This is a genomic window from Campylobacter jejuni, assembly GCF_049221745.1.
In the GTDB taxonomy this organism is placed as follows: domain Bacteria; phylum Campylobacterota; class Campylobacteria; order Campylobacterales; family Campylobacteraceae; genus Campylobacter_D; species Campylobacter_D jejuni_E.
Genome location: NZ_JBMJAO010000011.1, coordinates 1 through 43940, shown reverse-complemented (window position 1 = coordinate 43940; position 43940 = coordinate 1). Strand labels below are relative to the sequence as shown.

At 30.2% G+C, this 43940-nt stretch carries 37 protein-coding genes and 4 pseudogenes; 15 read left to right on the top strand and 26 right to left on the bottom strand.

What is annotated here, in order from left to right; genetic code table 11:
* Positions 1–127 precede the first annotated feature (127 nt).
* Positions 128–1147, bottom strand: a complete 1020-nt coding sequence (gene flgS, locus ACOTU8_RS07835; protein WP_422342422.1) for a fla regulon two-component system sensor histidine kinase FlgS — start codon at positions 1145–1147, stop codon at positions 128–130.
* A gap of 3 nt (positions 1148–1150) precedes the next feature.
* Positions 1151–2029, bottom strand: coding sequence for a DUF234 domain-containing protein (locus tag ACOTU8_RS07830; RefSeq protein ID WP_260628649.1), 879 nt, complete (start codon positions 2027–2029; stop codon positions 1151–1153).
* Between the two features lie 35 nt (positions 2030–2064).
* On the opposite strand from ACOTU8_RS07830, the gene ACOTU8_RS07825 reads away from it, so the two are divergent.
* Positions 2065–3339, top strand: a complete 1275-nt coding sequence (locus ACOTU8_RS07825) for an aminotransferase class V-fold PLP-dependent enzyme (protein WP_260628648.1) — start codon at positions 2065–2067, stop codon at positions 3337–3339.
* Here ACOTU8_RS07825 and purU read toward each other — a convergent pair.
* The 14 genes from purU to ACOTU8_RS07755 all read right to left on the bottom strand — a co-directional run bounded on the left by purU (position 3336) and on the right by ACOTU8_RS07755 (position 16018).
* Positions 3336–4160: a formyltetrahydrofolate deformylase gene (gene purU / locus ACOTU8_RS07820; RefSeq protein WP_422342421.1), complete on the bottom strand. Its 825-nt coding sequence runs from the start codon at positions 4158–4160 to the stop codon at positions 3336–3338. The genes ACOTU8_RS07825 and purU overlap by 4 nt on opposite strands.
* Complete coding sequence (gene cca, locus ACOTU8_RS07815; RefSeq protein WP_422342420.1) at positions 4157–5275, bottom strand: CCA tRNA nucleotidyltransferase; 1119 nt, start codon at positions 5273–5275, stop codon at positions 4157–4159. The genes purU and cca overlap by 4 nt, the downstream gene beginning before the upstream one ends.
* Complete coding sequence (gene ciaD, locus ACOTU8_RS07810) at positions 5244–5735, bottom strand: effector protein CiaD (protein WP_260628645.1); 492 nt, start codon at positions 5733–5735, stop codon at positions 5244–5246. The genes cca and ciaD overlap by 32 nt, the downstream gene beginning before the upstream one ends.
* A complete protein-coding gene (locus ACOTU8_RS07805; RefSeq protein ID WP_002852648.1) occupies positions 5732–5977 on the bottom strand; it encodes a tetratricopeptide repeat protein in 246 nt (81 codons plus the stop codon). Before ACOTU8_RS07805 ends, ciaD begins: the two co-directional genes overlap by 4 nt.
* Positions 5978–6058: 81 nt before the next feature.
* Positions 6059–6232: a Sec-independent protein translocase subunit TatA2 gene (tatA2, locus tag ACOTU8_RS07800; RefSeq protein WP_260628643.1), complete on the bottom strand. Its 174-nt coding sequence runs from the start codon at positions 6230–6232 to the stop codon at positions 6059–6061.
* Between the two features lie 12 nt (positions 6233–6244).
* Positions 6245–6583 (bottom strand): chaperone NapD, encoded by a 339-nt coding sequence (gene napD / locus ACOTU8_RS07795; protein ID WP_002867967.1) that lies wholly within the window; start codon positions 6581–6583, stop codon positions 6245–6247.
* A complete protein-coding gene (gene napL, locus ACOTU8_RS07790; RefSeq protein ID WP_422342419.1) occupies positions 6576–7490 on the bottom strand; it encodes a WD40 repeat domain-containing protein in 915 nt (304 codons plus the stop codon). Before napL ends, napD begins: the two co-directional genes overlap by 8 nt.
* A gap of 4 nt (positions 7491–7494) precedes the next feature.
* Positions 7495–8019 (bottom strand): nitrate reductase cytochrome c-type subunit, encoded by a 525-nt coding sequence (napB, locus tag ACOTU8_RS07785; protein ID WP_260628641.1) that lies wholly within the window; start codon positions 8017–8019, stop codon positions 7495–7497.
* The gene (gene napH, locus ACOTU8_RS07780) at positions 8016–8798 is read right to left on the bottom strand and encodes a quinol dehydrogenase ferredoxin subunit NapH (RefSeq protein WP_260628639.1); all 783 of its coding nucleotides are present in this window, start codon (positions 8796–8798) and stop codon (positions 8016–8018) included. Before napH ends, napB begins: the two co-directional genes overlap by 4 nt.
* Positions 8795–9535, bottom strand: a complete 741-nt coding sequence (gene napG, locus ACOTU8_RS07775; RefSeq protein ID WP_260628638.1) for a ferredoxin-type protein NapG — start codon at positions 9533–9535, stop codon at positions 8795–8797. Before napG ends, napH begins: the two co-directional genes overlap by 4 nt.
* Before the next feature lie 17 nt (positions 9536–9552).
* On the bottom strand, positions 9553–12327 hold the full coding sequence (napA, locus tag ACOTU8_RS07770) for a periplasmic nitrate reductase subunit alpha (protein WP_260628637.1): 2775 nt from the start codon (positions 12325–12327) through the stop codon (positions 9553–9555).
* 247 nt (positions 12328–12574) lie between these two features.
* Positions 12575–13102, bottom strand: a complete 528-nt coding sequence (gene tpx / locus ACOTU8_RS07765) for a thiol peroxidase (protein ID WP_422342418.1) — start codon at positions 13100–13102, stop codon at positions 12575–12577.
* Between the two features lie 97 nt (positions 13103–13199).
* Positions 13200–13940: an AcfC family adhesin PEB2 gene (gene peb2, locus ACOTU8_RS07760; protein WP_422342417.1), complete on the bottom strand. Its 741-nt coding sequence runs from the start codon at positions 13938–13940 to the stop codon at positions 13200–13202.
* 47 nt (positions 13941–13987) lie between these two features.
* On the bottom strand, positions 13988–16018 hold the full coding sequence (locus ACOTU8_RS07755; RefSeq protein WP_422342416.1) for an ATP-dependent helicase: 2031 nt from the start codon (positions 16016–16018) through the stop codon (positions 13988–13990).
* Between the two features lie 127 nt (positions 16019–16145).
* Here ACOTU8_RS07755 and ACOTU8_RS07750 point away from each other — a divergent pair, with 127 nt between their 5' ends.
* From ACOTU8_RS07750 to aspB, 14 genes and pseudogenes are all read left to right on the top strand, one after another.
* Complete coding sequence (locus ACOTU8_RS07750; protein WP_422342415.1) at positions 16146–17165, top strand: hypothetical protein; 1020 nt, start codon at positions 16146–16148, stop codon at positions 17163–17165.
* Positions 17166–17188: 23 nt separating this feature from the next.
* Positions 17189–19801 carry a valine--tRNA ligase gene (valS, locus tag ACOTU8_RS07745; RefSeq protein ID WP_422342414.1) on the top strand — a complete coding sequence of 871 codons (2613 nt, stop codon included), beginning with the start codon at positions 17189–17191 and terminating at the stop codon, positions 19799–19801.
* Between the two features lie 4 nt (positions 19802–19805).
* Positions 19806–20816 (top strand): methionine ABC transporter ATP-binding protein, encoded by a 1011-nt coding sequence (locus tag ACOTU8_RS07740; RefSeq protein WP_422342413.1) that lies wholly within the window; start codon positions 19806–19808, stop codon positions 20814–20816.
* Entirely contained in the window at positions 20813–21724 is a 912-nt protein-coding gene (locus ACOTU8_RS07735; RefSeq protein ID WP_422342412.1) for a methionine ABC transporter permease, read from the top strand. Before ACOTU8_RS07740 ends, ACOTU8_RS07735 begins: the two co-directional genes overlap by 4 nt.
* Before the next feature lie 192 nt (positions 21725–21916).
* Positions 21917–22690, top strand: coding sequence for a MetQ/NlpA family ABC transporter substrate-binding protein (locus ACOTU8_RS07730; RefSeq protein WP_422342411.1), 774 nt, complete (start codon positions 21917–21919; stop codon positions 22688–22690).
* A gap of 48 nt (positions 22691–22738) precedes the next feature.
* Positions 22739–23517: pseudogene (locus ACOTU8_RS07725) on the top strand (MetQ/NlpA family ABC transporter substrate-binding protein).
* Between the two features lie 83 nt (positions 23518–23600).
* The gene (gene flgA, locus ACOTU8_RS07720) at positions 23601–24263 is read left to right on the top strand and encodes a flagellar basal body P-ring formation chaperone FlgA (RefSeq protein WP_422342410.1); all 663 of its coding nucleotides are present in this window, start codon (positions 23601–23603) and stop codon (positions 24261–24263) included.
* Positions 24260–24823 (top strand): UbiX family flavin prenyltransferase, encoded by a 564-nt coding sequence (locus tag ACOTU8_RS07715; RefSeq protein ID WP_052834597.1) that lies wholly within the window; start codon positions 24260–24262, stop codon positions 24821–24823. Before flgA ends, ACOTU8_RS07715 begins: the two co-directional genes overlap by 4 nt.
* Before the next feature lie 39 nt (positions 24824–24862).
* Positions 24863–25339 (top strand): pantetheine-phosphate adenylyltransferase, encoded by a 477-nt coding sequence (gene coaD / locus ACOTU8_RS07710; RefSeq protein ID WP_422342409.1) that lies wholly within the window; start codon positions 24863–24865, stop codon positions 25337–25339.
* Positions 25330–25908: a dTMP kinase gene (gene tmk, locus ACOTU8_RS07705; RefSeq protein WP_038401228.1), complete on the top strand. Its 579-nt coding sequence runs from the start codon at positions 25330–25332 to the stop codon at positions 25906–25908. The genes coaD and tmk overlap by 10 nt, the downstream gene beginning before the upstream one ends.
* Positions 25905–27131, top strand: a complete 1227-nt coding sequence (hisS, locus tag ACOTU8_RS07700) for a histidine--tRNA ligase (protein WP_422342408.1) — start codon at positions 25905–25907, stop codon at positions 27129–27131. Before tmk ends, hisS begins: the two co-directional genes overlap by 4 nt.
* Entirely contained in the window at positions 27128–28963 is a 1836-nt protein-coding gene (gene speA, locus ACOTU8_RS07695) for a biosynthetic arginine decarboxylase (RefSeq protein ID WP_422342407.1), read from the top strand. The genes hisS and speA overlap by 4 nt, the downstream gene beginning before the upstream one ends.
* Positions 28964–29590: a serine O-acetyltransferase gene (gene cysE, locus ACOTU8_RS07690; protein ID WP_422342406.1), complete on the top strand. Its 627-nt coding sequence runs from the start codon at positions 28964–28966 to the stop codon at positions 29588–29590.
* A 185-nt stretch (positions 29591–29775) separates the two neighbouring features.
* Entirely contained in the window at positions 29776–30945 is a 1170-nt protein-coding gene (aspB, locus tag ACOTU8_RS07685; protein WP_422342405.1) for a pyridoxal phosphate-dependent aminotransferase, read from the top strand.
* A 59-nt stretch (positions 30946–31004) separates the two neighbouring features.
* On the opposite strand, the gene ACOTU8_RS07680 is transcribed toward aspB, so the two are convergent.
* The 10 genes and pseudogenes from ACOTU8_RS07680 to hrcA all read right to left on the bottom strand — a co-directional run bounded on the left by ACOTU8_RS07680 (position 31005) and on the right by hrcA (position 43443).
* Positions 31005–31346, bottom strand: coding sequence for a cupin domain-containing protein (locus tag ACOTU8_RS07680; RefSeq protein WP_002871440.1), 342 nt, complete (start codon positions 31344–31346; stop codon positions 31005–31007).
* Positions 31347–31416: 70 nt separating this feature from the next.
* Positions 31417–32448 (bottom strand): MBL fold metallo-hydrolase, encoded by a 1032-nt coding sequence (locus tag ACOTU8_RS07675; RefSeq protein WP_422342404.1) that lies wholly within the window; start codon positions 32446–32448, stop codon positions 31417–31419.
* Between the two features lie 26 nt (positions 32449–32474).
* Positions 32475–35397 (bottom strand): annotated as a pseudogene (locus ACOTU8_RS07670) (type I restriction endonuclease subunit R).
* Positions 35390–36370 carry an AAA family ATPase gene (locus tag ACOTU8_RS07665; RefSeq protein ID WP_422342403.1) on the bottom strand — a complete coding sequence of 327 codons (981 nt, stop codon included), beginning with the start codon at positions 36368–36370 and terminating at the stop codon, positions 35390–35392. The pseudogene ACOTU8_RS07670 and the gene ACOTU8_RS07665 overlap by 8 nt, the downstream one beginning before the upstream one ends.
* Positions 36339–37570: pseudogene (locus tag ACOTU8_RS07660) on the bottom strand (AAA family ATPase). Before ACOTU8_RS07660 ends, ACOTU8_RS07665 begins: the two are co-directional and overlap by 32 nt.
* 29 nt (positions 37571–37599) lie before the next feature.
* A complete protein-coding gene (locus ACOTU8_RS07655) occupies positions 37600–38193 on the bottom strand; it encodes a restriction endonuclease subunit S (protein WP_422342402.1) in 594 nt (197 codons plus the stop codon).
* Positions 38190–40101 (bottom strand): annotated as a pseudogene (locus ACOTU8_RS07650) (type I restriction-modification system subunit M). Before ACOTU8_RS07650 ends, ACOTU8_RS07655 begins: the two are co-directional and overlap by 4 nt.
* A 130-nt stretch (positions 40102–40231) precedes the next feature.
* Complete coding sequence (gene dnaK, locus ACOTU8_RS07645) at positions 40232–42103, bottom strand: molecular chaperone DnaK (protein WP_052797744.1); 1872 nt, start codon at positions 42101–42103, stop codon at positions 40232–40234.
* Positions 42104–42124: 21 nt separating this feature from the next.
* Complete coding sequence (gene grpE, locus ACOTU8_RS07640) at positions 42125–42655, bottom strand: nucleotide exchange factor GrpE (RefSeq protein WP_422342401.1); 531 nt, start codon at positions 42653–42655, stop codon at positions 42125–42127.
* On the bottom strand, positions 42652–43443 hold the full coding sequence (hrcA, locus tag ACOTU8_RS07635; RefSeq protein ID WP_422342400.1) for an HrcA family transcriptional regulator: 792 nt from the start codon (positions 43441–43443) through the stop codon (positions 42652–42654). The genes grpE and hrcA overlap by 4 nt, the downstream gene beginning before the upstream one ends.
* Positions 43444–43940: the final 497 nt, after the last annotated feature.

The window sequence follows — 43940 nt, the reverse complement described above, 5'->3', positions numbered from 1 at the left end:
GAGTTATCATTGATGCTAAAGATACTCATATTAATTCCTTGATTTAGATTTTTTTGCCTTCAACCTAAATATATTAAATAATATAAGCAAGATCTGTTCCTGTTTTGGAGTGAAGAGAAAATATTTATCACACCAAAGGTAAGGTAAAATAAAAATTCTTAGGATCGCTTTGAAAACTTAACTCTCCCTTATGAGCGTTTATGATTTCTTTAGAAAGAGACAAGCCAAGCCCATTGCCTTTAAGTTTTGTTGTTTTAAAAGCTTCAAAAACCAATTTCTCATCTTTTATTTCACAACCATTATCATACACTCTGATGCATATCTTTTCATTATCACAACTTGCTAAAATTTTAATCATAGGCTTTTCACATTCACTTTCTTCTATCGCATCAATAGCATTATAAATCAAATTTTGCAAAACCAAACCAAGAAGAGCTTTATCAGCACAAATCTGCTTATCCAAAAAAGATATTTCAAAGTCTATTTGAGAAGTAAAATTATAAGAGTTAATGGCACTTTCACACTCTTCTTTTAACTCTAAAAGATTAAAATTTAAAGCATTGATGTGTACACCCTTAGTAAAAAGCAAAGTTGAATTTACGATACGCTCCACTCTAGCAATAGCCCTTTGGATTTCAAGAACTATATGCTTATTTTTAAGCTCGCTACGAGCAAAAAGGGTTGAAGCGAGTAAAGATATAGATCCAATAGGATTTCTTATCTCATGCGCCAAATGAGCCGCTACGCTACCCATGCTTGCAAGCCTTTCATTGCGTTTTTCATCGCTAATATCTGTAGCTGAAACTATAGTTTTTTCATTATGTGCTATGATTTTTACCGCATAAAACCTACCTTCAAATTCAAGCTCATCACGAATTTTATCAAGACTAATAATGCTAAGTAATTTTGGATTTTTCAAGGCTTCTTGATTTTGTAAAATAATATTTTTTTCTTTATCTAAAATCCAAAGCGCACTAGGCAACACCTCTATAATCTCATCAACCATTGCGCGTAAGGAGTTATAGTTTTCATTTAAAGTTTTATATTCATTTTCTATTACATAAGTTTGTTCTATAAGACTTTCTAATCCTTTTTGTAGGGTTTCCTTTTCATTTGAGTCTAAACTTTTTAAAATATTTTCATTCATTTATTATTCCTCTAATAAAATCTTAAAATCATTCAAATCAAGTAAAAGCAAATTCTGTTCGCATATTTTATCAAATTCCTTACTAAAACCATTTTTTGAGATTATAATATAATAATTTGGAGCCAAATTTAAAGACTTTGCTTTTGATTTTAAAAGATTCAAAATATTTTTACAAATTTTTTTATTTTTAAATTTAACTTCTCCAACAAAACACAAATTTTCATCTTGATAATAAAGATCAAGTTCTAAATTCTTATCCCAGTAACTTTGTACTCCATTGATATTGAATTTTTTCTCAAGCAATTCTCTAGAAAGCTGTTCAAAACAAAAACTTTGATAAAGTTCAAATTTTTCCTTAATGCATTCTAAAACTTCTTTATAACGATTTTGCAAAATAAGCTTTTCGTTAGGCTTTAAAAAATAAAAAAAGAAACGAGTAAATTGGTTGCTAAATATAATCTTATCTTGGACAACATAAGATCTTAGTTCTTTTTTGATTTTTTGTCTTTTATCTTTTATTTTTTTAGTTTCCTTGCTATACTCAAGTTTTATTATACCTGTTTCTAAAAGATATTTAAGTGTAGATAAAGCTTTAAAATGCTGAATTTTTCTATTGATAGAAAAACGTTTACGATTGTTTTTAGCCAGTAAAGTAAGAGCGTAAGAACTTGTTTCATCCAAGGCGAAATAACTTTTAATTTTTAGATAATCATCAAGCAAAATTTGCTCTATATTTGTAAATACATCGTCTTCAAAATTTAAAATGTTTAATTTTTTAAAACCTTCAAACACACTATAAAAATCAAAAAGCTTATTTAAAGACAAATTCTTATACAAACCTACAAAGTTCTTAAATTTTATATTTTTCCTTTTATAAAGCATTTTTATAGTATAATTTTAGCAAATTTTTATAAGGATTGTATTTGCAAATTTCAGATTTAAAAAAAGAATTGATCTTAAAAAAAGGTATTTTGCATTTTGACTTCACAGCAAGTGCTTTAGCCCTAAAATGTGTAGAAAAAGAAATTTCAAAAATTCTTCCAACCTATGCAAACACGCATTCTGATAGCTCTTTGAATTCTTTTAAAACTCAACAAATTTACGAACAAGCAAGAAAAGATATAAAAAAAAGTTTATCACTAGATGAAAATTTTGCCCTTATAGCTTGCGGAACAGGATCAAGCAGTGCTATTAAAAAATTTCAAGAATTGATCGGCATCTACATTCCTCCTCTTGTAAAAGAAAGATATTTTACGCAAATTGATAAAAATACTTTACCTTTAGTTATCGTAGGGCCTTATGAACATCATTCTAATGAACTTTCATTTCGAGAAGGCTTGTGTGAATGTATTAGAATTCCCTTAGATAAAAATGGAGAAATTGATTTTGATTTTCTAGAAAAAACTTTACAAAAAAACAAAAAAAGAAAAATAATCGCTAGCTTTTCTTTAGCTTCAAATGTTACTGGGATATTAAGTGATTACAAACGCATTTCTGAAATGGTTCGCAAATTTAAAGGGATGATTGCTTTTGATGCATCTAGTTTCATTCCTTATAAAAACATATCTTGTCAATACTATGATGCATTGTTTATAAGTTCTCATAAATTAATCGGTGGTATTGGCGGTTCTGGACTTTTAGCCATCAAAAAAGATCTTTGCGGAAACAAGCCTAGCTTTGCAGCAGGTGGAACTGTGGGTTATGTTTCTCGTACTTCTCAATGTTATCTTTGCAATGAAGAAGCCTTAGAAGAAGGAGGAACACCTGGAATTTTACAACTCATCCGTGCTAGCTTAGCTTTTAAAATCAAAGATTCTATAGGGGTTAAAAATATAGAAAAAAAAGAAGAAATTTTAAAAGATTATTTTTTTGAAAAACTAAAAACTATACCTAATTTAATTTTATACGCAAAGAATTTAAAAACCCGATTACCTATTTTTGCTTTCAATATCAAAGGAATTTCTCCTTTTGATATCGCTTACGAACTTAGCAAAAAATACCACATAGAAACACGCGCTGGATGTGCTTGTGCTGGGCCTTATGGTCATGATTTGCTAGGCTTAAAAGATAATCAAAAACTTAAAACAAAACCAGGTTGGTTAAGAATAAGTTTGCATTATACGCATGAAAAAGAGGATATTGATTATTTTTTTAATGCCTTAAATAAAACCATAGTAAAATTATCGCATTAAAATATTATAGTTTTATTATTATATATAAAAATTCTATCCTCAAAAACTAAATCAAGTGCTTTTGAAAGAACATCTTTTTCTATATTTCTACCTGCTTGCTGCATATCTTGCCAAGTAAATTCATGGTTTACAGGTAAAACAGCTTGAGTGATAATAGGACCTTCATCAAGATTATTATTTACAAAATGCGCCGTAGCTCCAATTATTTTAACCCCTCTTTCAAAGGCTTGTTTATAAGGATTTGCTCCTATAAATGCAGGCAAGAAAGAATGGTGAATATTTATAATCTTGCCTTCAAAATGCCTAACAAAATCAGGAGATAAAATTCTCATATATTTTGCCAAAACCAAATAATCAAATTTATATCGTTCAAGACATTTTAAAATCTGATTTTCTTGCTCTTTACGATCTAAATTTTCAGCACTGATAAAATGATAAGGAATTTCAAATTTCTCAACTAAATCCTTTAAAGAGTTGTGATTTGAAATCACAGCTTTGATATTTGCTTCAAGTTCGTTACTATAATGCTTTATTAGCAAATCTCCCAAACAATGACTTTCTTTAGTAGCAAAAACAACAATATCTTTTTTTCTCTTCTCGTAAAGCTCTATCAAGGCTTCTTGTCCAAGCATAGCCTCAAGCGTTCCTATAAAAGCTTCTTTATCAAATTCACCTTCTAAAAGAGCACGGAAAAAAAACATTTCTTCGCCTACAAATTCATCGTTTTTTACTATATTGATATGATATTTAAAAATAACATCAGAAATTCTATAAATTAAACCTTTTTGATCTTTGGTGCAAATTTTTAATACAGAAATCATTTAGCTAAACCTTTTATATATTCTTTTAATTCATTCTCTCTTGCTTCTTGAAGCTTTAAACCAAGAATTTTACCACAAAATCCAGCATTTATGAAATCTTTTGCTAAAATTTTACTTTCAAACTTATTCTCATAAAGCCTTAATTTTTTAGCTTGCTCAATACGCTTTTTACTCCAAAGTCCAAGCCACTCCTTCAAAGGCATTTCAAAAGCAATTTTTGCCAGTTCAAAATCACTTATATCATCAAGATAAAAAGCTTGATTTGCGTATTTTAAGTATTCTTTTTTAAGTTTAGTTCTTTTAAAAAATATATCTTTTTCTAAATTAAAAAAATTCAAATACAAATACAAGAATAAAGCATCACTTTTTACAAATTCTCTACTTTGTCTGAGTAAATTTTGAAATTCCAAACTCTTAAAAACACTCTCAAAGCCAAAAATCTGTTTTTCTAAGCCAAGTTCTTGCAAATATCTATAGCCGACATCAAGTCTAGAACTTTTAAAGAATTTATAAAGCTCCGCATTGATCCTATCTTTGCTAAGATCGGTTATACTCATACTTTGCATCAATTTCAAGCTTTCGCCAGTTATCTTAAAATTAAATCTTGAAGCAAATACTACCGCTCTTAATACTCTTAAACTATCCTCTTGAAAGCTTTGTTTATCAATATATCTTAAAAAGCCTACCCCTAGATCTTTTAATCCTCCATAAAAGTCTAAAAACTCATCGTTAAAAAGATTAATCATCATAGAATTTATGGTAAAATCGCGTCTTTTGGCACCAAGTTTTTCATCATTGCAAATTTGAATTTCAAAACCTTTATGTCCATAGCTTATTTTGTTTTCGGTTCTAGCAAGAGCTAAATCATAATTTTTAAACTTATACACAAAAAAACTTTTTCCAAAGCCTTGTGCACCCAATTTTTGCATAATCTTTTCAAAATCTTTAGGTTTTATATCATAAAGCTCTATATCATAGTCACAAATTTTTAAGCCTAAGAACAAATCTCTAACGCTACCTCCAACCAAATACGCTCGTTTGGTATGAGGCTTTAAAAACTCAGCAATAAACTGTAAATCGGGGTTATTTTTTAAGCTTATCTTCGATATTTGCAAGTAAAAACTCTAAAAAATTTATAGTCAAGTTTAACCTATTTTCAAGATCATCTTTTTTTATACTATTTAAACCTTCAAAAAGAACTAAAATTCTCTCTCTAAGATGTTTTAAAAAAATATCCTCATTAAGCGTTTGAACCTCTGTCATAACACTAGGATTTAAAATTTCACTTTGTAAAAAAGGCTCTTCTTTTTTAAACTCTTTATTTTCCTGAGTAGAAATTTCAATATTATTTTGTACTTTTTGCCCTTCTCCAAGTTTTGCCATAGAAATTTTATCTTCTAAATCTTGCGGAGTATTAAGCTCTTCGCATACAAACTCCATAGGTGGTAATTCATCTTTTATTTCAGTTTTTCTGCTTAATTCTTGTTCTTTTAAAATTTCATTTTGTCTTCTTTGCTCTTCCATGATAGAACTAACTTCACTAATGGTTCTCTTAGCTAAATCTTCTAAATTCATATTTTTATCAACCACCTTTTAAATTCATTGATTTCTTCATCGCTTTTCATGTTAATAAAAAAATCCAGCATTTGAGTGTTTAAATCTTTATGCTTGGATCTAAAACCACTAAGACGACGAACTGCATCAATAGCGTTTTGATTATTAGGATCTTCTTTTAAGATATTTTTATAAATTTCTAAAGCTTCGTCTTTTAACCCTTGAGCCTCATAGATAGAAGCTTCAGTGACTGTATTTTTCATCGCTATTTCCTAAAATTTTTCTTTAATTCTAGCAAAAAGCTTTTTAATTTATCTTTAAGAAAATAATATGATTCTTAATATCTATTTCGTTTTAAACAATTTTTCTATATATTCTCTTCTTTCTTTTTCTAAGCTAGAGTTTAATTCTTTTTGTTCTTTTTTAACTTGCACTTTTAAATCTTGATTTTTAAAATACACATAATCGACTCCAAAAATAACACCAATTATAATAAGCAATGGGATTAAAAATACCATATACTTTGCACTTTAAGAAAATTGATTAAATACACTACCATAGTAGCGAATATTCTCAGCATTTTCATTTTTTTCTATCGTTTCTATTGCACCACTATTGATTGCTTTTTGGATATCATCATTTAAATCTTGATAAGAAAAAACCATATTAATACTGATAATATTTGGCAATTTCTCAAGCATTTTATAAGAGTTTAATTCATCTTCTAAATTTTCACTTTCAATCACAACTATAATCTTTTCATTTTCACAAAGTTCTACAGAACAAAAAGGAATTTCAGATATAGCCTTTTTTAAATCATTTATATATTCTTCTTTTGCTAAAATCAAAACACTAGAAAGATTATTCATCAATACTCCTAAACATTATACTATCACCAAAGCCTGAAATGATAAAATCTTTATTGTTTAAAAAAATAATAAACTCACTCATCAAATTTTCATTATTAAAAGTTTTAACAGGCTTAAAATCACTTATACTAAAAACTTCACTAATTCCAGCTTCATTATCGCTATAAACAGCCAATTCCCCATTAGGACTTAAGGCACAGGTATATATCAAAAAATCTTTTTGTAAAAAATTTTGCTCTTCATTTTTTACAACTCCTATACGCCTATCCGTTCCGCAGCTTAAAATAACATTATTTTTAAAATCTACTTGATAGATATTATCTTTATGCATTTTATTATAGTTTTTTAACATCTTCCAATTTTTCAAATCAAAAAGTTCCACTTCACCACTCTCAAAACCTGCAACTAGTCTACTCTTATCTTCATTTAAAACTACATCATTAAGACTAGAATGGGAAAATTTAAATTTTTTTATATTTTTTAAACTTTTGTCAATCAATTCTATTTCAGAACCAATAGAAATCAAAAGATAAGTATTTTCATTGATAAAAAATGCTTTTATTATACTATTTTCTTCGAGCTTTTTGATTTGTAAATTTTCCTTATAAAAACTTAAATTTTTAGCACCAAAATCACCCTCGCTAAGTATTAAAAGTGTATGTTTAAAAACATCAACGTTGTAAATTTTAGCAAAATCATTACCATAATAATTTTTAATCTTTGGTAAAGATAAAAGTTCTTTTAAACTTTTATCTTTAATGTTATATTGTAAAATTTCACCTTTATCAGTGCCTATATATAAGTTTTGCTTATCAAGCTTTAAAGCTGTTATATTGGCATTTAATTTCAGCTCATAAGCATAAGACAAAACACAAAAAAGACTCAAAATAAAAAGAAATTTTTTCATTTATTTACTTTACACCCTCATTAATCACATCAATTAAATTTGAACGACTTTTTAATTGTTCATTTTTAAATTCAGGTTTAAAGCTATTTCCCACTAAAGGTTTTGCATCACTTTGTGGAACATGACACTGAGTGCAATTAAAACGACTATCGCTAATCATATCTCCTGTGGTTTTATTGTGTCTAAAATCATAATAATGACTAGCAGGAAGTGGAGTTGCACCAGCATCTGCTGCTATAGCCTTATCATGGCAGCTTAAACACATATTGTTATCTTTGGTTATAGGCAATAAATCTTCAATAGCATGCGGAATTAATGGTGGCGCATTTTCATAAGAACGCTCAAAACGAGTAGATTCCCCAGGCTGCAAAGTTGTGAAATTTGCTTCCACTAAATTTACTTTATTTTCATTTTCTAAACTTACTTTTCTAAGTCCAATTTGTTCCGAACTTATTCCACTATTCATTGCACAAGCGGCAAAAAATACCACTGCAGCACTTCCTAATAAAACCAATTTCTTCTTCATCATTTATTCCTTAAATCAAAAATATTAAAATTCAAAGCATCATCATTACAAACTTCTATACATCTTGCACACCTTATACACTCTCCTGATTTCACACTAGTGCTTTCTTTTCCAACCATCCACAAAACCTGTTTTTCAGGACAAATACGGATACATTCATAACATTTGGTGCATTTATCACTATCATGCTTTATTTTAAGCAAAGCAAAACGAGAAATAAAAGCATAAAAAGCTCCTAGTGGACAAAAATGTGAACAAATTGCCCTAGGACTTAAAAAAGTATCGATACAAAAAAGTATAAAGGCTACAAAAATCCAAGAACTTGTAGCAAAAATAATCCCTCTATGTATCATTCCTATATAAGAAAAACTTTCAAACACAGGCAATGAAAATACAAAAGAAAGGATTAAAACCAAGACCAATACAAAATAGCGTAAATTTTTAGGCAAAATTAAAAATTTATTATTAAGGGTTAGTTTATTTCGCACAAAAGCAGCAAAATCCGTGATTAAATTAACAGGACAAACCCAAGAGCAAAAAACCCTTCCTAAAAGCAAACCATAGATAAAAAATATAATCAAAGCTCCTATTAAAGCCATTAAATCTATACTCCAGCTTGCTAAAATGATTTGCAAAACCGCAAAAGGATCGCTTAAAGGTATGGTATTAAAAAGTTTAGAAGAACTTAAATTTCCCTGCAAGATAAAATCTGCGGCTTTAAAGCTAAAAAGCGCTAAAATTCCAAGCTGAACGATGCGTCTAGCAATTAAATACTTCATCACAGTTCTCCATCATTTAAATAATTGGTTGCTTTTTTAGCATCAAAATGTTTTGAAGTATCTGCATTTTTTATACGACCTTCATCTTTTTCATCCCAGCCTTTTACATAATGCGAACCTGCTTTTCCCAATACATACTCCCTTGGCAAAACACGAATGGCCGGTTTTTCAGTAATACAAGCAAGTTCACAAAGCCCACAACCTACACACACTTCATGATCCACGCTAGGTAGTAAAAAAGCGTGCTTGGCGGTGCGTTCATTGCGTTTAAGCTCAAGTTTTAAAGCCCTATCTATCAAAGGACAAGCTCTATAACAAGCATCGCATTGAATTCCCCAGTGTGCCACACAAGAAGCACTATCAACAATAGCAATACCTATTTTCAAAGATTCTATACCCTGCTCTAAATGCTTTTTATCTAAAGCATCAGTTGGACATTCTCTAATGCAAGGAATATCCTTACAAAGATAACAAGGAATTTCTCTTGCCTTAAAAAAAGGCGTACCATTTTTTGGACTATCTAACAAACTAGCAAGCTTTAAAGTATCATAAGGACAGGCCTTTACACAAAGCCCACAACGAATACATTTGCTTAAAAACCTAGCTTCATCTTCAGCCCCAGGAGGACGCAAGGCATAATTATCATCGGCCTTTAAAGCCAAATTAGCCAAAAATCCGCCTCCTGTACATAAACATGCAGCCTTAAAGGCACTAACGAAAAATTCTCTTCTACCTTTCATTTAATCAAAACCCTAAATTAAGCCTTATAAATTTTTACAGCACATTTTTTAAAGTCAGTTTGTTTTGAAAGCGGACAAGTCGCATCCAAAGTAACTTTATTGATATATACATTTTCATCAAACCACGGCACATACACAAGCCCTACAGGTGGTTTGTTTCTTCCACGCATATCTACTCTTGCTTTTACTTTACCGCGACGAGATTCTACCCAAACCAAATCTCCTTGATTTAAACCTAATTTTTCTCCATCTTTTTCACTCATATAACAAAGTGCTTCAGGTACAGCGCGATAAAGCTCAGGTACACGCATAGTCATAGTTCCACTATGCCAATGCTCTAAAACTCTTCCTGTTGCAAGCCAGAATGGATACTCTTTACTTGGTCTTTCAGGTGCTTTCATAAATGGCCTAAAGAAAATTTTAGCCTTATTTTTAATACTGTGCTCTTTTTCATCTTTAGGAGCTATTAAATCCCCATTTGTAAGCATTTTGTTAAAATCACCATAGAAAGCAAAATCTGAATTTGGAGCCGCTTTTTTAGCATAGTAATCAAATTTGGTATTAAATCTCCATTGAGTTTCTTTACCGTTAACTACAGGCCATCTTAAACCCCTTACTTTATGATAAGTATCAAAGTCAGCTAGATCATGGCCATGTCCTAAGCCAAACTTACGATATTCTTCCCAAAGATACTTTTGAATAAAAAAGCCATAACCTGTAAATTCTTTTCCATCGCTACCTTGAATTTTTCTTTCATCACCTTTAGCATCGGTATTATCAAAACCTTTTGCAATAGCGTCATTTGGATTAAAGCTTTTTGCTTCTTTATTGGCGAATAGTACATCAAAAAGTGTATCATCTTCGCTATAACCCATAGCTTTTGCCTCTTCTAAAACGCTTGGCAAGGTAAGTTTATCATCTACTTTTTGTTCTTTCCAAACTTCTTTAAGCTTAAAGCGTTTCGCAAATTCTAAAATTTGCCAAGTATCACTCATGGCAGCACCTACAGGTAAAACTTGTTGTTTCCAATGTTGAGTTCTTCTTTCAGCATTACCATAAGCACCCCATTTTTCATAAATCATAGCACTTGGTAAAATAAGATCAGCTACTTTTGCTGAAATTCCAGGATAACAATCACTTACAACAATAAAATTATCCATTTCTCTTGCTGCTGCGATCCAGTGATTTGCATTTGCAGTGTTTTGCCATGGATTATTCACTTGCACCCATACAAATTTAATTTTTCCATCTTCTAAATCTCTCATGATATTAAGATAAGGAGAGCCTGGTTTTGGGTTGATGGTTTTTGCAGGAACTTTCCAAATTTTTTCCGAAATTTCCCTATGCTTTGGATTTGCTACAACCATATCTGCAGGCAAACGATGTGAAAAAGTTCCTACTTCCCTAGCTGTTCCACAAGCACTTGGTTGTCCTGTTAAAGAAAAAGCTCCACTACCTGGTTTAGCTTGCTTTCCTAGTAAAAAATGTACCATATAAGCTTGTTCATTTACCCATGAACCTCTTGTATGTTGATTAAAGCCCATAGTCCAAAAACTCACCACTTTACGATTTTTCTCTATATAAAGATTAGCTAATTCTTGAAGTTTTTTCTTAAAATCTTCTAAAGATTCATTATCGTCACCTTTGGCTACTTTTGCAGTGTATTCCAAAGTATAAGGCGCTAAACCTTTTTTAAATTCTTCAAAAGAAATTTCCCAGTTTTTATCAGCTACGGCCTGATGTTTCATTTCAAATTTATCACCCGCTTTAACGCCAAGATAAGATAAAGAAGCAGCCTCTTCATCATCTAAGGTGATCACATTTTCTTTTTCAACTGTATCTTTTTCACTTTCTTTAAATTTTGGATGATTTGGATTATTTCTCATACCATAACCAATATCAGCATAACCAGTTGCAAATACGCAGTGATCTTTGATAAATTTCATATCCATAGCCTCTGGATGATTATAAACAATCTCTCTTGCTATGTAGTTCCAAATAGCCAAATCTGTATTTGGTTTGAAAATGATTTCAATATCAGCAATATTTGAAGTACGATTTGAATAAGTACTCAAATTAACAACTTTAACTTTATCAAGATTGCTTAATTTTCTATCACTTACTCTTGACCAAAGGATTGGGTGCATTTCAGCCATATTAGCTCCCCAAGTAATAATAGTATCTGTAAGCTCTATATCATCATAACAGCCTGATGGCTCATCTACACCAAAAGTTTGCATAAAACCAACTACTGCAGAGGCCATACAATGTCTTGCATTTGGATCGATATTATTTGTTCTAAAACCCGCTTTTGCAAGTTTTAAAGCAGCATAACCTTCTTGGATAGTGTATTGCCCACTACCAAAAATCCCTATACCTGTAACACCGAGTTTATTGTAGGCTTTTTTAAATTGTTTTTCCATTTCATCAAAGGCTCTTTGCCAAGAAACTTGTTGAAATTTGCCTTTTTTATCAAATTCGCCCTTTTCATTCATGCGAAGCAAAGGCATAACAAGACGATCTTCACCATACATGATCTTAGCATTAAAATAACCTTTGATACAATTAAGTCCACGATTTACAGGTGCTGCAGGATCACCTTTTGTTGCTACGATTTTTCCATCTTTTCTAGCTATCATAATCCCACAGCCAGTTCCACAAAACCTACAAACAGCCTTATCCCATTTCCAATCTTCTTCTTGTGCTCCAAGCATAGAACTTGGAACACTAAGCCCTGCAACACTAGCAGCGCTTACAATAGCGGTATTTTTAATAAAATCCCTTCTATTCATCCTTATTCCTCCAAAATAAAAAAATCATCTTATTATAAAAAATGGAGTATAAAAATCTCTTGAAATTTTAATAAAAATAATAATTTTAAAGCTCTATTTTATAGGAGTTTTATTGTCCTTTTTTATTATTCTTACACAAAATAAATATTAAATATAATCAACTTAACAATTAAAATATAATCAACTTAAAATAATAAAAAAATGAAGATGTAAAAATTAAGCCCTAAGAATGGGCTTAATCAAAAAATTAATGGCAACCACAACCACCGCAGCAGCTAGAACCACCAAAAAATGCATCAAGTTTTGCAATATCTGGCATTTCTGTGATTTCATTTACAAGTTCTTTATATGCCACTTTACCCTCTTTAATCACAAATACAGCACGAGCTAAAAGTCCCTCTAAGGCACCTTCATTTATCAAAACACCATATTTTTCACCAAAATCTTTTGCTACAAAATCACTTGCAACACTTAAATTTTCAATACCTTCTGTACTGCAAAATCTTCCCATAGCAAAAGGCAAGTCCATGCTTACTACAATCACTTCAGCACCATTGTAACTTGCTACTTTTTTATTAAATTCTCTAGCTTCCGTAGCACAAACTGGTGTATCTAAGCTTGGAACACTTAAGATGATTTGAGTTTTGTCTGCTGCACCGATTTCAATCACGCTTAAATCTTTAGTTTTAAGATTTACCTTAGGAGCATCTACTCCAACTTCTACTGAATTTCCTTTAAGTTTTACAGGATTTCCTTTAAAATTTACTGTACTCATTTAATTTCCTTTTTTGATATTTTAAACATTATTACAATTAATGTTTTAGGAGTGATTATATCCTATAAATATTAATTATTTTTAATTTCATTGAAAATTATTTTACTTCTTTCCAAGTATATTTTTTCCACACTTTTTGAGCTTCCTTGCTTTTAATAAAATCTACAAATTCTAAAGCTTTTTTGTTTTCTAAACCTTTTTTTGTAGGAGCTATTTCAGCTGCACGATAAATCACTGCTTTTTTATCTTTGATAAATAAAGCTTTATCATCACCTAAAGCCTTTGCCCAATGAGACCAAATGATTAAAGCATCAATATTTGGATTGTTATTCCACTCATCTACGGCAGCTTTAGAATTTTTAGCATAAATTTTTATATTTTTACGTAATTTTACCAAATTTTCTCTTTTTGCACTTTTTAAAGCCATATCTTCATAAAGTCCAACTTGTCCTGCACCATCAACCACCATAACATTTACGCCATCTTTTAAAATATCTTCAAAATTTTTAATATTTTTTGGATTATTTGGACGCACGATAATACCTGATGGACGCACATTTAAAACGCTTAAATTTTCCAAACTTAAACCTGGAATTTTTTTAGCAAAATCATCCATCATTGAAGTATTGCCTGAAAAAATCAAATCTGCATTTTCTTTTGCTTTATCTATCCAAGCTGGAGTTGGACCTGCGGTTACAATCACCTTTTCTTTTGTTTTTTCTTCAAATTTTAAAGCAAGCTCTTTTAGTACAGGAGCAGGACCACCTGGACCATAAACTAAAATTTCAGCATTTAAAAAACTTGCTGCTGCTAAACTTAAAATTAATATTTTTTTCATAAAATAAACCTTTCTTTATAATATAACTTACTTGAAAGGAAATTTTATCAATCCATAGTTAACTCTCCCTTACAAAGCCCTGCTTCTATAAGAAAACGAGAAGGAGCGAAAGAAGTTTTTTTGTTTTTATCATATTTAGCATAGCTTAAATAAAGCATATTTTTTGCCCTAGTTACTGCAACATAAAAAAGTCTTCTTTCTTCTTCTAAGCTTCCACCCATTCCCATAAGCTTTTGATTGGGAAAGCGACCTTGTGCAAGATCAATCACAAAAACAAGATCAAATTCCAAGCCCTTACTTGCATGTACGCTAAGTAAATTAACTCCTTTACCACTACTCATTTCGCTTGCACCTAAAGTTAGAAAATTATAATACTTATAAATATCGCTATAATTTTTTGCGAGCTCTTTTAAGACATTGAATTTTGTTTCTATTTTTTCTAAATTTTCACTCTTTCTTAATAAATCCACCTGCCCTGTTTTATTCGTCGCTCTTTTGGTTGCAAGTTCTTCGCAAATTTCTCTATAAAAAGAATTTTCGCAAATTAAATTTACTAAAGTCAAAGAATGTTTTATTTCCATAGCTTTTTTTAAAAAAAGATAGATTTTTTCCAAATTTCTAGCACACAAATCATTGATTTTTGAAAGTCTTAAAATAGGATGTGCATCAAATTCGCTCTCAAATTTAAAACGAGTTTCGCTGGCTAATTCTTCTAAGTCCGCAAAAAGTCCAAGTTGATAATTTCTTTTTTGATGATTTTGCAAATTTACATTTTTATCAGGATCTAAAAAACCTTTTATTAAATTTCCATGCCCTAATTTCAAAAGTGCGTCAAAAATTTCTTTTGCTAAAACTCCACCCACACCTTTGGTGTATTGAACCAAATGGATAAAAGCCATGATATCTTTAGGATTTACCACAAGCGCAAGCATAGCGCTAAAAGCTTTAACCTCCAAACTTTCAAAAAAACTTCCACTTCCCTTTCTCACACTTGCAATGCCCTGCTCCCTTAAAGCTACTTCGACCCCATCAGCACTTGAGTTGTTGCGAAAAATCACGGCAATTTCTTCCAAACTTACTCCGCTTGTAAGTATCATTTTAGCTATATTTTGATACTGATCAAATAATTCTTCAAAAGTAAGCAAAGATGGGGCTTTAAACTCATCATTTCTTGTAACAATAAGTTCTTTTGGGTATAATCTTTCATTATTTAAAATCACTTTATTAGCCAAAGCTAAAATACTTCTTGATGAACGGTAGTTTTTATTTAAAGAAAAAATTTTTGCATCTTTAAAACGATCTTTAAATCCACCTATGATATTAATATCAGCTCCATTAAAAGCATAAATACTCTGATCATAATCCCCCACGCAAAACAAACTTTTACTATGAAAAGCCTCTATTAAAGAACTTTGCAAAGTATTTGTGTCCTGATATTCATCTACTAAAATTTCATCAAATTCATATTTTTCTTCTTTTAAAAGCTCTTTTAGATTGATAAGTAAGTCATTAAAATCCACATAATTAAAACGCTTTTTTTCATTATCATATTCTTTTAAAATATCTTCATAAATTTCAGCATAAATACTTTGATCTTCATAGTTTTGACAAAACCAAGTATAAAAATCTTGATTGTATGCTTTATTTTGAAACAAAGAATAAAGATCGTATAAATAACTTGATTGATAAGGTTTTATATCGCTTAAATGCCTAAAAGTCCTTTTTTCATAGACACTTTTAAGTAAAGTTTTTAACTCACTTGCTTGTTTTAAGGCTATATTTTTATCCGCATTTCTAAGTAAGGTATAAGCTGTACTATGAAAAGTTCCTGCAAGTATTTTACTGGTAATATTTTTATCAAAAAATTTCCCCAAACGCCCTATCATTTCTTTACTGGCTTTGTTTGTGAAAGTTAAAAGCATGATTTTTTGTGGTGCCACTCCTTTACTCAAAAGATAAGAAATTCTTGCAACAATAGTAGAAGTTTTTCCCGTCCCTGCACTTGCAATGACAAGATTGTGTCCAAAATCAGCAGTAGCGGCAAGATATTGTTCATTATTTAATTTTGAAAGCGGCATTATTTTCCTTATAAAAGTTAAAATTATAAAAAAAATTACTTAAAAATATAAAAATTTAAAATTACTTTATATTAGATTATAGTACAATGCTAAAATTATTTAACTTTCTGTTTTTAAGGGATAGCAAATGAATTTGAAAATTTTTTCTATTATTGTTGGCATATTAATTGCTGTTATTGTAATATTAGGTGGAACATATTATTATCTTTTTGAATATTCAAAACCAAAGAATTACACCTTAAACGCCAACACTTACACCGAACAAAAATCGCATACCAATAACTACGGTAATTCCTATTCACCCTCGATCCAAACCAATAATAGCTCATCAGATGTAAATATTAATAACAATACCATCCAAAAGCAAGAAACAAACCTATTAGATGAAAATCAAAGCTTAAATAACAATACATTTAATACATCAATAAGCGAAAACAATCAAAGCTTAAATAATAACACCAATACAAGTAATAATATTAATACAAATGAAAATAAGCAAATTTTAGATACGAATAAAGAAAAATTAAAACAAGAAAATAAACAAGCCAAAATAGAAGCTCTTAAAAAAGAAATCAGCAAACAACAAAAGATCTTAGAAAGAGAAAGGGCTGTAAAAAAAGAACTTCAATCAAACAAATCAAACAAAAATAAATATCTAAATACCGCTAGAGAGTATCTAAGCATAGGAAAAAACAGTCGTTTAGAACCTGAGCTTAGCACAGAAAATATGAAAGTTTATATTTTAGATGGAAAATTTTTAAGCCAATACAGAATCAATCTGTTAAAAGATATGCTAAGCGTTATACAAGATAATGCAAAAGATTATTATCTAAGTATTTTTGTTAAAATGCTACCAAAAGGGGAAATGAAATTAACTATCTATAACAAAGAAATTATTTTTTCGGATATGAAAAAAGCTTATAAATATATTAGTTTAGATAGATTAAGCCCATATTTAAACAATCCAAAAGAATTAAATGAACATGTAGCACGTGAAGAAATTTTAGAAAGACTTAAACTTCAAATTAAAAAAGATGGCAAAGGAAGTGATTTTTCTAAACATATCAAAAGTTTGAAAACTGGACTCAATACAGCACAATATTTCTTCCCGTTTTGTGAAATTATAGAAATTAGCTCTATTAAATAAGCTAAAACAATAAAGGCAAATTAATGTATGATAAAAATTTAGAAAAAGAGTATTATCAAATTTGCGAAGAACGCGGATATTTTGAGATCGATGGCAATAAAACCATACAAGAAAAAGATAAAAATTTCTGCATTATGATGCCTCCTCCTAATGTCACGGGAGTTTTACACATAGGACATGCTTTAACTTTTACTCTACAAGACATTATAACGCGTTATAAAAGAATGGATGGCTACAAGGTTCTTTATCAACCAGGACTTGATCACGCAGGCATTGCTACTCAAAATGTTGTAGAAAAACAACTCCTTGCTCAAGGCATTAAAAAAGAAGAACTAGGTAGAGAAAAATTTATAGAAAAAGTCTGGGAATGGAAAGAGCAAAGTGGTGGAAAAATTTTAGACCAAATGAGAACACTAGGCATCACTCCTGCATGGAGTCGCTTGCGTTTTACTATGGATGAAGGTTTGGTTAATGCCGTAAAAAAAGCCTTTGTGGAACTTTATGATAAAAAACTTATTGTGCGTGGAAACTACATGATCAATTGGTGTACTCACGATGGCGCTTTAAGCGATATAGAAGTTGAATACAAAGAAAACAAAGGAAAACTTTATCATATTAAATACTTTTTAAAAGATAGTGATGAATTTTTAGTAGTAGCCACAACACGCCCTGAAACTTTTTTTGGCGATACTGCAGTTATGGTGCATCCTGATGATGAACGCTATACTAAATTTGTGGGCAAAGAAGTAATTTTACCTATAAGCAAAAAAGCTATTAAAATTATAGCTGATGAGCATGTAGAAAAAGAATTTGGAACAGGAGTTGTAAAAGTTACTCCTGCGCACGATATGAATGATTATGAAGTAGGACTTAGACATAATTTAGAATTTATAAGTATTTTTGATGAAAAAGGAATTTTAAATGAGCATTGTTTAGAATTTCAAGGTTTAGAACGTTTAGAAGCAAGAGAAAAAATCATAGCCAAACTTGAAAGCCTTGGTTTTATAGAAAAAATAGAAGAGCATAATAATCAAGTAGGATATTGTTATCGTTGCAATAATATAGTTGAACCCTATATCTCCAAGCAATGGTTTGTAAAAAAAGAAATTGCCCAGGAAAGTATAGAAAAAGTTGCACTTGGTCAAAGCAAATTTTATCCAAATCACTGGATTAATAGCTTTAATGCTTGGATGAAAGATTTAAAAGATTGGTGTATTTCAAGACAACTTTGGTGGGGACATCAAATTCCTGTGTATTATTGTGAGTGTTCACATGAATGGGCAAGCCAACATACGCCTAAAACTTGTCCAAAATGCCAAAGTCAAAATTTCAAACAAGATGAAGATGTGCTTGACACTTGGTTTTCTTCAGGACTTTGGGCTATGAGTACTTTAGGTTGGGGAAATGAAAACTGGGGCAAAGATATAATTTGGTCTGAAAATGATTTAAAAGATTTTTATCCCAATTCTTTACTTATCACAGGTTTTGATATTTTATTTTTCTGGGTAGCTAGAATGATGTTTCAAAGCACTAATGCTTTACATCAACTTCCTTTTAAAGATATTTATTTACACGCTCTTGTAAAAGATGAGCAAGGTAGAAAAATGAGTAAAAGCCTTGGAAATGTTATCGACCCAAATGAAAGCATTAAAGAATATAGTGCTGATATTTTACGCTTTACTTTGGCACTTCTTGCTATACAAGGACGTGATATTAAACTTAGCAATGATAAACTTTTACAAGTTAGAAATTTTACAAATAAAATTTCTAACGCTACAAATTATCTGCTTTTAAATGAAAGTAAATTTGAAGATTTAGAAAATATCACACTTCATTCAGAATTAGCAAAATATATCTATGCTAAATTTCAAACTTGTGTTAAAGATGTAAGAGAAAATTTAGACAATTATCGCTTTAATGATGCGGCTAATACCCTATATAAATTCTTTTGGGATGATTTTTGCGATTGGGGTATAGAGCTTAGCAAAGCAGAAAAATCAAGTGTTAAAGAACTTGGTAGTATTTTCAAAGAAGCTTTAAAACTTTTAAATCCTTTTATGCCTTTTATCAGCGAGTATTTATACCACAAACTAAGCGATACAGAGCTTAAAACAAGCCCTTCTATTATGATAAGCAAATATCCAAAATTTAAAGAACAAGATAAAAATATAGAAAAAATCTTTTCTTTACTCATAGAAAGCATAGTTGGTATCCGCCGTGCTAAAAGTTTAATCGATCTTGGAAATTCTAAAATAGAAAAAGCTTATATTAAATTTAATGATAAAAAAGTTAAAGATCAAATCAAAACTTATATGCATTTTATCATGATGCTCGCAAAATGCGAGCAAATAGAATTTATTGAAGAAAAATTATCAAAAGCCGTATGTGATGTTAGCGAGAATTTAGAAATTTTCATTACGCTTGAAAATGTTGATTTAAGTGGTATTTTAACAAGACTTGAAAATCAAAAAAATAAACTCGAGAAAGAAAGCTCCAAACTTAACTCCATGCTTTCAAATGAAAAATTCATTGCTAACGCACCTAAAGAGGTGATTGAGCAAAATAAAGAAGCTCTAGAAAATTTAAAAATTCAACTTGAAAAAATATCAGTTGAACTTCAAAATCTAAGAGGTTAAAAATTTGATAAAAATAAAAAATTTAAAAAAATATTATGGCAAGGAACTCGTGATAAACGATATTTCTTTGGAGATTAAAAAGGGTGAAATTTACGCCATAGTAGGTCATAGTGGAGCTGGAAAATCCACTCTTTTAAGATGTATTAATGGACTTGAGAATTATCAAGAAGGAAGCTTAAAAGTCTTTGAACAAGAAATTAAAGATTTAAGTCAAAAAAAATCAAAAGATTTAAGAGTGCTTAGAAAAGATATAGGGATGATTTTTCAAAATTTTGCCCTAATGGAGCGCAAAAATGTATTTGAAAATGTTGCTATGCCTTTAAGAACACACTATACTCAGTGTAAATTTCATGCCAAGCTTTTTAATAAAGAATACATGAGCGAAAAAGAAATTGCCCAAAAAGTCAATTCTTTACTTGAAATCGTAGGACTTGATCATAAAAATAAATCCTATCCAAGAGAACTGAGCGGGGGGCAAAAACAACGCGTTGCTATTGCTAGAGCCTTAGCTTTAAACCCAAAAATTTTACTTAGCGATGAAGCTACTTCGGCTCTTGATCCAAACACTACAAAAAATATTTTAGAGCTTATATCTAAAATCAATGCTGAATTTGGGATTACTGTTGTTTTAGTAACTCACGAAATGGATGTGGTGAAAGACATAGCTCAAAAAGCTTTATTACTTGAACATGGACAAATCATAGGAAGCGGAGCAATTGATGAGCTTTTTTTAAGGCCTAATGCTAAAATGAAAGAATTTTTAGGAGAAAGCGATTTCTTGCCTAAACACGGACTTAATATCAAACTTTACTTTCCAAAAGAAGTTGCCCAAAATAGCGTCATCACTCATATGGCAAGAACTCTAAATATAGACTTTAACATAGTTTGGGGTAAAATAGAAAAACTGAATGGAAAAGCCTTGGGAAATTTAGTTATAAATATAAATGAAAAGGATAAAGACAAGGTTCTTAATTACATAGAAAAAAGTGGAGTATTATGGGAGGTGGCATCATGAACGAAGAAAACATCTCTATCATCAGTGCTTTTTTTGGTAGAATTTCTCAATTTTTTAATGAATTTTCTTGGCAGGATATTAAAGAAGTGAGTTTAAGTTCTATCACAAGTTTCAGTGAAAATTATGAAAACATTTTAAAACCTGCGCTTAATGAAACAATTTATATGAGTTTAATGGCTGTACTATTTGGATTTTTATTGGCTATCATTCCTGGAATTTTACTTGCTATTTGGGATAAAAACGGAATTAAAGAAAATAAAATCGCTTATGGTATTTTAGATTTTTTTACAAATATACTGCGCGCCTTTCCATTTTTAATTCTTATAGTTGTTCTTTTACCACTTTCTAAAATCATAGTAGGCACAAGCATAGGCACAAATGCTACCATAGTTCCTTTAGCTATCGGAATAGCTCCTTATTTAGCGAAGATGCTTGAAAGTGCTTTTAAAGAAATAGACAAAGGAATCATAGAAGCAGCAAAAAGTTATGGTGCTAGCAATATTCAAATTATCTTCAAGGTTATCTTTAGCGAAGCCCTTCCTGCTATAATTAGCGGAATTACCCTAACTTTGATCTTTACCATTGGTTTTTCTGCTCTTGCTGGAACTGTCGGTGGTGGTGGATTAGGAGATGTAGCTATTCGCTATGGTTATGAAAGATTTAACAAAGAAGTTATGATTCAAACTGTAGTTATTTTACTTATATTAGTTCAGTTAGTTCAAATTCTAGGTAATTTATTTTATACTTGGGCTAAAAATAGTAAAACTACATATATCATTGCCACTCTATTGATTTTACTTGGAGTTAGCATAGTTATCAATATAAACAATGATGAAAATTTCTTTTGGCAAGTAATTGTTTTTATCTTATTTTTAGGAAGTTTGCTTTATAAAGGTTTCAAAAAATAAGGATATTATATCTCCTTTTAAGATAAATATAAGTTTTTTTAAGTAAAATTTAAACAAAAAATTAAAGGAAATAGGAATGGTGTATCAGATGCGCTAATCTGACTATCAATAAGTTTTTATATGCTTCTTCCTGATAGTCAGAGTGAATTTATTAAGATTAAAGCAAGCACAAAATGACTAAAAAGGAAAAAAATGAAAATCAAATCTTTATTTATAGCAAGTATTTTAACATTAAGTCTTAATGCAAATGCATTAGAAACCATCACAGTTGCAGCAACTCCTGTCCCCCATGCTGAAATCCTAGAACAAGTAAAACCTGATTTAGAAAAACAAGGCTACAAACTTGAAATCAAAGAATTTACGGATTATGTTTTGCCTAATCTAGCTGTTGATAATCAAGAAGCCGATGCAAATTTTTTCCAACATACTCCTTATTTGGAAGAATTTAATAAAAACAAAGGCACCAAACTTATCAAAGTAGCTGCCATACACATAGAACCTATGGCTGTTTACTCCAAAAAATACAAAAGTCTAGATGATATTAAAGAAGGGATTAAAATCGCCATTCCAAATGATCCAACCAATGAAAGTAGAGCTTTAGATATTATTGCAAAAAAAGGTTTGGTAAAATTTAAAGATAAGACTTTAAAAACACCTCTTGATATTATAGACAATCCTAAAAAAATTAAATTTGTAGAATTAAAGCCCGCACAACTTCCAAGAGCTTTAGATGATGTTGATTTTGCTGTAATTAATTCCAATTACGCTCTCTCTGCAAATCTAAATCCTGCAAAAGATAGCGTATTTATCGAAGATAAAGAAAGCCCGTATGCAAACATTCTTGTTGTAAGAGTGGGACATGAAAACGATCCAAAAATCAAAGCCTTAATCCAAGCTCTACAAAGTGATAAAATCAAACAATTTATCATAGAAAAATACAACGGATCTGTTTTACCTGCTTTTTAATTTTGTCCCTTATCTAGGGGCTTTTTTCTTAAATACAAAGGAGTTTTTATGAATTTATTTAAAATTATTATACTCACTTGCATTCTAAAATTTATCTAGTCTATTTGCACAAAACATTACTATAGGAGCCACTCCAAATCCTTTTGGTAGCTTGTGCTAGAACTAATGAAAGATGATTTTAAAAACAAAAGGGTATGAACTTAAAATAGTAGAATTTTCAGACTATATTTTGCCCAATCGTGCATTAGAGGAAAAAGAACTTGATGCAAATTTATATCAACACAAACCTTTTTTTAGAAGAATACAACCTAAAAAAAGGTTCAAATTTAATTGCAACAACGCCTGTACTTATAGCTCCAGTAGGAGTTTATAGTAAAAAAATCAAAAATTTAGAAAATCTTAAAGAAGGTGCTAGAGTTGCTATACCTAATGATGCCACCAATGAAAGCAGAGCCCTTGATTTACTAGCTAAAGCAAATTTAATAGAATTTAAAAGTCAAAGCACCCTTAAAACCCCTATTGATATAAGTAAAAATCCAAAAAATCTTAAATTTATAGAGCTTAAAGCCGCACAACTTCCAAGAGCCCTAAATGATACTGATTTGGCTGTTATTACTACAAACTATGCTCTTGGAGCCGGCTTAAATCCTTCAAAAGATGGTATTTTTATGGAAGATAAAGATAGTTTATATGCTATTGTTTTAGCTACAAGAAAAGGTAAAGAAACAAGTCAAAAAAGTCTTGTCATTAAAGAAATTTTAACAAGTGATAAAATTAAAAATTTCATCATAGAAAAATACAAAGGCTCTGTTATTCCTACTTTTTAACTCTATACAAAGCCTTCTAAAGGCTTTGTTAAACTTATAAAAGCTAAAATACTATTTATTGCTTTATAATTCTTAGGATAAAAATGAAAATTATTTTTTTAACTTTTTTTATTGTAATAAATTATATCCAAGCAGCTAGTTTAGAAGAAATCAAAACAGCGCTAGCTAAAGAATTTAGAAATAATTTTCCTAAAATTATCATTTCTCAAATTGATTTAAAAATAACATCACTACCTAAAGATTTTGAACAATATGAATTTCTAAGAATCGCTAATGGACGTTTTAATCAAGCACAAGGATTTTTAAGGGCTGAATTTAAGACTCCGCAAAATATACAAAAAAATGTATTTTTTAGATATTTCATTCAAGCAAATTTAGAAGTTTTAAAAAGCGAACGTGTTATAAAAAGAGGAGATAAACTTGGAGCTTTTGACTATAAAAGTGTATTGATTGATTTTGATAAAGTTCCTTTAAATGCCTTAACCTTAGATGATGTGGATAATCTTATAGCTAAAAGCAATATTAACAAAAACACCATTTTAAGAGCAAATATGTTTAAAACTACAGCCTTAATACGCCGAAATGATCCTATAATCGGGGTTTTAAGCGAAGCAAATGTTGATGTTTTAATCGAACTTGTAGCCTTGCAAAGTGCAAATATGGGCGAAAGGATTCGTGCAAAAAACAAAGAAGGTAAAGTTATGCAAGGCATCGTAGTGGGTAAAAATAGGATGATTATACAATGAAGGTTTTATTAGGAATTTCTGGTTCAAGCAGTGTCAATTTAGGCTTAAAATTATTAAAAAATTTAGAAAATCAATGCGAACTTTATTGTATTTTAACCCAAGGTGCAAAACTTAGTTTCAAAGCCGAAAATCAAGCAAATTTAGAAGAAATTTGTCAAGAAAATTTTAAATACACTCATTTTTTAGATGATAAAAATTTGAGTCTAAGTGTAGCAAGCGGATCTTTTGGAATAGAAAAAACCATCATTGCTCCTTGTTCGATTTCAAGTTTAGCAAAAATTCACGCTGGTTTTGCAGACACTCTTTTAATGCGTGCTGCAGCAGTGGCCTTAAAAGAAAGAAAAAAACTCATCTTAGGTGTACGCGAAATGCCTTTTTCTACTTTAAATTTAGAACATATGCTAAAACTTAGCCAAATGGGAGTTATCATCGCACCTCCTATTATCGCAAGTTATTCCAAAGCAAACAATCTAGAGCAAATGGAAAATTTTATCGTAGGTAAATGGCTAGATCTTTTAGAAATAAAACACAATTTATATGAAAAATGGCAAAATTTTTAGTTTAAATTTGTTATATTTTTAAAAAAAATTGGAGCAAAAATGACTTGTTTATATCCTGGGACTTTTGATCCTATTACCAACGGACATTTAGATGTTATAAAACGAGCTTTAAAAATTTTTGATGAAGTCATCGTTGCTATAGCAAAAAGTGAACATAAAAAACCTTGCTATGATTTAGAAAAACGTAAAGAACTAGCCCTGCTTGCAATACAAAATTTAAAAAATGTTAAAATTATTACTTTTGATAATTTACTTGTAGATTTAGCCAAAGAATTAAAAGTTAATACTATAATCCGTGGACTTAGAGCAGTGAGTGATTTTGAATACGAATTGCAAATTGGCTATGCAAATCACGCACTTTGGGAAGATATAGAAACCATTTATCTTATGCCAAGTCTAAAACATGCTTTTATTTCAAGCTCTATTGTTCGTTCTATAGTAGCACATGGGGGTGATGTAAGTTCTCTTGTTCCAAAAGAAATTCTACCTTTTTTAAAGGATGATTCTTGTATGTAGTTTTTGAAGGTATTGACTGCGTAGGAAAAAGTACGCAAATTTCACTTTTAAAAGAAATTTACAAAGACGCCATTTTCACACTCGAACCTGGTGGAACAGAACTTGGAAAGCACTTAAGAGAAATTTTACTTAATAAAACTCATCCTATTAGTAAAAGAGCTGAACTCTTGCTTTTTTTAGCTGATCGTGCTCAACATTTTGAAGAAATCTTAAAAACCAATCAAAACAAACTCATTATTAGCGATAGAAGTTTTATTTCAGGCATGGCTTATGCCAAAGATTTTGAAAACGATTTGCTTTTTGCTTTAAATAGTTTTGCTTTAGAAAATTTTTTTCCACAAAAAATTATCTTTTTAAAAGGAGATGCAAGCCTTATCCAAGAACGCCTCAGTCAAAAAGAACTAGATAGCATAGAAAAACGTGGCATTGAGTATTTTTTAAGCGTGCAAGATAAACTCGAAAAAGTGCTTCATTTTTTAAAAGAAAAAATTTCTATAGAAATTTTAACACTTGACGCAAAAGAAAGTAAAGAAAAATTACACCAACAAATAAAGGAATTTTTACAATGATTAACGCTTTAAAAGGAATGAAAGATTTATTAGATAAAGATGCATATTATTATGAAAAAGTGATTAAAACCTGTGAAGAAGTAGCTAAAAACTATGGCTTTACTTTTATCAACACACCGCATTTAGAACTTTGCACCCTTTTTAAAAGAAGTGTAGGAGAAAGTTCTGATATAGTAGGTAAAGAAATGTATGAATTTATCGATAAAGGCGAAAATCATGTTTGCATGCGTCCTGAAGGAACTGCTGGGGTGGTGCGTGCCTATATAGAAAAAAAACTCGATAAAAACACTAGTGTGAAAAGATGGTTTTATCATGGCTCTATGTTCCGCTATGAAAGACCCCAAAAGGGACGCTTAAGAGAATTTCATCAATTTGGCGTTGAAAGTTTTGGAAACGCAAGTGTTTATGAAGATGCCAGTATTATTTTAATGTTAGTAGAAATTTTTTCACGCTTAGATATTAAATTTAAACTACTGATTAACTCTTTAGGTTGTTTAGAATGTATGCCAAAATATCGTGAAAATTTAATACATTTTTTAGATAGCAAAGAAGGTTTTTGCGAGGATTGTTTGCGTAGAAAAAACTTAAATCCCATTCGTGTTTTAGACTGTAAAAATGAACATTGTCAAAGCTTGCTTAACGATGCTCCGCTTTTAAATCAAAATTTATGCTCATCTTGCCAAAAAGACTTTAAAATTTTACAAAGCGTTTTAAAAGAAAATGGAGTGGATTTTGAAGTGGATTCTAAGCTTGTTAGAGGGCTTGATTACTATTCTAAAACAGCTTTTGAATTCATTAGCGATGAAATTGGCGCAAAAGCTGCTATTGCTGGGGGCGGAAGATATGATAGACTCATTGAATACCTTGATGGAAAAAGTGGTTTTGGTGTAGGTTTTGCCATGGGCATAGAAAGAATTATAGCTATTTTAGAACAAAAAGAAGAAAAAATCCAAAGAGAAGGAATTTATCTTTGCGCTATGGATGAAATTTATATCCAAAAACTTTTGCATATCGCTACAAATTTAAGAAAAGAATATAAAGTACTTTTAAGCTATGAAGCAAGAAAGCTAGCTAAACATCTTGAAAACGCGGATAAAAATAATGCTGAAATTTTTCTTTGTATGGGAGAAAATGAAGCACAAAATGAAAGTTTGTTTTATAAAAATTTAGCAAAAAAAGAAGAAAAAATAATTAAAATTTCAGACTTAAAAAAGGTTTTATGATGGATTATGGTATTGATATTTGGGGAAATGAAAATTTCATTATCAAAAATGGTAAAGTTTGTATCAATCACGAGAAAAAACCTGCTATTATTGATATAGTTAAAGAATTAAGAGATGATGGATATAAGGGGCCTTTACTTTTAAGATTTCCTCATCTTATCCAAAAACAAATTGAAAATATTTACGGAAATTTTAATAAAGCAAGAAAAGAATTTGGCTATAAAGGAGGATTTAACGCAGTTTATCCTTTAAAGGTCAATCAATACCCTGGTTTTGTAAAGAATCTTGTAAAGCTTGGAAAAGACTATAACTACGGACTTGAAGCAGGTTCTAAAGCAGAGCTTTTACTCACTATGGCTTATAATAACGAAGGTGCACCTATTACCGTAAATGGCTTTAAAGATAGAGAACTTATCAATATAGGCTTTATCGCAGCTGAAATGGGACATAATATCACTTTAACCATAGAAGGACTTAATGAACTTGAAGCTATCATAGACATAGCCAAAGAGCGTTTCAAACCTAAACCAAATATAGGCTTACGTGTGCGTTTGCATTCTGCTGGAGTTGGAATTTGGGCAAAAAGCGGTGGGATTAATTCTAAATTTGGGCTTACATCCACTGAACTCATAGAAGCAGTAAATTTACTTAAAGAAAACAAACTTTTAGAACAATTTACCATGATTCACTTTCATCTAGGCTCTCAAATTACTGAAATTCATCCTTTAAAAAAAGCCCTAAATGAAGCAGGAAATATCTATACAGAACTTAGAAAAATGGGAGCTAAAAATCTAAAAGCTATCAATCTTGGTGGTGGTTTGGCTGTGGAATACTCGCAATTTAAAAATGAAAAAAGTAGAAATTATACCCTAAGAGAATACGCTAACGATGTAGTTTTTATCCTAAAAAACATAGCCGAACAAAAAAAAGATTTAGAGCCTGATATTTTTATAGAAAGTGGGCGTTTTGTAGCAGCCAATCACGCCGTTTTAATCGCTCCTGTATTAGAACTTTTTTCCCAAGAATATGCAGAAAACAAACTCGTACTTAAAAAACAAAATCCAAAACTTATCGATGAACTTTACGATCTTTATAAAAGTATAAAACCTTCCAATGCTTTAGAATACTTACACGATAGCATAGATCATTTAGAGAGTATTTTAACTCTTTTTGATTTGGGCTATGTCGATTTGCAAGATCGCTCCAATGCTGAAATTTTAACTCATTTGATTACAAAAAAAGCCATCTTGCTTTTAGGCGATAAGCAAAATCCTGCGGATTTACTTGCCATACAAGATGAAGTGCAAGAAAGGTATTTGGTAAATTTTTCACTCTTTCAAAGCATGCCTGATTTTTGGGGCTTAGAACAAAATTTCCCTATCATGCCACTTGATCGCTTAGATGAAGAACCGACTCGAAGTGCAAGTATTTGGGATATAACCTGCGATAGCGATGGAGAAATTTCATACTCTAAAGATAAACCTTTATTTTTACACGATGTAGATGTAGAAAAAGAAAATTATTTTCTAGGTTTTTTTCTTGTAGGCGCTTATCAAGAAGTACTTGGAATGAAACACAATCTTTTCACTCATCCTACTGAAGCTATTATAAGTATCAATGAAAAAGGTTATGAAGTTGAGGGGATTATAGAAGCACAATCCATACTTGATGCCTTAGAAGATTTAGACTATGATATACACGCTATCATGGATATACTTAATGAACGCATAAGCAATTCCAAGCTTGTAAATGACAAACAAAAAAAACATATTTTAGGGGAACTTTATCTCTTCTTAAATGATAATGGTTATTTAAAAAGTATAGGAGTTTAGATGAATTTTTGGGGTATTATAAAAGAAGATTTTTCTCAACCAAAGGCACAAGATCCAGCTTTTAATTCTTGTATAGAACTTTTTTTTAATTACCCTGGAGTATGGGCTGTAGTAAATTACCGTTTTGCACATTTTTTTTACATAAGAAATTTTAAACGCATTGCCAGAATGATTAGTGGAATTTCACAATTTCTAACTGGAGTAGATTTGCACCCTGGAGCAGAACTTGGAAGACGTATTTTTATAGATCATGCTAATGGAGTGGTTATAGGCCAAACAGCGATCATAGAAGATGATGTTTTGATTTATCAAGGCGTTACTTTAGGTGGAACAAGTCTTGAAAAAGGCACTAAACGTCATCCAACCATAAAAAAAAGAGTGATCATAGGCTCGGGCGCAAAAGTACTTGGCAATATCACCATAGGAGAAAATGCCAAAATAGGCTCAAATGCTGTAGTGGTTAAAGATGTAGGTGCAAATTTAACTGCCGTTGGAATTCCTGCTTATATTATCGAAGAGCGTAAAAATAAAAATATTAGAGCTATAGATGCAAATTGCGATGACAAACTAGAAAAGTTAGAAAAGAAAATTTTAGAACTTGAAAATCTTATATTAAAAACAACTTAAATTACAAAAATAATAATTTTTTATAATACATAAAATTATACGTATTATTATGCGTACTAATTTTTTCTAAAAAATTAATACAAATTTTCACATTTGCTGAAATTTATAACTCATTTTTAAATTAAATTTATTGTAAAAATGCAATTTTCTGCTAAAATTAAACAAAAATTATTAAGGATTGAAAAATGCTTACAAAAAGATCTCAAGTTTTAGAAGAATCTATCACCTTAGCCATCACTGCACTTGCTAATGAACTTAAAGCTAAAGGCGAAGATATCATTAGTTTTTCAGCAGGCGAACCTGATTTTGACACATCGCAAATCATCAAAAATGCCGCTATAAATGCTATTGAAAAAGGATGTGGAAAATACACTGCCGTTGCGGGAATTCCTGAAGTATTAAAAGCTATTCAAACCAAGCTAAAAAAGGATAATAATCTTGATTATGAAACAAATGAAATCATCACCAATGTAGGCGCAAAACACTCCCTTTTTGAATGTATAGAATGCTTAGTAGAAAAAGATGATGAAGTGATTATCCCTAGTCCTTACTGGGTAAGCTATCCTGAAATGGTAAAATTTGCGGGTGGAAAACCTGTATTTATAGAAGGCTTAGAAGAAAATGGCTTTAAAATTACCACTGAACAATTAAAAAAAGTTATCACGCCTAAAACCAAGGTTTTGATACTAAATTCTCCTTCAAATCCTGTGGGATCGATTTATTCTAAAGAAGAATTAACTCAAATTGCTAAAGTTTTAGAAGGAACGCAAATCACTATTTTAAGCGATGAAATGTATGAAAAACTTCGCTATGATGGTTTTGATTTTGTAGCTTTTGCAAGCGTAAGCGAAGATGCTTTAAAACGCACTGTAACTATTAACGGACTTAGCAAATGTGGAGCTATGCCAGGATGGCGTTTTGGCTATATGGCAAGCAAAGATAAAGCCCTAATTTCAGCCGTTAAAAGACTTCAAGGACAAAGCACTTCAAATATTTGCTCCATCACTCAACATGCAGCCATTCCTGCTTTAAATGGAAAATGTGATGAAGATATAGAAAAAATGCGTCAAGCCTTTGAAAAACGCCGTAACTTAGCCTTAGATATGCTTAAACAAATCCCAAATATCAGTGTTTATAAACCAGAAGGTGCTTTTTATCTTTTTGTAAATATACAAAAAATAGAAAAAGATTCTATGAAATTTTGCCAAAAATTGCTTGAACAAGAAAAAGTTGCCGTTGTTCCAGGCATAGGTTTTGGAATGGATGGATACTTCAGACTTTCTTACGCTACGAGCGATGAACTTATCAAAAAAGGCTTAGAAAGAATAACAAATTTCATTAAAAACTATAAATAATTCTAGGTTAAAGCCTAGAATTATTTAGGCAAATTAAAACCTTATAAATCAAAATAAAATTAGGGCTTTTTAAGCACAGCATTTACCCTTTGAACACTATCTGATTTATTTAAACTCAATCTTATTATAGAATTTTCTAATCCACCTAAAGAATGCGCTACATTTGCCTCTAGGCTTATCATATCTAAAGCATTTAATTCAAATTTTTCCTTTTCCACTTCAAACCAAATTTTGCCGCTTAAAACTTGAACGTGTATAGCAAAAGGAGCCTTATGCTCTTTCATCACACTATCTTTAGCTAATAAAATTTGAATTTCTTTGCCTTTTTCATTATCAATTAAAACATTGATTTTCACTTCTTTTGGGCTAAATTCCGCCCTATTCCATTGAATGATTTTCATAAAATCTCCTTTTCTTAGTTTTATAAAACTATAGCAAAAACCAAAATATAGATTATAAACTTGTGTTAATTTATCCTTCTTTCCACCAAAAATCCTGTTTAAATTTAGCCCCTATTTCACAAGCTTCACCCATTTTTGGTGTGATAAGGGGTAAATCTAAATTTTCATAAAGAAATTTTACCACTTCATTCCACGCGTGAGTTCCTGCTAAAAATCTCCCCCAATGTATAGGCATGACGGCTTTTGCATTAAGATCTTTTGCTTCTTTTAAAATTTGCTCAGGAAAAGAGTGCGAATATGGCCAAGCGATATTAAACTGTCCACTTTCAAGACAAGCTAGGTTAAAACCTCCAAAATATTCACCTATTTTTTTAAAATGTGTAAAATATCCTCCATCTGCGCTAAAAAATACTCTCTTATCTACACTTAAAAATTCCATTACAAAAGAAGCCCAAAGGGTTTTGTTTTTACCATCTCCCCTACTTGAACTGTGTTGTGCAGATGTTGCAATGATTTTTAAATCATCAAATTCTATTCCACTCCACCAATCAAGCTCTATGATTTTTTTCTCACTCACCCCATAGCTTTTTAGATAATTTCCCACTTTTAAAGGAGTAATAAAAAATTTAGCCTTATCTTTTAAAGCTTTTACACTCTTAGCATCTAAATGATCAAAATGCGAATACGTGATAATCACAGCAAAAATTTCATTAAAATCATTTGCATTATAAACAGGAGTATTTTTAAAAGCCTTGTTGATAAAAGAAATAGGCGAAGCATGAGTGTTAAAAATAGGATCAATCAAAATTTTATATTCTTTAAAACTTACAAAAAGCGAAGAATGCCCAAGCCAAGTAATATGTGGGGTGCTAAAATCACTCAAATCAGGCTTAAAAAAAGGTAATTTAAAAGAAGGAATGGCATTTTTTGGGTAAAGATAATAATACCTCAAAATTTCTCTAAAAGATACTTTAGGAGTTATAAGACTTTGCTCGTTTTCATTAAGAAAAATTTCATATTTTTTGCCCTGCACTTTTTTAGCTTTTGATCGTTGTGTATTGGAAATATCAAAGGTTTTAAAAAAATCTACACTCACAAACATTTATCCTTTTTTGACAACTTTATACTTTAAAAATCATCACAAACCATATTAAACATTGTATTTGCTATTTTGTCTTTGAAGTCATTATTTTGAGTAAATTGTTTAAAAAGTTCCAAATTTAAATTTAAAAGATCTTGAATTTTGTCTTCTAAAATTTCATCAAATCTAATGCGCGAATTTTGCATACCTGATTTGTTAAAAGTTTCGCGTATTTCTTCATTTTTCGCTATATCATCTTTTATGTCATATAAGATTTTAGCTATTTTGTCGTTTTCGTTAAAGTCTATATTTGCGTATTTATTGTTAAAATCTTTGATGATGTTTGAAAGCTTTCTAATTCAGCTTCGACACTTTTACTTGAACCATCTGCAAAAGAAGGCTTTAGCTCTCCATTTCCTTGTAAAATGATATCTTGTGTTTTATCAAGTTGTAAGCGATAACTATCAAAATCCACATTATCTAAAATTCCTTTAGCTAAGTCCTCTGATTTAGGCAAGATGATCTTGCTAGTAAGTTTTTTAAGCAGTATATAAAGCTTTTCAAGTTCTATATCTTCATAGGGTAATATTTGAGCTAAAAAAGAATACTCTTTAAGATAAGTCCTTGCTTTATTATAAAAATCTAATTTTTCATCATCGCTTTTTTGATCAAATTTGGTTAATATTGTGTCTAATTTTGAATGAATGATATTTTCTTTTTCACTTTTTAAAATGGCATTTGTAAAATCATCTATTTCTTCTTGGGTATAAATTTCATATTCATTTAGATTTGCTTTTAAATCAAAAATTCTATTATCATCTGTGGCTTCGCTTAAGTAAGTTTGTTCATAAAATATACTAAAAGATTTTGCTATATCTTCATGGGTGTTTGCAAAGTCTAGCACGAAAGTATTTTCTTTGTTTTTGCAAGTTCGGTTTAGTCTTGATAGAGTTTGCACTGCACTTACTCCGCTTAATGTTTTATCCACATACATAGTATGTAATAATAGTATGTAATAATGGTTCATTAAATCCGGTTTGGTATTTTTCTACAACGATTAAAAAACGATACTCATCTTTTTTAAACTCATCTTTTAAAGCATTTTCTGAAAAACCATTCAAACCACTTTCACTATAAATTTCATTACTTCACTTGAAAAAAAGCCACTATAGCTTTAAAATATGGATAATTTTTTCTTAAATACTCTCTAAAAACAAGATAATACTTCACAGCATTTTCTCTTGAGCTTGCTACAACCATAGCTTTTGCTTTGCCATTTATCTTTTTAAAGCTATTTTGGAAAAAATGCTCACACATGATTTGTGATTTTTGTTCGATTGTTTTGATATTGTTTTGGACATAGGCTTTTAGTTTTGCGTTTGCTCTTTTTTTGTCGTATTTTGGATTGTCATTTGTACAAGATATGATTTTATAGTAACTTTTATACGTTGTATAGCCTTTTAATACATCGAGTATAAAACCTTCTTCTATAGCTTGTTTCATCGAGTAAAGATGAAAAGGGATAAACATTTGTTCTCCATTAACATCACAAGGCATACCAAACATTTCTAAGGTTTTTGGCTTAGGCGTAGCGGTAAATGCAAAATAAGAAGCATTGCTTTGGAGTTTTTTATTTTTTATGATTTCTAAAATTTCATCATCTAAATTTTGATTTTCATCACTGCTTTTATCCCTTATGGCTTCTGCCATTTTTTGAGCGTTGCTTCCGCTTTGACTAGAGTGTGCTTCATCGATGATGATAGCAAAAGTTTTGCTTTTTAAAGTTTTGATTTCATCTAAAATAAAAGGAAATTTTTGTATGGTTGTGATGATGATTTTCTTACCTTCTTCTAAAGCATTTTTAAGCTGTTTGCTTCCATGAGTGATAGCTTCGACTAGATCTTTTGTCTTCTGTGAAAAAGATTTTACATTTTCTCTTATTTGCCTATCAAGCACTTTTCTATCGGTTACTACGATGATAGAATCAAAGATATTTTTTTCAAGTCTATGCAAACTTACGAGATTATGTGCAAGCCAAGATATAGAATTGCTCTTGCCGCTTCCTGCACTATGCTGGATCAAGTAGCGTTGCCCTGTGTCGTTTTCTTTTGCATGGGCGAGTAGCTTTTCTACTACATCAAATTGATGATATCTAGGAAATATGATGATTTCTTCATTTTTCTTTTTTACAACTTGCACAAAATTAAAAAATAAATTTAACAAAGTATCTTTTTTAAAGATTTTCTCCCACAAATAAGCTGTTTTTATACCATCACTTGGCGGGTTGCCTGCTCCATTTGCTAAGGCTATTTTGCCACTACCATTATTTAAACCAAGGTTAAAAGGTAAAAATGTAGTCACATCTTGATCTAATTTTGTACTCATATAACAAAGATCATTATCTAGTGCAAAATGCACTATCGTATAGTTAAATATAGCTTCTTTTGGGTTTCTATCTTTTTTATACTGCTTTATAGCGTGAAAGACATTTTGCCCGGTGAAATGGTTTTTAAGCTCTATGGTGATAAGGGGCAAGCCATTTAAAAAGATCACCATATCAAGGGAGTTTTTATTTTGTGTGCTATAGTGAAGTTGGCGTATAATAGAAAGGGTGTTTTGCTCGTATTTTTTCACGCTTTCTTCGTTTGCACTAGTATTTGGTTTTGAAAAGGCTAGGTAAATTTTAATGCCTTTGATCTCCACATAGCTTTGCAAGACTTTGACTATGCCTTTGGTTTTGATCTGTGAGAAAATACGATTAAAAAGCTCTTTTTTATAGTTTTGTCTGCAACGCTTTTTAAGCTCTTCTAATGCTACACTTTGCGTAGCTTGTAAGAAATTCTCAAAAAGCTCTACATCTATGCATAAATTTTTATCGTAATTTTCATTTGTTCTTTTGATATAGGCATGGTTTTCTAACAAATATGATTCTATGAAATCTTCTAAATCTTTCTCTTGATAGTTAGTCATTGTTTTTTCCCATCATCTTTTCATAATGTTCTTCATGTTTTAATTTATTAAAAAAATTCTCAAATGCTTCAAAAAACATATTTATATCAATGTCTTTTACATCTGATATATTTTCTCTATCAGAATGAGATTCTCTACTTATATATCTATAGAAAGCTTTATATTGTATATCATTTGCAAAATACTCATTAACAATATCAATCAATTTTTTTGCATACACAAAGGCTATAAAATTTTCTAAAATATTTCTCATTGTATTAGGTATTATCGCTTTATGTGTTTTTTCCTGCTTATACTCTTTTAATATTTGCCAATAAGCTTGATAATCATTTAAAATTTCATCTCTTTTTAAGCTACTAATACAAGAAAAATTATTTTGATTTTTAAATATTCTAAACGAAGTAATATTATTCTTTTTATCTTCTTTATTGATAATTTTAAAAAATTCATGATAAAAATACAAATTATGTGTAAAAATAAAAATTTGTTTATATAAAGCATTTTCAAAAAAAGTGTGTTTTATAAGTTGGGCTATCTCATAAATATAATTAAAAGAAAGACTAGAAATAGGATCATCAATCACGATAATTTTATCTAAAATTACTTCATCTTTTTCTTTTTTACCTTGACAGAGCTGTAAAAAATACAAAAATGAAATTAAAGTTTTTTCACCTTCGCTTAAGGTTTTAAAACTAGGTTTATTTTCTCCTTCTCTTACGATAATGTAATCTTGTTTTTCATCATCTTGAGTTTTGATGCAAAAACTTAAAATTCCTAAATCTTTCAAATGGTTATTTATCTTATCAACCGCTTCTTGGATATTAATTACCTCTTTTTGTTTTTCTTTTATAGTATTTTCTATATTTTTTATTTCCTTTATGATAATTTCATATTTTTCATCTAAGTCTTTTTTTAAATCTTCCTTTTCTTTTTTATCTTTTTTATATTTTTCTATAATCTCCTTTTTTTTCAAAAATCACAAATTCCCAAAATTGTTTTTCTAATTTCTCTTTCTCATTTTTACAATTATCCAACTTGCTATTAAATTCTATGATTTTTTGTTGTATTTCTTTGATATAATCATTAAAATTTTGAAATACTTCATCAATTTTTTCTAATTCTATTTTTTTGCTAGGTTCTTTAATCTTTTCTTGAATTTTTCTAATATTTTCTTCAAGTTTTAATTTTACTTGAGAATATAATTTTTCAAATTCCAAATCTTTACTATCTAAAATATCTTTTCTATAAAAAGTTTCTATACTTGGTATATTTGAAAATAAATTTTGATATTCATCATTTAATTTTTCAATTTCTTTTATTTTTTCTTCATATGTTTTATCAAAATAATCCTCTAAATAGTTTTTAAATTCTTGAGTGATTGTATCATTTTGACAAAAAGGGCAAGTTTGAGAATCTTGCAAAACATACTTATCAAAACCATCTTTTACCCAATCTTCATTTCCTAGCTTTTTGATTAAATCTGCAATGATGCTATCTTGATTACCTACTATTATTTCATTAAATATTAAGTTATTTTCTATATTTTTAAATTCTATATTTGAAATTCCATTGATATTTTCTAATTTAACTTGTGTCGCATCAGTAAGAATATTATATTGTTTCTTTAATTCTTCTAAATTTGTATTTTGATTTATTGTATCAAGAGATAAAACTTCTTCTATTTTTGGATTTATAAAATTAAGAAAACTATCTTTGCTTCCCATTTTTCTTTCAAAAAAATCTTTAAAATTATCACTGTGATTTTGCTTGATTTTCCAAATATTATCTTTAAAATCATTTTCTATTTTTATTATATCTTCTTGCTTTTCTTTTAATTTTTTTCATTTTCATCTTGACTAGATTTTAATCTTATTAATTCTTTTTGCAAATTTTCAATTTCTTGTTTTATGCTTGTATTTTCTTCGGATAGTGTAAAAATTCCTTGCTGTTTGTCTGTATCATAAAAGTTTTTTTCAATAAAATCTTGATTATAAACTAAATTTTCTTCATTGCTTAAACCTTCTATTTTACAATCTTTAAAGTTTTCATCTTCTTGATTTGCTAAAAATTTAGAAATTTGCGTTTTTCCTGCTCCATTTAAACCATAAATCAAATTAATACGCTTATTTGTCTCTAGTGTTGTTTCATCTTTATAGCTTGCTACATTTTTCATAGAAATTTTGGTAATCATCTTCTATCCTTTTATAAATCAATCCTACCGCATACGGCTTGGTTTATGAGTGTGGTTTTGTATTCTTTTATGAGTTCTATTTGTTTTTCGGTTTTTTCTATCAATAAATCTATTTTTTCGCATTTTTCATCTAAAAATTTTGCGATTTGCTCTTGTTCTTTTAATGGTGGATAAACTATTTGCATATTGGCCATTTCATTATTCATAATTTTTGCTCCATTAGTGTCAGGACGCTTATAATAAGGGACAACATTTTGAAGAGCATAAGTCAAAAAAGACATATTTTCATTATTTCGTGGTTTTAATATTCCACATACATTTGTGCAATTATATTTTCCATTTCTAAGAAAAATTGTGCCTGCATTAACACCATCAGTTGTCCAAGTTATTTGTTCGCAATCAAAATCATAAGTTTTTATATATCCTAATATTCCATTGTTAGTTGTTTGAGAAGAATAAACTGGAAAATTTCCATTTTCATCCAATTCTTCTTGAGAAATTACACGACCTCTTCCAATACTAAAAATATGCTTTATTTTCACCACCTCCCAATGCTCTGGAATTTCGCCAAGCCATTCTATACTGCTATCTTTGAAATTTTTCATTGTATGATCTCTCTTAAAAGATCTTGCACTTCTTTTTCTAGCTTTTCTAATTCGCTGTTTATCTCTTCTAGTTTTCTTGGTGGAGTATAGGTATAAAAGTATTTGTTAAAAAGTATTTCATAACCCACACTTGCACTATCCCAAGCTATCCAAGAATTTTTCACATAGGGTTTTACTTCTGTGTCGTAGTAGCTTTGTATGTCTGTTTTGAGTGGGATTTTTTCAGTATTGTTGGTTTTATCGCTATCGATGATGAGGTTTTCTTCGCTTTTTTTGAGTTTTACACCTAAAAAGCTTATGAATTCGTTTCTATCTTCAAAATCTTGTGGGTTTTGCTCTAACTCTTGTAATTTTTCTAAGATTTTGTCTTTGTCTTTGAATTTTACAAATTTTTCATCATCTTTTAAAACTTCTATACTTTTTGGTTTTTCTATAGTGATTTTAGTATAGCCAAAGTCTTCATTGTCAAAAATTTTGCAGTCTTTGTTAGAAATATTTTCTAAAAATAACTTAGTGATTTTTTCTATATGTTCTTTAGTCATTTGATTTTGTTTAGAGCCTAAAGATTTTTTCATCTTAGAAAAATACTCTTCGCTTGTAGCGTTTATGAGTTGGACTTTGCCTTTTTTATGTTCTGGCTTTTTGTTGGTGATGATCCATATGAAAGTAGGAATTCCTGTATTGTAAAACATATTTGTAGGTAGAGCGACTATAGCTTCAAGATAGTCTTTTTCTATGATATGTTTTCTTATGGCTACCATGCCACTATCTGAGTTAAAAAGTGATGAGCCATTATGCACGCTTGCGATGCGAGAGCCTAAAGGGGTATCTGTTTTCATCTTGCTAAGCATATTGAGCAAAAACATCATTTGCCCATCGCTTTTGCTCGTAATACCTACGCTAAATCTTGGGTCATTGCAAGTTGAATTTGAACCTTTCTTTTCTACGCCTAAAATTTTTTGATCATTTTCCCAAGACTTGCCATAAGGTGGATTGCTAAGCATGAAATCAAATTGCAAATTTTGCTGATCATTGCTTAAAGTAGAGCCAAATTTTATATGATCTGGATCTTCGCCTTTTATCAGCATATCTGCTTTGCATATGGCGTAGGTTTCGGGGTTGATTTCTTGTCCGTAAAGATAAATATTTGCTTTTGATTGTATAAGACCATCAGGATCTGTGATGAATTCTTTTGACTCTGTGAGCATTCCACCGCTTCCGCAAGCATTATCATAAATAAGCCATGTTCCTTTTTTGATCTGTTCTTTTACAGGTAAAAATACAAGATGAGTCATAAGCTCTATAATCTCTCTTGGAGTAAAGTGTTCTCCGGCTTCTTCGTTATTTTCTTCGTTAAATTTACGGATAAGCTCTTCAAAAACATACCCCATGCCAAGATTACTCAAGCCTTTATGGATAACATTGCCTTTTTCATCTAAAATATCTTTTATACCGAAATTTACCTTAGGCGAGCAAAATCTTTCTATAACACCAAAAAGTATGTTTGACTCTTCTAGGGTATCGAGTTGATTTTTGAATTTAAATTTTAAAATGATATCTTTGATATTTTCACTAAAACAATCAAGATAATTTTCAAAATTTATTCTTATGTTTTTTGGATCATTTAAAAGGGTTTGTAGATTAAATCGAGAATAATTAAAAAAGCCTAGATTATTCCCTTGTTTTCCACCTAGCAAGAAATCTAAATTTTCAAATTCATCTTTATAGGTATTATTAGGTTCTAAGAACTTTATCTTTTGTAGGTTCTAAAACCGCATCAATTCTTCTTATGATTGTCATAGGTAAGATAACGTCACGGTATTTGCCCTTTACATAAACATCACGAAGCAAATCATCTGCCACACTCCATATAAAGTTGACAATGGGCTGGAATTGGCTTTGTCTCATGATGTATTCCTTGTGTTTTTATTAATAATATATTATATAAAATCACTACTAAAAAATTTTTAAAAATTAAATAAGATAAAATAGAATTGAGTTCAAGCCTTTTAACAAGGCTTGAATGAAGATTTTAAGATTACTCAACTTCAGCGTCGATTACATCGTCATCTTTTTTCTTTTTATCATTTGCTGCGTTTGGCTCATCTTTTTTATACATATTTTCAGCTAGTTTGTGAGAAACTTCGCTTAAAGCTTTCATTTTGCTTTCAATCTCTTCCTTGCTTGCATTTTGATTTTTCAAAGTCTCACGCAAATCATCAAGAGCTTTTTGGATATTTTCTTTATCAGCAGCGGCAACTTTTTCACCCAACTCACTTAAAGATTTTTCTACTTGATGAGCCAAGCTATCAGCTGCATTTCTAGCATCTACAGCTTCTTTGCGTTTTTTATCTTCTTCTTTGTGAAGTTCAGCATCTTTTACCATATTGTTAATTTCTTCTTCACTAAGTCCGCTTGAACCTGTGATTTTGATCTCTTGAGCCTTACCTGTTGCTTTATCTTTTGCACTAACAGTTAAAATACCATTTGCATCAATATCAAAAGTAACTTCGATTTGTGGCATACCGCGTGGAGCTGGTGGAATTCCCTCAAGATTGAAATTTCCTAAAGATTTATTATCACGGCTAAATTCTCTTTCCCCTTGTAAAACATTGATAGTTACAGCACTTTGATTATCTTCGGCTGTTGAGAAAACTTGCTCTTTTTTAGTTGGAATAGTTGTACCTTTTTCGATAATCTTAGTCATCACACCGCCTAGAGTTTCAATGCCTAAAGAAAGTGGAGTAACATCAAGTAAAAGTACATCTTTAACATCACCTTTTATAACTGCGCCTTGAATTGCAGCACCAATTGCCACAACTTCATCAGGATTTACAGACTTGTTAAGATCTTTATTAAAGGCTTTTTTCACTTCTTCTTGCACTAAAGGAACACGAGTAGAGCCCCCTACCATAACAATTTCTTTAATCTCATCTTTTTTAAGCCCTGCGTCACTTACTACTTCATTGATTTTAGTGATAGTTTCAGCTACTAAAGAATCAATCATGCCTTCAAATTTAGCTCTAGTGAGTTTTTTAACCAAATGTTTTGGCCCACTTGCATCTGCCGTGATAAATGGTAAATTAATTTCAGTTTCATTAGCTGAACTTAATTCCTTTTTAGCATTTTCTGCTGCTTCTTTCAAGCGTTGCAAAGCCATAACATCATTTTTAAGATCTATGCCTGTTTCATCTTTAAATTCATTAGCTAGAAAATCTATAAGTTTATTATCAAAATCATCGCCCCCTAAGAAAGCATTACCGCCTGTTGCTAAAACTTCTACCACATTATCTCCAGTTTCAAGCACAGTAACGTCAAAAGTTCCCCCACCTAAGTCATAAACTACAATTTTTTCACTATCTTTTTTATCAAGACCATAAGCTAGAGCTGCTGAAGTAGGTTCATTGATAATTCTTAATACATTAAGCCCTGCTATCGTTCCTGCTTCTTTTGTCGCTTTTCTTTGTGCATCGTTAAAATACGCAGGCACAGTGATAACCGCATCTACAACACTCTCGCCTAAGAAAGCTTCAGCATCTTCTTTTAACTTCATCAAAACTTTTGCTGAAATTTCTTGTGGAGTATAAATTTTACCTGCGATCTCAATCGCACAAGCGCCATTTCTTTCAGTAATATGATAAGGAAGTCTATTTTTAGCTTCTTTAGCCGCGTCTTCATTTATCATTAAACCCATAATTCTTTTAATAGAATAGATAGTTTTTTCAGGATTGGTTACTGCTTGGCGTTTTGCACTATCTCCTACTAAAACCTCACCTTTATCTGTAAAAGCTACCACAGAAGGAGTTGTGTTTTTACCTTCTTTATTTGGGATTACTTTACTCTCACCACGTTCATACACAGCAACACAAGAATTGGTTGTTCCTAAATCTATACCTATAACTTTACTCATTTTTTATCCTTTTATTAAAATTTATTTTGCTACACTAACTTTGGTTGGGCGGATTACGCGATCGGCTATTTTATAGCCTTTTTGAAGTACGGTAACCACTTCACCACTTTGATGATTTTCACTATCTACATGAAACATTGCCTCATGTAAATTTGGATCGAACTCTTTTTCTTCTTTAATAAGAGCCACTCCATGCTTTTCAAGTTTTTTAAGAAACAAATCTAAAGTGTTTTGCACTCCTTCTTTGATTTTTAAGCTAATTTCATCATGGCATTCGACATTGATAGCTGCTTCTAAAGCATCTAAAACATCAAGTAAATCCTTTGCAAAGCTTTCATTTGCATAAGCCATAGCACTTAGCTTTTCTTTTTCCATTCTTTTTTTAATATTTTCAAATTCAGCGTTTGCACGCATATATTTGTCTTTTAATTCATCATAGTCTTTTTGCAATTTGTTTTGCTCAACATCTTCGATATTTTGCAAATTCTCATCTTGCAAATATTCAGAATCTTCTGTGTTTTCGTTTTCAAATTCTTGCTTTTGCTCGCTCACGCCGCCTCCTTTATGTATTGTAATATTTTTTTATAATCCGTATAAACACTACCTGCTAAGATAATATTTACATCTTCACCCAAAAACTGCGCATCCACCTTAAGCCCCATGAAACCTTCTTTAAATAAAGGTTCAAATTCAAGACTTTCTTTAAAATAACGATGAACTCCACAATCTAAGAGCTTAACAAATTCATCATTTTGATAAATTTGATAAGCTCTTTCTTCATTACTTCTATAGCAAATCAAATTTTGTCTTAAACTAGCTATTTTTTCTATAAGTTCCATAAAATGAACTCTCAAAGCTATTTTTTCTATACTAAAAAGATCCAATCCTATAAGACTTTGTAAAAAATTCCATGCTTCTTTTTCATACTTTAAAACGAGCTCTTCTTCTTTAAAATCAAGCACTATAAACTTAGCATTTAGATCAAGTACTTCTTTAAGCACTAAACTTCTACCGCCATAAACAAGACAGTAAATTTCAAATTCTTTGCTTAACTCTTTTAAAAAATTCTCACTTTTGATATTGATATCTTGGTCTTGTTCTTTTTTCCAAAAACTTTGCCAATAATTTTGCATTGTCAAAATAGTAGGAATTCTACCACTACTTATATGAAGCTGAGTGATCAAACCCTCGTCGCTAAGTCTTTTAAGATAAACGCGTATAGTCGAAGCAGGGATGCAAAGATTTAAATTTAATTCATTTGAACCAATAGGAACATTATCTAAAAGATAAGTTTGGATGATGGAATCTAAAATCAAATCCTTTTTATCTCGGCTTTTCATAGCTCTTTCCTTAAATTTTTAGCACTCTATTTTTTAATTGCTAGAAGTATTATACAACATTGAGTGTTATTTTGTCAAGTATAAATATAAAAAAATATACTTAATTTTATTTAGTCTATATAACTAAACTTTTATTAGTTACTTTTTTATAAGAATACAATATATTTTAAAATAAAAAATAAAATTAAAAAATAGACTTTGAGATAGTTTTAAAAATTTAATTATTCAATTTGTACCAAAATAAGTCTATTTTATTAACAATTTTATCAAGATTGTCATAACTAAGTTTATTTATATCTACAAATTTTAAATCTAGCATTTTTACACTTTAAAAGTCTCAAAAAATTTTAAAATTATTTAGATTATAAATAAGTTTTCTTATCTCTTGTGGAACGTGGAAAAGTCTTTAAAGAATGTGTGAATAAAATTTAATTTATTTTACTTTCCATACAAAGATATTAAACTTTCCAACCCCTAAAAACACCCTTATTCTCTCT

Bases quoted from the DNA above. Each gene is read 5' to 3' on its own strand.
- flgS (WP_422342422.1), bottom strand. From the start codon at position 1,147: ATGAATGAAAATATTTTAAAAAGTTTAGACTCAAATGAAAAGGAAACC.
- ACOTU8_RS07830 (WP_260628649.1), bottom strand. From the start codon at position 2,029: ATGCTTTATAAAAGGAAAAATATAAAATTTAAGAACTTTGTAGGTTTG.
- purU (WP_422342421.1), bottom strand. From the start codon at position 4,160: ATGATTTCTGTATTAAAAATTTGCACCAAAGATCAAAAAGGTTTAATT.
- ciaD (WP_260628645.1), bottom strand. From the start codon at position 5,735: ATGAATTTAGAAGATTTAGCTAAGAGAACCATTAGTGAAGTTAGTTCT.
- ACOTU8_RS07805 (WP_002852648.1), bottom strand. From the start codon at position 5,977: ATGAAAAATACAGTCACTGAAGCTTCTATCTATGAGGCTCAAGGGTTA.
- tatA2 (WP_260628643.1), bottom strand. From the start codon at position 6,232: ATGGTATTTTTAATCCCATTGCTTATTATAATTGGTGTTATTTTTGGA.
- napD (WP_002867967.1), bottom strand. From the start codon at position 6,583: ATGAATAATCTTTCTAGTGTTTTGATTTTAGCAAAAGAAGAATATATA.
- napL (WP_422342419.1), bottom strand. From the start codon at position 7,490: ATGAAAAAATTTCTTTTTATTTTGAGTCTTTTTTGTGTTTTGTCTTAT.
- napB (WP_260628641.1), bottom strand. From the start codon at position 8,019: ATGATGAAGAAGAAATTGGTTTTATTAGGAAGTGCTGCAGTGGTATTT.
- napG (WP_260628638.1), bottom strand. From the start codon at position 9,535: ATGAAAGGTAGAAGAGAATTTTTCGTTAGTGCCTTTAAGGCTGCATGT.
- napA (WP_260628637.1), bottom strand. From the start codon at position 12,327: ATGAATAGAAGGGATTTTATTAAAAATACCGCTATTGTAAGCGCTGCT.
- tpx (WP_422342418.1), bottom strand. From the start codon at position 13,102: ATGAGTACAGTAAATTTTAAAGGAAATCCTGTAAAACTTAAAGGAAAT.
- peb2 (WP_422342417.1), bottom strand. From the start codon at position 13,940: ATGAAAAAAATATTAATTTTAAGTTTAGCAGCAGCAAGTTTTTTAAAT.
- ACOTU8_RS07755 (WP_422342416.1), bottom strand. From the start codon at position 16,018: ATGCCGCTTTCAAAATTAAATAATGAACAATATCTTGCCGCTACTGCT.
- ACOTU8_RS07750 (WP_422342415.1), top strand. From the start codon at position 16,146: ATGAATTTGAAAATTTTTTCTATTATTGTTGGCATATTAATTGCTGTT.
- valS (WP_422342414.1), top strand. From the start codon at position 17,189: ATGTATGATAAAAATTTAGAAAAAGAGTATTATCAAATTTGCGAAGAA.
- ACOTU8_RS07735 (WP_422342412.1), top strand. From the start codon at position 20,813: ATGAACGAAGAAAACATCTCTATCATCAGTGCTTTTTTTGGTAGAATT.
- ACOTU8_RS07730 (WP_422342411.1), top strand. From the start codon at position 21,917: ATGAAAATCAAATCTTTATTTATAGCAAGTATTTTAACATTAAGTCTT.
- flgA (WP_422342410.1), top strand. From the start codon at position 23,601: ATGAAAATTATTTTTTTAACTTTTTTTATTGTAATAAATTATATCCAA.
- ACOTU8_RS07715 (WP_052834597.1), top strand. From the start codon at position 24,260: ATGAAGGTTTTATTAGGAATTTCTGGTTCAAGCAGTGTCAATTTAGGC.
- coaD (WP_422342409.1), top strand. From the start codon at position 24,863: ATGACTTGTTTATATCCTGGGACTTTTGATCCTATTACCAACGGACAT.
- hisS (WP_422342408.1), top strand. From the start codon at position 25,905: ATGATTAACGCTTTAAAAGGAATGAAAGATTTATTAGATAAAGATGCA.
- speA (WP_422342407.1), top strand. From the start codon at position 27,128: ATGATGGATTATGGTATTGATATTTGGGGAAATGAAAATTTCATTATC.
- cysE (WP_422342406.1), top strand. From the start codon at position 28,964: ATGAATTTTTGGGGTATTATAAAAGAAGATTTTTCTCAACCAAAGGCA.
- aspB (WP_422342405.1), top strand. From the start codon at position 29,776: ATGCTTACAAAAAGATCTCAAGTTTTAGAAGAATCTATCACCTTAGCC.
- ACOTU8_RS07680 (WP_002871440.1), bottom strand. From the start codon at position 31,346: ATGAAAATCATTCAATGGAATAGGGCGGAATTTAGCCCAAAAGAAGTG.
- ACOTU8_RS07675 (WP_422342404.1), bottom strand. From the start codon at position 32,448: ATGTTTGTGAGTGTAGATTTTTTTAAAACCTTTGATATTTCCAATACA.
- ACOTU8_RS07655 (WP_422342402.1), bottom strand. From the start codon at position 38,193: ATGAAAAATTTCAAAGATAGCAGTATAGAATGGCTTGGCGAAATTCCA.
- dnaK (WP_052797744.1), bottom strand. From the start codon at position 42,103: ATGAGTAAAGTTATAGGTATAGATTTAGGAACAACCAATTCTTGTGTT.
- hrcA (WP_422342400.1), bottom strand. From the start codon at position 43,443: ATGAAAAGCCGAGATAAAAAGGATTTGATTTTAGATTCCATCATCCAA.